The sequence below is a fragment of the Micromonospora sp. L32 genome (assembly GCF_052068055.1).
GTDB classification, from domain to species: Bacteria; Actinomycetota; Actinomycetes; order Mycobacteriales; family Micromonosporaceae; genus Micromonospora; species Micromonospora purpureochromogenes.
The window spans coordinates 57,672-113,486 of record NZ_JBQHDD010000007.1; the positions used below are offsets into that span (position 1 = coordinate 57,672).

54 protein-coding genes and 1 pseudogene (2 of these 55 running past the window's edge) are annotated in these 55,815 nt (G+C 72.6%); 31 read left to right on the plus strand and 24 right to left on the minus strand.

The features are described 5' to 3' along the window. The 3 genes from ACTMTB_RS20090 to ACTMTB_RS20100 form a co-directional block, all read right to left on the minus strand. On the minus strand, window positions 1–3,107 hold the 5' portion of the coding sequence (locus tag ACTMTB_RS20090) for a hypothetical protein (RefSeq protein ID WP_441147745.1). Its footprint begins 58 nt before the window's first position; only the first 3,107 of its 3,165 coding nucleotides appear in the window; the start codon lies at window positions 3,105–3,107; the stop codon falls past the left edge of the window. Window positions 3,108–3,237: 130 nt separating this feature from the next. Beyond that, complete coding sequence (locus ACTMTB_RS20095) at window positions 3,238–4,008, minus strand: SDR family NAD(P)-dependent oxidoreductase (RefSeq protein ID WP_441147747.1); 771 nt, start codon at window positions 4,006–4,008, stop codon at window positions 3,238–3,240. A 65-nt stretch (window positions 4,009–4,073) separates the two neighbouring features. After that, on the minus strand, window positions 4,074–4,634 hold the full coding sequence (locus tag ACTMTB_RS20100) for an NADPH-dependent FMN reductase (RefSeq protein WP_441147749.1): 561 nt from the start codon (window positions 4,632–4,634) through the stop codon (window positions 4,074–4,076). Between the two features lie 101 nt (window positions 4,635–4,735). Between ACTMTB_RS20100 and ACTMTB_RS20105 the strand changes: the two genes are divergently transcribed. Continuing rightward, entirely contained in the window at window positions 4,736–5,212 is a 477-nt protein-coding gene (locus tag ACTMTB_RS20105) for a MarR family winged helix-turn-helix transcriptional regulator (RefSeq protein WP_441147751.1), read from the plus strand. A gap of 69 nt (window positions 5,213–5,281) precedes the next feature. On the opposite strand, the gene ACTMTB_RS20110 is transcribed toward ACTMTB_RS20105, so the two are convergent. Next, on the minus strand, window positions 5,282–5,878 hold the full coding sequence (locus ACTMTB_RS20110) for a TetR family transcriptional regulator (RefSeq protein ID WP_441147753.1): 597 nt from the start codon (window positions 5,876–5,878) through the stop codon (window positions 5,282–5,284). Window positions 5,879–6,046: 168 nt separating this feature from the next. On the opposite strand from ACTMTB_RS20110, the gene ACTMTB_RS20115 reads away from it, so the two are divergent. The 11 genes from ACTMTB_RS20115 to pdxY all read left to right on the plus strand — a co-directional run bounded on the left by ACTMTB_RS20115 (window position 6,047) and on the right by pdxY (window position 15,602). Further along, window positions 6,047–6,817, plus strand: coding sequence for an SDR family oxidoreductase (locus ACTMTB_RS20115; RefSeq protein WP_441147755.1), 771 nt, complete (start codon window positions 6,047–6,049; stop codon window positions 6,815–6,817). After that, window positions 6,817–7,599: an SDR family oxidoreductase gene (locus tag ACTMTB_RS20120; RefSeq protein WP_441147757.1), complete on the plus strand. Its 783-nt coding sequence runs from the start codon at window positions 6,817–6,819 to the stop codon at window positions 7,597–7,599. Before ACTMTB_RS20115 ends, ACTMTB_RS20120 begins: the two co-directional genes overlap by 1 nt. Further along, window positions 7,596–8,579, plus strand: coding sequence for an NADPH:quinone oxidoreductase family protein (locus ACTMTB_RS20125; RefSeq protein WP_441147759.1), 984 nt, complete (start codon window positions 7,596–7,598; stop codon window positions 8,577–8,579). The genes ACTMTB_RS20120 and ACTMTB_RS20125 overlap by 4 nt, the downstream gene beginning before the upstream one ends. Beyond that, entirely contained in the window at window positions 8,576–9,289 is a 714-nt protein-coding gene (locus ACTMTB_RS20130; protein WP_441147760.1) for an HAD family hydrolase, read from the plus strand. Before ACTMTB_RS20125 ends, ACTMTB_RS20130 begins: the two co-directional genes overlap by 4 nt. Continuing rightward, the gene (fabG, locus tag ACTMTB_RS20135; RefSeq protein WP_441147762.1) at window positions 9,286–10,041 is read left to right on the plus strand and encodes a 3-oxoacyl-ACP reductase FabG; all 756 of its coding nucleotides are present in this window, start codon (window positions 9,286–9,288) and stop codon (window positions 10,039–10,041) included. The genes ACTMTB_RS20130 and fabG overlap by 4 nt, the downstream gene beginning before the upstream one ends. A 17-nt stretch (window positions 10,042–10,058) precedes the next feature. Next, entirely contained in the window at window positions 10,059–10,511 is a 453-nt protein-coding gene (locus ACTMTB_RS20140; protein WP_441147764.1) for a MaoC family dehydratase, read from the plus strand. After that, window positions 10,508–11,536: a phosphotransferase family protein gene (locus ACTMTB_RS20145; protein WP_441147766.1), complete on the plus strand. Its 1,029-nt coding sequence runs from the start codon at window positions 10,508–10,510 to the stop codon at window positions 11,534–11,536. The genes ACTMTB_RS20140 and ACTMTB_RS20145 overlap by 4 nt, the downstream gene beginning before the upstream one ends. After that, window positions 11,536–12,768 carry an acyl-CoA dehydrogenase family protein gene (locus ACTMTB_RS20150; RefSeq protein ID WP_441147768.1) on the plus strand — a complete coding sequence of 411 codons (1,233 nt, stop codon included), beginning with the start codon at window positions 11,536–11,538 and terminating at the stop codon, window positions 12,766–12,768. The genes ACTMTB_RS20145 and ACTMTB_RS20150 overlap by 1 nt, the downstream gene beginning before the upstream one ends. A gap of 169 nt (window positions 12,769–12,937) precedes the next feature. Next, window positions 12,938–14,215 (plus strand): multidrug effflux MFS transporter, encoded by a 1,278-nt coding sequence (locus ACTMTB_RS20155; RefSeq protein ID WP_441147770.1) that lies wholly within the window; start codon window positions 12,938–12,940, stop codon window positions 14,213–14,215. A gap of 107 nt (window positions 14,216–14,322) precedes the next feature. Beyond that, window positions 14,323–14,625 carry a GNAT family N-acetyltransferase gene (locus ACTMTB_RS20160; protein WP_441147772.1) on the plus strand — a complete coding sequence of 101 codons (303 nt, stop codon included), beginning with the start codon at window positions 14,323–14,325 and terminating at the stop codon, window positions 14,623–14,625. A 125-nt stretch (window positions 14,626–14,750) separates the two neighbouring features. Next, a complete protein-coding gene (gene pdxY / locus ACTMTB_RS20165) occupies window positions 14,751–15,602 on the plus strand; it encodes a pyridoxal kinase PdxY (RefSeq protein WP_441147774.1) in 852 nt (283 codons plus the stop codon). Between the two features lie 48 nt (window positions 15,603–15,650). Here pdxY and ACTMTB_RS20170 read toward each other — a convergent pair whose 3' ends face one another. Further along, window positions 15,651–16,310: a TOPRIM nucleotidyl transferase/hydrolase domain-containing protein gene (locus tag ACTMTB_RS20170; RefSeq protein ID WP_441147776.1), complete on the minus strand. Its 660-nt coding sequence runs from the start codon at window positions 16,308–16,310 to the stop codon at window positions 15,651–15,653. Between the two features lie 181 nt (window positions 16,311–16,491). Here ACTMTB_RS20170 and ACTMTB_RS20175 point away from each other — a divergent pair, with 181 nt between their 5' ends. Further along, window positions 16,492–18,126, plus strand: a complete 1,635-nt coding sequence (locus ACTMTB_RS20175) for a family 10 glycosylhydrolase (protein ID WP_441147778.1) — start codon at window positions 16,492–16,494, stop codon at window positions 18,124–18,126. Between the two features lie 28 nt (window positions 18,127–18,154). On the opposite strand, the gene ACTMTB_RS20180 is transcribed toward ACTMTB_RS20175, so the two are convergent. From ACTMTB_RS20180 to ACTMTB_RS20190, 3 genes are all read right to left on the minus strand, one after another. Further along, window positions 18,155–19,297 carry an RNA 3'-terminal phosphate cyclase gene (locus tag ACTMTB_RS20180; protein WP_441148122.1) on the minus strand — a complete coding sequence of 381 codons (1,143 nt, stop codon included), beginning with the start codon at window positions 19,295–19,297 and terminating at the stop codon, window positions 18,155–18,157. Window positions 19,298–19,382: 85 nt separating this feature from the next. Beyond that, on the minus strand, window positions 19,383–20,375 hold the full coding sequence (locus tag ACTMTB_RS20185; protein ID WP_441147779.1) for an inositol-3-phosphate synthase: 993 nt from the start codon (window positions 20,373–20,375) through the stop codon (window positions 19,383–19,385). Window positions 20,376–20,416: 41 nt separating this feature from the next. Next, window positions 20,417–21,424: an LLM class flavin-dependent oxidoreductase gene (locus ACTMTB_RS20190; protein WP_441147780.1), complete on the minus strand. Its 1,008-nt coding sequence runs from the start codon at window positions 21,422–21,424 to the stop codon at window positions 20,417–20,419. A gap of 313 nt (window positions 21,425–21,737) precedes the next feature. Between ACTMTB_RS20190 and ACTMTB_RS20195 the strand changes: the two genes are divergently transcribed. The 3 genes from ACTMTB_RS20195 to ACTMTB_RS20205 all read left to right on the plus strand — a co-directional run bounded on the left by ACTMTB_RS20195 (window position 21,738) and on the right by ACTMTB_RS20205 (window position 24,738). Then, entirely contained in the window at window positions 21,738–23,066 is a 1,329-nt protein-coding gene (locus ACTMTB_RS20195) for a PP2C family protein-serine/threonine phosphatase (protein WP_441147782.1), read from the plus strand. 116 nt (window positions 23,067–23,182) lie between these two features. Beyond that, complete coding sequence (locus ACTMTB_RS20200) at window positions 23,183–24,124, plus strand: anti-sigma factor RsbA family regulatory protein (protein ID WP_441147784.1); 942 nt, start codon at window positions 23,183–23,185, stop codon at window positions 24,122–24,124. A gap of 143 nt (window positions 24,125–24,267) precedes the next feature. After that, on the plus strand, window positions 24,268–24,738 hold the full coding sequence (locus tag ACTMTB_RS20205) for a phage holin family protein (RefSeq protein ID WP_441147786.1): 471 nt from the start codon (window positions 24,268–24,270) through the stop codon (window positions 24,736–24,738). 87 nt (window positions 24,739–24,825) lie between these two features. Here ACTMTB_RS20205 and ACTMTB_RS20210 read toward each other — a convergent pair whose 3' ends face one another. From ACTMTB_RS20210 to ACTMTB_RS20225, 4 genes are all read right to left on the minus strand, one after another. Continuing rightward, window positions 24,826–26,169 carry a glycoside hydrolase family 18 protein gene (locus tag ACTMTB_RS20210; RefSeq protein WP_441147788.1) on the minus strand — a complete coding sequence of 448 codons (1,344 nt, stop codon included), beginning with the start codon at window positions 26,167–26,169 and terminating at the stop codon, window positions 24,826–24,828. A gap of 240 nt (window positions 26,170–26,409) precedes the next feature. After that, entirely contained in the window at window positions 26,410–27,783 is a 1,374-nt protein-coding gene (locus ACTMTB_RS20215) for a permease prefix domain 1-containing protein (protein ID WP_441147790.1), read from the minus strand. Further along, window positions 27,780–28,154 (minus strand): PadR family transcriptional regulator, encoded by a 375-nt coding sequence (locus tag ACTMTB_RS20220; protein ID WP_441147792.1) that lies wholly within the window; start codon window positions 28,152–28,154, stop codon window positions 27,780–27,782. The genes ACTMTB_RS20215 and ACTMTB_RS20220 overlap by 4 nt, the downstream gene beginning before the upstream one ends. 119 nt (window positions 28,155–28,273) lie before the next feature. Continuing rightward, window positions 28,274–28,825 (minus strand): DUF5872 domain-containing protein, encoded by a 552-nt coding sequence (locus ACTMTB_RS20225; protein ID WP_441147794.1) that lies wholly within the window; start codon window positions 28,823–28,825, stop codon window positions 28,274–28,276. Between the two features lie 234 nt (window positions 28,826–29,059). Here ACTMTB_RS20225 and ACTMTB_RS20230 point away from each other — a divergent pair, with 234 nt between their 5' ends. Then, window positions 29,060–30,250, plus strand: a complete 1,191-nt coding sequence (locus tag ACTMTB_RS20230) for an MFS transporter (RefSeq protein WP_441147796.1) — start codon at window positions 29,060–29,062, stop codon at window positions 30,248–30,250. A 23-nt stretch (window positions 30,251–30,273) separates the two neighbouring features. Here the strand turns inward: ACTMTB_RS20230 and ACTMTB_RS20235 are convergent, their stop codons facing one another. From ACTMTB_RS20235 to ACTMTB_RS20245, 3 genes are all read right to left on the minus strand, one after another. After that, entirely contained in the window at window positions 30,274–31,038 is a 765-nt protein-coding gene (locus ACTMTB_RS20235) for a DUF1223 domain-containing protein (RefSeq protein ID WP_441147798.1), read from the minus strand. A gap of 185 nt (window positions 31,039–31,223) precedes the next feature. Continuing rightward, complete coding sequence (locus ACTMTB_RS20240) at window positions 31,224–34,751, minus strand: glycosyltransferase (protein ID WP_441147800.1); 3,528 nt, start codon at window positions 34,749–34,751, stop codon at window positions 31,224–31,226. Window positions 34,752–34,928: 177 nt separating this feature from the next. Further along, the gene (locus ACTMTB_RS20245; RefSeq protein WP_441147802.1) at window positions 34,929–35,393 is read right to left on the minus strand and encodes a MarR family winged helix-turn-helix transcriptional regulator; all 465 of its coding nucleotides are present in this window, start codon (window positions 35,391–35,393) and stop codon (window positions 34,929–34,931) included. A 137-nt stretch (window positions 35,394–35,530) separates the two neighbouring features. On the opposite strand from ACTMTB_RS20245, the gene ACTMTB_RS20250 reads away from it, so the two are divergent. The 3 genes from ACTMTB_RS20250 (at window position 35,531) to ACTMTB_RS20260 (ending at window position 37,265) form a co-directional block, all read left to right on the plus strand. After that, complete coding sequence (locus tag ACTMTB_RS20250; protein ID WP_441147804.1) at window positions 35,531–36,091, plus strand: NADPH-dependent FMN reductase; 561 nt, start codon at window positions 35,531–35,533, stop codon at window positions 36,089–36,091. Window positions 36,092–36,336: 245 nt separating this feature from the next. Then, on the plus strand, window positions 36,337–36,477 hold the full coding sequence (locus tag ACTMTB_RS20255) for a hypothetical protein (protein WP_441147805.1): 141 nt from the start codon (window positions 36,337–36,339) through the stop codon (window positions 36,475–36,477). Between the two features lie 71 nt (window positions 36,478–36,548). Continuing rightward, window positions 36,549–37,265 (plus strand): MBL fold metallo-hydrolase, encoded by a 717-nt coding sequence (locus ACTMTB_RS20260; protein WP_441148123.1) that lies wholly within the window; start codon window positions 36,549–36,551, stop codon window positions 37,263–37,265. Window positions 37,266–37,337: 72 nt separating this feature from the next. Here ACTMTB_RS20260 and ACTMTB_RS20265 read toward each other — a convergent pair whose 3' ends face one another. Then, window positions 37,338–38,336, minus strand: coding sequence for a hypothetical protein (locus tag ACTMTB_RS20265; RefSeq protein ID WP_441148124.1), 999 nt, complete (start codon window positions 38,334–38,336; stop codon window positions 37,338–37,340). 182 nt (window positions 38,337–38,518) lie between these two features. Further along, window positions 38,519–40,366 (minus strand): thiamine pyrophosphate-requiring protein, encoded by a 1,848-nt coding sequence (locus ACTMTB_RS20270; RefSeq protein WP_441147806.1) that lies wholly within the window; start codon window positions 40,364–40,366, stop codon window positions 38,519–38,521. 236 nt (window positions 40,367–40,602) lie between these two features. On the opposite strand from ACTMTB_RS20270, the gene ACTMTB_RS20275 reads away from it, so the two are divergent. Further along, window positions 40,603–41,364: an MBL fold metallo-hydrolase gene (locus tag ACTMTB_RS20275; protein ID WP_441147807.1), complete on the plus strand. Its 762-nt coding sequence runs from the start codon at window positions 40,603–40,605 to the stop codon at window positions 41,362–41,364. Further along, window positions 41,361–41,942, plus strand: a complete 582-nt coding sequence (locus ACTMTB_RS20280) for a DedA family protein (protein ID WP_441147809.1) — start codon at window positions 41,361–41,363, stop codon at window positions 41,940–41,942. Before ACTMTB_RS20275 ends, ACTMTB_RS20280 begins: the two co-directional genes overlap by 4 nt. Window positions 41,943–41,959: 17 nt before the next feature. Here ACTMTB_RS20280 and ACTMTB_RS20285 read toward each other — a convergent pair whose 3' ends face one another. The 3 genes from ACTMTB_RS20285 to ACTMTB_RS20295 all read right to left on the minus strand — a co-directional run bounded on the left by ACTMTB_RS20285 (window position 41,960) and on the right by ACTMTB_RS20295 (window position 46,747). Continuing rightward, on the minus strand, window positions 41,960–44,242 hold the full coding sequence (locus ACTMTB_RS20285; protein ID WP_441147810.1) for an alkaline phosphatase family protein: 2,283 nt from the start codon (window positions 44,240–44,242) through the stop codon (window positions 41,960–41,962). Between the two features lie 216 nt (window positions 44,243–44,458). Further along, window positions 44,459–44,881 (minus strand): acyl-CoA thioesterase, encoded by a 423-nt coding sequence (locus ACTMTB_RS20290; protein WP_210774600.1) that lies wholly within the window; start codon window positions 44,879–44,881, stop codon window positions 44,459–44,461. 45 nt (window positions 44,882–44,926) lie between these two features. Continuing rightward, entirely contained in the window at window positions 44,927–46,747 is a 1,821-nt protein-coding gene (locus ACTMTB_RS20295) for an FG-GAP-like repeat-containing protein (RefSeq protein ID WP_441147812.1), read from the minus strand. A gap of 129 nt (window positions 46,748–46,876) precedes the next feature. Between ACTMTB_RS20295 and ACTMTB_RS20300 the strand changes: the two genes are divergently transcribed. The 5 genes and pseudogenes from ACTMTB_RS20300 (at window position 46,877) to ACTMTB_RS20320 (ending at window position 49,890) form a co-directional block, all read left to right on the plus strand. Continuing rightward, on the plus strand, window positions 46,877–47,350 hold the full coding sequence (locus ACTMTB_RS20300) for a hypothetical protein (RefSeq protein ID WP_441147814.1): 474 nt from the start codon (window positions 46,877–46,879) through the stop codon (window positions 47,348–47,350). A 111-nt stretch (window positions 47,351–47,461) separates the two neighbouring features. Further along, window positions 47,462–48,475 (plus strand): glycosyltransferase, encoded by a 1,014-nt coding sequence (locus tag ACTMTB_RS20305; RefSeq protein ID WP_441147815.1) that lies wholly within the window; start codon window positions 47,462–47,464, stop codon window positions 48,473–48,475. A 15-nt stretch (window positions 48,476–48,490) separates the two neighbouring features. Then, window positions 48,491–48,870, plus strand: a pseudogene (locus tag ACTMTB_RS20310) (dihydrofolate reductase family protein); the annotation flags it as partial. Next, window positions 48,867–49,328, plus strand: a complete 462-nt coding sequence (locus tag ACTMTB_RS20315) for a deaminase (protein ID WP_441147817.1) — start codon at window positions 48,867–48,869, stop codon at window positions 49,326–49,328. The pseudogene ACTMTB_RS20310 and the gene ACTMTB_RS20315, both read left to right, overlap by 4 nt. Before the next feature lie 115 nt (window positions 49,329–49,443). Further along, on the plus strand, window positions 49,444–49,890 hold the full coding sequence (locus ACTMTB_RS20320; RefSeq protein ID WP_441147819.1) for an SRPBCC family protein: 447 nt from the start codon (window positions 49,444–49,446) through the stop codon (window positions 49,888–49,890). Between the two features lie 3 nt (window positions 49,891–49,893). Here ACTMTB_RS20320 and ACTMTB_RS20325 read toward each other — a convergent pair whose 3' ends face one another. Then, the gene (locus ACTMTB_RS20325; RefSeq protein ID WP_441147821.1) at window positions 49,894–50,637 is read right to left on the minus strand and encodes an N-acetyltransferase; all 744 of its coding nucleotides are present in this window, start codon (window positions 50,635–50,637) and stop codon (window positions 49,894–49,896) included. A gap of 73 nt (window positions 50,638–50,710) precedes the next feature. Beyond that, the gene (locus ACTMTB_RS20330; protein ID WP_441147823.1) at window positions 50,711–51,766 is read right to left on the minus strand and encodes a nitronate monooxygenase; all 1,056 of its coding nucleotides are present in this window, start codon (window positions 51,764–51,766) and stop codon (window positions 50,711–50,713) included. A gap of 128 nt (window positions 51,767–51,894) precedes the next feature. On the opposite strand from ACTMTB_RS20330, the gene ACTMTB_RS20335 reads away from it, so the two are divergent. Both ACTMTB_RS20335 and ACTMTB_RS20340 read left to right on the plus strand, forming a co-directional pair. Further along, a complete protein-coding gene (locus ACTMTB_RS20335) occupies window positions 51,895–52,404 on the plus strand; it encodes a DinB family protein (protein ID WP_441147825.1) in 510 nt (169 codons plus the stop codon). Between the two features lie 60 nt (window positions 52,405–52,464). Continuing rightward, window positions 52,465–53,211, plus strand: a complete 747-nt coding sequence (locus ACTMTB_RS20340; protein ID WP_441147827.1) for an ABC transporter permease — start codon at window positions 52,465–52,467, stop codon at window positions 53,209–53,211. 63 nt (window positions 53,212–53,274) lie between these two features. On the opposite strand, the gene ACTMTB_RS20345 is transcribed toward ACTMTB_RS20340, so the two are convergent. Then, entirely contained in the window at window positions 53,275–53,979 is a 705-nt protein-coding gene (locus tag ACTMTB_RS20345) for a DUF4386 domain-containing protein (RefSeq protein ID WP_441147829.1), read from the minus strand. Between the two features lie 130 nt (window positions 53,980–54,109). Here ACTMTB_RS20345 and ACTMTB_RS20350 point away from each other — a divergent pair, with 130 nt between their 5' ends. Together ACTMTB_RS20350 and ACTMTB_RS20355 are read left to right on the plus strand one after the other, a co-directional pair. Beyond that, entirely contained in the window at window positions 54,110–54,820 is a 711-nt protein-coding gene (locus ACTMTB_RS20350; RefSeq protein ID WP_441147831.1) for a TetR/AcrR family transcriptional regulator C-terminal domain-containing protein, read from the plus strand. Between the two features lie 220 nt (window positions 54,821–55,040). Beyond that, window positions 55,041–55,163, plus strand: a complete 123-nt coding sequence (locus tag ACTMTB_RS20355; RefSeq protein ID WP_210774610.1) for a 50S ribosomal protein L36 — start codon at window positions 55,041–55,043, stop codon at window positions 55,161–55,163. Window positions 55,164–55,169: 6 nt separating this feature from the next. Here ACTMTB_RS20355 and ACTMTB_RS20360 read toward each other — a convergent pair whose 3' ends face one another. Next, window positions 55,170–55,815, minus strand: partial view of an L-dopachrome tautomerase-related protein gene (locus ACTMTB_RS20360; protein WP_441147833.1) — the 3' portion only. It continues 455 nt past the right edge of the window; 646 of the gene's 1,101 nt are visible here — the last part of the coding sequence; its start codon lies off the right edge, out of view — the gene reads right to left on this strand; its stop codon occupies window positions 55,170–55,172.

The following is a 55,815-nucleotide window of genomic DNA, read 5'->3' on the forward strand; positions in this document are numbered from 1 at the left end:
GCGCCGGCCACGGCGGCGTACCCCGGGAGGCCGGCGGGGATGCCCAGGTAGACGGTGATGCCGAGAATGCGGGACAGGCCCCAGGGCAGCAGCGCCAGCTGGTCGTTCCACACCGTCAGCGCGCGCTCCAGCCCGACCGCCGTGACCAGGCCGGACAGCAGTCCGAGTGGGACACCCGCGGCGGTCAGGGTCAGCCCGACGGCGCTGCGGCGCCGCAGACCGTACCGGTCGCGCAGCACCACGGCGGTGGCCACGAAGAGCCAGCAGAACGCCGCGAACGCGACGGTGACGTAGACCGTGCGCAGGGCAGGCGCGGTCCAGAAGGCGAACCAGTACTTCCCCGGCCCGCGTCCGGCGAGCGCCGCCAGCAGCAGCACGCTGCGCAGCAGCGCGACGCCGCCGACCACGGCCCACAGGTGGAACGGGTCCCGCCGGCCGACGACGAGGCGTACGACCAGGGCGAACAGCGCCCACCCGCCCAGGGTGACCAGCAGGTGCGCGGGGGCGGCGAACCAGGTGAACACGAGCCGGCTCGCCACCAGCACCACGGCCGGGACCAGCCACACCAGCACCCGGTCTGACCGCGACTGCGGCGCCGGCAGGGCGGCGACCCGCCACGGCCGGACCGCGCCGAGCAGCAGACCCCGCGCGGCGGCGCCGCCGAACCCGCGCCCGCGCACGCCGAGCAGCACCACCACCAGGATCAGCCCCAGCAGCACGCGGGCCGCCCAGGCCATGGCCGGGTCCCGGTCCGCGCGCTGCGCCCCCAGGTCGGCGGCGGTGAAGTTGTACGCGGGTAGGTCCAGGTCGGTGCCGTAGCGCTGCCGGTGCACGTCGCGCGCGTCGCGGTAGGCCGTCTCGGCCAGCCGCCAGCCGTCGTGGGCGGCCGCCGAGCCGGTGTCCAGCCACTGCGCGTGCCGCAGCACCATGGTCCGGTAGGCGCCCAGCGTCTCGAAGAGGTTCACCTGGTAGTCGAGGGTGCTGGTGAAGTGCTCGCGCAGCCCGGCGTCCCGCCAGGTCGCCGGGTCGGTGGCGGCGACCAGATCGCGCATCCGCCGGGCCAGCGCGACGGCCTGCTCGCCCTCGTCGATCGCCGCGTCGACGCGACCGCCGGTGACCGCGTAGATGCTGTCGAGCGCGGCGGAGTCGCCGGTCGGGATGTCCCACTCGAAGATCCACATCATCGGCGGCGGCTCCAGCCCGAGCGCCCGTACCGACCTGTCGGCGTACGGCCCGATGTAGAGGCCCTTGGTGACCGCCTGCCGGGACAGCGCCATGGCCTGCCCGATCGCGCCGACGGTGGCCGGGTCGGCGGAAAACGTGCGGTACGCCCAGTCCGCCGTGACCTGGGCCGGATCGGCGTCCGGATCCCAGGCCAGCCGGGCGACGGCGTACGTGTTCAGGTCGTACAGCTGCCAGAATCCGGTGCGCAGGTAGAGCGACATCGGCCCGGCGCGCAGCGGGCCGCCGTCCTGGGTCCAGTTCCAGACGCCCTCGACCTTCGGGTTGGCGGCGAGGAACTCGCGCAGCGCCTGGCGGTGCAGCGGGCCGAGGTCGTTGGGGAGCGAGCCGAACGCCTCGAACTCGCGCCGGGCCTGGAACTCCACGATGCGGCGGTGCTCACCGGCCAGCAGGGTGGTGTTCAGCGGCAGGTGACTGTAGAAGTCGCCGAGGGTGTACTTGGTGGAGACGATCAGGTGCGGGTCGTCGAACCCGCCCAGCACCTGTGCGTACGACTCGGGGTTGGTGTGCAGGTCGCCGACGGCGCCGACGCCGACGGTCCAGGTGCGGAAGATGACCTCCTTGCCGGCCTTACCCGCGGTGTCCAGCATCGCCCGCAGCATCGCCCGCACGGACGCGTCGGTGGTGACGGCGAGCTTCGACGAGTAGTCCCAGCCGTCCTCGGCGTACACCTCGCCGCCCTCGCCGATGCGGACCATCAGGCCGTCGACGAACGGCATGTTCTCGAACAGTTCGGCCAGCCCGGCCTGGTAGACGGCCCACAGCCGGGGGTCGGCCACGTCGAGCCCGCCGACGGTCCTCGTCAGGTACGCCTCCAGCGGCGGTGACACCGCGAGCATGTCGGTGAGCAGGAAGACCTTCACGCCCATCTCCTCGGCGTACCGGAAGACCGGGCCGAACGCCGCGACCATCGCCTGCGCGCGTTCGACGTGCGTGTCGCCGGCCGGATACACCGCGTGCCCGTCGCCGACCTTGGCGAAGGTGACGTACTCCAGGAAGCCGGGCACGACGACCGCGTTGTAGCCCTGCGCCACGGAGTGGTCGACGAACTGCCGGAACTGCGCGTCGATGCGGGCCACCGCGTCCGCGTCCACCCACGGTGCCTGCGGCAGCAGCGCCTGCCCGACCACGTCGGCGTTCAGGTTGTAGTCGTCGCCGGCGGCGAAGGCGGCCGGGTCGGGCTCGCGGCCCACCGAGCCGGCGTCGGTCAGCCGCAGGCCGAGCCGGGGCGTGACCACCCGGCCCGCCTCGGCGGGTGGCAGCGCCTCGGCGCCGGAGCGGATCCGGTCGGCGAGCCGGTACAGCCCGGCCGCGATGCCCGCGACGTCGCCCCCCTCGACGGCCAGCTCGGTTCCGCGCACGCTGAGCCGGTAGGACTCCGGCGCCGTGGCCAGGGTGGCGAGCACGCCCGCCCGCAGCGTGGTCACCGCCGTGCCCGCCGGGGCCGAGGGCGCGGCGGTACCGGCCGCGCCGGCCTGCCGGGTGCCCGTGGCCGGTCCGGCCGTGCTCCGCGTACCGACGGCAGGCTGCGCGGTGGTCGCGGTCCCGGCCGGTGGCGTGCGGCCCGGCGCCGGCGGGTTGACGACCGGGCGGGGCAGGCCGCGGGAGACGAGCGCGTCGGCGACGGCGGCCGCGGCCTTGATGGTGCGCGGCTCGTCAGGCACGACCATGGACGCCAGCGGCGGCGCCGGTGCGGCCACCCGCTGCGGCGCGGCGGCGACGTCCTCGCGCGGCACGGCGGCGGGGGTGTGGCTCAGCCCGAGCGCGTCCCCGACTCCCCAGGCCACGCCCGCGCCGAGCAACACCAGGACGATCGCGGCGGCGAGCAGCGGGTACGGCCGCCGGACCGGGGCAACGTGAATCACGCTCGCATAGTAGGGGTGCGGTTGACCTGTTGGACAGGACCGAACCGGTGGCGGGCTGCCCGGTCGCGGCCCGGCGGCAGATGCACGTCGGCGCGCGCTCGGATCGGGCGCGCGCCGGCGTCTGGTGGGATCAGGTGAAGTTGGCGCCGCCGTCGACCAGCAGCGACTGGCCGTTGATGTAGGCGGCGTCGTCGGAGAAGAGGAAGGCCACCATCGCGGCGAGGTCCTCCGGCCTACCCAGCCTCGTCGAACGAACCGACGCGAGAATCTGCTCCCGGAATTCGGCCGTGGTGGTCTTGAGCGCCGCGCCGGTGAGGATCACGCCCGGCGACACCAGGTTGGTACGAACGCCGTGCTTGCCGCCGACCGTCGCGGTGTGCCGGGTGAGGCCGATCAGTCCGCTCTTGGCCGCCTGGTAGGCGACGTGGTCGCTCTCGCCCATCCAGACGGCACTCGACATGGTGTTGACGATCGAGCCGGCGCCCTGCTTGATCATGATCGGCAGCGCATCTTGGATGCCGTGCATGTATCCGGTGAGGGTGACGTCGATGGTGTGCTGCCAGACGTCGTCCGGTACCGACATGACGTCGGTGTCCCGTCCCACGTTCTGTGGCGAGAGATCGGCGGCCACGTTGAACAGGCCGTGCAGGCCGCCGAACCGGTCGACCGTAAAGTTGATCAGCTCGCGGTAGGACTGCCCGTCGGTGATGTCGAAGCTCCGCGCCACGGCTGTTCCGCCGGCAGCGGTGATCTCGTCGACCACGGTCTGGGCGGCGGCCTGGTTCAGATCCGCCGCGACGACCAGCATGCCTTCCTCGGCGAGCCGGATCGCGGTCGCGCCGCCGATGTTGCCCGGTGCCGCACCGGCGACGAGGGCGACCTTGCCTGTGAGTCCACGCATTGTCCTGTCCCTTTCACCATTGGAAGTTCAGTTCCGGTAGCCACGGCTATCGGTGGTGCGGTTGATCAGTTGGTGCGCAGCGGCTTCAGGGCCTCGCTCCAGGCCACGACCTGGTCGAGGGTCATGGTCAGCGCGTCCCGCTGGAAGTCGTTGGGCTTGAAGACGCTGAAGTTCTCGAAGTCGGTGAAGAGCGAGAGGGCCACCTGGGACCGCACGTCGGCCATCTGCAGCTCGCCGGCGATGAGCCGCAGGTGCTCCACCGCCCGGGCTCCACCCACCGAGCCGTAGCTGACGAACCCGACGGCCTTGTTGTTCCACTCGTTGTAGAGGAAGTCGATCGCGTTCTTCAGGGCGCCGGACGTGGAGTGGTTGTACTCCGGCGTCACGATCACGAACCCGTCGAACGACGCGATCGTCCTGGCCCACTCCAGCGTGTGCGGCTGCTGGTACTGCCCCATCGCCGGCGGGTAGACCTCGTCGAGGTGCGGCAGCTTGTAGTCGAGCAGGTCGACGAGGGCGAACTCGGCGTCGGTGCGCTCCTTGGCGACGTCGTACACCCACTGGGCCACGGCCGCTCCGTTACGCCCCGGCCGGGTGCTGCCGATGATGATTCCGATCCTGGTCATGTGCTCCCCCTGGTGACGACCGGACACCCCTCCGGATGTCCTTGCTTGGCGAAGCAACCATAGCGCGGGTAATTGCTTCGTCAAGCAAGTATGCTGGGGGCATGCCCACCGTCACACCGAAGTCGCCACCGGCCCCGAAAGGGCCGCAACCTCTCAACGCGGACGAAGAGGCCGTCGTCCGGTCCCTCCCGCGGATCATTCACGCCCTGCCCCGCGCCATCGACGCCGACCTCGTACGCGAGCAGGGACTGCCCAGCATCGAGTACGAGACCCTGATGCATCTCTCGGAGGCGCCCGACCGGCGGCTGCGCATGAGCGAGCTGGCCGCCGCCTGCGAGATGTCGCTCAGCGGCATGAGCCGCGTCGTGCAGCGGCTGGAACGGCAGGGGTACGTCCAGCGGGTCAGGTGCGCGCAGGACGCCCGCGGCTGGAACGCCGTCCTCACCGACGCCGGCCTGGCCCGCCTGACGCAGGCCTGGCCCACCAACCTGGCCGCCGTACGCCGGCACTTCCTCGACCACCTGGCGGGCCTCGACCTCAAGCAGCTCGCCGAGGCCCTGGGAAAGGTGGGCACCTGAGCCGACGGGCGGCTTCCCAGTAACGACCAGCTGGTCGTGGTCCGGGGCCCGATCGCCCCGCTGTGTCGTTCAGCGGGCCCCGACGATACGGAGCGCCACCTCGGCGTACTGGGTGGCGATGTACTCGGGGCTCCAGCCGCCGTCGTCGCGGTACCACCGGCCGAGGTCGACGCCGAGGGACAGCAGGGCCGCCCCGGCGATGCGCGGATCGGGGGTGTCGAAGACACCGGCGGCGACGCCCGCCTCCACGAGCTGGCGGAACGCCTGCTCGATCCGGTGGCGCACGGCACGGATCTCGGCGAGATGCTCGGGGCTCAGTGCGGCCAGCTCGTAGTTCACGACCCGGGTGCGGGTGTGGTCGCGGGCGTGCGAGACGACGAAGTCGTGGACCGCCCGCCGCAGCGCCGTGGCCGGGTCGTCGGACGACGCGATCGCCTCCTGCACCAGGCGCAGCACATGGTCGTGTCCTGATCGTGCGATCAGGTAGAGCAGCTCCTCCTTGGATTTGTGGTGCACGTAGAGCGCGGCCGGGCTCAGCCCGGCCGCGGCGGCGATGTCGCGTGTCGTCGTGCCGTGGAAGCCTCGCTCGGCGAACGCGTCGACGGCCGCCTCGAGCAGCCGGGCGCGGGTCGCGTCGGCGCGAGAGTGATCGGCGGTGTAGGTCAACCCGCGTCCATCCTTCCTTCTGCCTGGCCGGCATTGATACCACAACGCCCGGTGGGCCGGCCGGATGTCGACCACCGGGCCGGACCTGTTGACGGCAGCCGCTGCGGCGTCGCACACTTCATCGAGCCTAACGTAAGCAAGCGCTTAGTAACCCTGAAGGGGAGGCCCGTGTCCCAAGCTGCAGCGACGTCCACGAGATTCACCGGACGAACGGCGATCGTGACCGGTGCCAGCCGGGGCATCGGCCTGGCGATCGCCGAGCGACTGGTGGCCGAGGGCGCCAAGGTCGTCATCACCGCCCGGAAACAGGAGGCGCTCGACCAGGCCGTCGCCCAGCTGGGCCCGGAGCACGCGCTCGGCATCGCCGGCCACGCCGACGACGCCGACCACCAGGCCGAGGTCGTCGCGCGCGCGGTCGACACCTTCGGCGGCGTCGATCTGCTGGTCAACAACACCGGCATCAACCCGACGTACGGCCCGATGGTCGAGCTGGACCTGGCCGCGGCCCGCAAGATCTTCGAGGTGAACTGCCTCGCCGCCCTGTCCTGGGTGCAGCAGGCCTATCGGGGCTGGATGAAGGAGCACGGCGGCGCCGTGGTCAACGTCTCCTCGGTTGCCGGCCTGCGGCCCGCGCCCGGCATCGGCTTCTACGGGGCCAGCAAGGCGATGCTCACCCACCTCACCCAGCAGCTCGCCGTCGAGCTCGGCCCGGACATCCGAGTGAACGCGGTGGCCCCGGCCGTGGTGAAGACGAAGTTCGCCACCGCCCTGTACGAGGGTCGGGAGGAGCAGGTGGCCGCGGCGTACCCGCTCAAGCGGCTCGGCGTCCCCGACGACATCGGGAGCGTCGTCGCGTTCCTGCTCTCCGCGGACGCCGCCTGGATGACCGGTCAGCTGCTGGTGGTCGACGGCGGCGTCACCCTGACCGGAGGTGTGTGATGCCGGTACGGGACAAGGGCGTGGTCGTCACCGGCGCCGGCCACGGCATCGGTCGCGCGCTCGCCACCCGACTCGCCGCTGAGGGCGCGCGGGTCGTCGTCAACGACCTCGACGCCGAGGCGGCCGTCCGGGTGGCCGAGGAGATCGGTGGCTGCCCCGCCCCCGGCGACGCCGCCACCGAGCAGGGGGTTACCGCGCTGGTCGAGGCGGCCCGAGGTCACCTGGGCAGCATCGACGTCTGGGTCGGGAACGCCGGAATCGACCGCGGCAACGGGCTGCTGGCCACCGAGGAGGACTGGGCGGCCAGCCACGAGGTGAACGTCCTGGCGCACGTACGGGCCGCGCGACTGCTGGTCCCCGGCTGGGTAGAGCGCGGCTCGGGTCGGTTCGTGGTGACCGCGTCGGCGGCCGGGCTGCTCACGATGATCGGGAGCCCGACGTATTCGGTCAGCAAGCACGCCGTCGTGGCGTTCGCCGAATGGCTGTCGTTGACCTACCGGCACCGTGGCGTCGTGGTGCAGGCGATCTGTCCGCAGGGGGTGCGGACCCGGATGCTCGACAACGCCCGGCCGTTGCAGGAGTTGCTCAGCCACGATGCGGCGCTCACCCCCGAGGACGTCGCCGAGGCGACGTGGCAGGCCCTCCACGACGACCGGTTCCTCGTCCTGCCGCATCCCCAGGTGGCCACCTACTACGCACACCGCGCCACCGACACCGATCGCTGGCTCAACGGGATGAACAAGCTCCAGCGACGACTCGAGGACCAGGGGGCAGCCCGATGAAGGCATGGCGGGTCGCCGAGCTCGGTGAGCCCCGCGACGTGCTGCGGCTCGTCGACGTGGCCGAGCCGGAGCCGGGCCCCGGGCAGCTCGTGGTGCGGGTGCTGGCCGCTCCGGCCAACTTCCCGGACGTCCTGATGTGCCGTGGCGAGTACCAGGTCAAGCCGGAGCTTCCGTTCACCCCGGGGGTCGAGCTGTGTGGCGAGGTCGTCGCGCTCGGCGAAGGTGTCGACGGGTTCGCCGTCGGCGACCGGGTGCTCGGTGGCGCGACGCTGCCGTACGGCGGGTTCGCGGAGTTCGCCCTGCTGGCTGCGGCGGCCACCTTCCCCGCGCCCGCGCAGCTCGACGACGCCGAGGCGGCCTCGCTCTACATCGGGTACCAGACGGGCTGGTTCGGCCTGCACCGGCGGGTCGGGCTGCGCGCGGGCGAGACGCTGCTGGTGCACGCCGCGGCCGGCGGCGTCGGCAGCGCCGCCGTCCAGCTGGGCAAGGCGGCCGGCGCCCGGGTGATCGGCGTCGTGGGCGGTCCGGAGAAGGCGGCAGTGGCCCGGGCGCTCGGCGCCGACGTGGTCGTGGACCGCCGGGAAGAGGACTTCGTCGAGGTGGTCAAGGCCGAGACCGGTGGTCGGGGCGCCGACGTCGTCTACGACCCGGTCGGCGGCGAGACCTACCAGCGTTCGACCAAGTGCGTCGCCTTCGAGGGCAGGATCCTCGTGGTCGGCTTCGCCGGCGGTCAGATCCAGTCCGCCGCGCTCAACCACGCCCTGGTGAAGAACTACTCGATCGTCGGCCTGCACTGGGGTCTGTACCACCGCTACGACCCGGCGGCCGTGGCCGAATGCCATCGGGCCCTCACCGCGTTGGCCGCCCAGGGTGCGGTACGACCCCTGGTCAGCCAACGCCTCGCGCTCGACGAGGTGGCCGACGGGGTGCAGGAGCTCGCCGACGGCGTCACCGTCGGCCGGGTGGTGTACGTCTCGTGAGCACCGCCAACCAGGTGGATGCCGTGGTCTTCGACTACGGCGGCGTGCTCACCGGACCGGTCCGGGACTCGATCGCCGCGTGGCTGCACGCCGACGGCATCGACCCGGCCTCGTTCTCGCGCACGCTCAAGGCCTGGCTGTCCCGCGCCGCCCCGGACGGCACCCCCGTCCACCGCCTGGAGACCGGGGCGCTGAGCGTCGACGAGTTCGACGCGCTGCTCGCCGCCGAGCTCAGCACGCTCGACGGGCGTGCGGTCGATCCGGTCGGCGTCCTGGCCCGGCTCTTCGCCGGGATGCGCCCCGACCCGGCGATGTTCGACCTGGCCCGGCAGTTGCGCGACGCCGGCGTGCGCGTCGGCCTGCTCTCCAACAGTTGGGGCAACACGTACCCGCGCGAGCTGATCGACGGACTCTTCGATCCCGTCGTCATCTCCGGCGAGGTCAACCTGCGCAAGCCGCTCGCGCCGATCTACGCGCTCACCCTGGAGCGGCTCGGGCTGCCGGCCGACCGGGTGCTCTTCGTCGACGACGCCGAACCGAACGTGCTCGGCGCCCGCGCGGTCGGCATGCGGACGCTGCTGCACACCGACGCCGACAGCACGCGGGCCGCGATCGCCGAGCTGCTTCCCGCCTGCCGCAACGGCCTCCCACGGCCGCGGCCCGGAGCCGACCTGCCCCATCCCGCCCGCACCGAGGAGTTGACCCCATGACCGTCACCCGCACCGCAGTCGTCACCGGAGCGGCCCGTGGCATCGGCGCCGCCGTCGCCACGCGCCTTGCCCGGGACGGCTTCGCCGTCGCCGTCGTCGACCTGGACGAAGCGGCGGGCAAGCCGGTCGTCGAGGAGATCCAGGCCGGCGGCGGCCGAGCCCTGGCCGTCGGCGCCAACGTCGCCGACGAGCAGGCGGTGCAGGCCGCCGTGGACCGGGTCGTCGAGGAACTGGGCGAGCCGACCGTGCTGGTCAACAACGCCGGTATCACCCGCGACAACCTGCTGTTCAAGATGACCGCCGACGACTGGGACGCGGTCCTGAACGTGCACCTGCGTGGCTCGTTCCTGATGAGCCGTGCCGTGCAGGGCTACATGACCAAGGCCGGTTGGGGGCGGATCGTCAACCTGTCCAGCACCTCGGCCCTGGGCAACCGGGGTCAGGCCAACTACGCGGCCGCCAAGGCCGGCCTGCAGGGCTTCACCAAGACGCTCGCCCTGGAACTCGGGAAGTTCGGCGTCACGGCGAACGCCATCGCCCCCGGCTTCATCGAGACCGAGATGACCGCCGCCACCGCGGCGCGGGTCGGCATGGCCTTCGAGGACTTCAAGAACGCCGCTGCGGCGCAGATCCCCGTCGCCCGTACCGGCACGCCCGAGGACATCGCGCACGCCGTGTCGTTCTTCGCCAGCGAGGGAGCCGGTTTCGTGTCCGGCCAGGTGCTGTACGTCGCCGGCGGGCCGAAGGCCTGACCGGGAAAGGAGAGATGATGAAGGTCTTCCACGGCATCAATGAGCTGGAGCAGGCGGTCGGCACCCACCTCGGCTACTCCGACTGGCACACGGTCACGCAGCAGCAGATCGACGCCTTCGCCGAGGCGACGGGTGACCGCCAGTGGATCCACGTCGACCCCGCGAAGGCGGCGCACGGCCCGTTCGGCGGCACCATCGCGCACGGATACCTGACCTTGTCGCTGGTGCCGATGCTGGTCTGGCAGGTGTACAAGGTGGAGGGGCTCAGCATGGGCGTGAACTACGGCGCCAACAAGCTCCGCTTCCCCTCCCCGGTCCCCGTCGACTCTCAGGTGCGGGCCGGGGTGGAGCTGCTGTCGTTGGTGCCCGGCGGCGGTGGCTACCAGCTAACGGCGAAGGTGACCGTCGAGCTGGCCGGCGCCGAGAAGCCGGCGTGCGTGGTCGAGACCGTCAGCATCCTGGTGCCGTGACCGCCGACGAACGGCTCGGCCCGCCGGGCCTCGACCTGGCCCGACTCGCCGACTGGTTCGCCGCCGCGGTTCCCGAGGCGGCCGGGGAGCTCACCGCCCGGCTGATCGCCGGCGGCAAGTCCAACCTCACCTACGAGGTCGGTGACGGGCGGCGGGACTGGATCGTCCGGCGGCCGCCGCTGGGGCACGTGCTGGCCACCGCGCACGACATGAGCCGGGAGTACCGCGTCATGTCGGCGCTGTGGACGACCGACGTGCCGGTGCCGAAGACGTACGCGCTCTGTTCCGACGCCGACGTGCTGGGCGCCCCGTTCTACGTGATGGAGCGGGTCGACGGTACGGCGTACCGGCACGCGGCCGAGCTCGAGCGGCTCGGCCCGGAACGTACCCGGGTCATCTCGACCCGGCTGGTCGACACCCTGGCCGCGCTGCACGCGGTCGACCCGGTGGCCGTGGGGCTGGCCGACTTCGGCCGGGCGGACGGCTTCCTGGCTCGGCAGGTGAGTCGCTGGAAGAAGCAGCTCGACGCGTCGTACTGCCGGGACCTGCCGGCCGCCGACGAGCTGCACGCCCGCCTGGCGTCCGGCGTGCCGAGCGAGTCGACGCCGGGCATCGTGCACGGCGACTACCGCCTCGACAACGTCCTCACCGACGACCGCGACCGCCTCGCGGCCGTCATCGACTGGGAGATGGCCACCCTCGGCGACCCGCTCACCGACCTGGCGCTGCTGGTGCTCTACCAGCGCCTCGGGCGGCTCGTCGGAGTGGCCGTCGCCGACGCCTCGTCCGCGCCCGGCTTCCTGACCGAGGACGAGATCCTCGACCGGTACGCGGCGAGCAGCACCCGCCCCCTCCCGCCACTCGGCTTCCACCTCGGGCTGGCGGCCTTCAAGCTGGCCGCGATCCTCGAGGGCATCCACTACCGGCACCTGCGCGGCCAGACCGTCGGCTCCGGCTTCGAGCGCCTCGGCGAGGTCACCGAGCTGCTGCTCGACGCGGGCCTGACCTACCTCAAGGAGCACTGATGGACTTCGCCCTGGACCCGAGGACCGAGGGGCTGCGGGACAACCTCCTGGACTTCATGGACAGCCACGTCTACCCGGCCGAGCACGCCTTCCACGAGCAACTCGGGCAACTCGGCAACCGCTGGGCCTGGGACGCGGTGCCGGTGCTCGCGGAGCTGCGCGCCGCCGCGCGGAAGCGCGGGCTGTGGAACCTCTTCCTGCCGGGTACGCACGGAGCCGGCCTGACCAACCTGCAGTACGCCCCGCTGGCGGAGATCACCGGACGTAGCCACCTGGCACCCGCCGCCCTGAACTGCGCCGCCCCGGACACCGGCAACATGGAGGTGCTGGCGATGTTCGGCACCGAGCAGCAGCGCAAGCAGTGGTTGGAGCCGCTGCTGGACGGTCGGATCCGGTCGTCGTTCGCCATGACCGAGCCGGACGTGGCGTCCTCGGACGCGACGAACATCTCGACCCGGATCGAGCGGTCCGGTGACCAGTACGTGATCAACGGCCGCAAGTGGTGGATCACCGGCGCGATGAACCCGAACGCCCGGATCCTCATCGTCATGGGCAAGACCGACCCGGACGCCGAGCGGCACCGTCAGCAGTCCATGGTGCTGGTCCCACGGGACACCCCGGGCCTGGTGATCAAGCGCGGCATGGAGGTGTTCGGGTACGACGACCACGACCACGGCGGGCACGCCGAGCTGGAGTTCCACGACGTACGCGTGCCGGTGGAGAACCTGATCGGCGGCGAAGGCGACGGCTTCGCGATCGCGCAGGCCCGGCTCGGCCCCGGCCGCATCCACCACTGCATGCGCTCCATCGGCGTCGCCGAGCAGGCCGTCGAGCTGATGTGCGCCCGCGCCGAGCAGCGGACCGCGTTCGGCAGGCCGCTGGCCGAGCAGGGGGTGATCCGCGACTGGATCGCCGAGTCCCGGGTGCGGATCGAGCAGCTGCGACTGCTGGTGCTCAAGACGGCCTGGCTGATGGACACCGTCGGCAACAAGGGCGCGCACACCGAGATCCAGGCGATCAAGATCGCCACCCCCGAGACCGTCCTGTGGATCCTGGACAAGGCGATCCAGGTGCACGGCGCCGCCGGCCTCTCCCAGGACTTCCCGCTGGCGGGCGCCTACGCCCGCATCCGCACCCTGCGCTTCGCCGACGGACCCGACGAGGTGCACAAGAACGCCCTGGCCCGCCACGAACTGCGGCGCCAGGCGGCGAGGCGGGCCAACCCGGCCTGACCCTCCGGAATCCGCTGCCGGATCGCCGGTTGGCCGCCGTCGCCCGGCTGTGACCTGCGTTACCTGTTGGGCGACGGGGAATCAGATCACCGGATCGGGATTTGGAATCAGGTGTGACTCCTGCCCCGCACCCGGCCCGGCTCCGTGACGGCCGATCGGAGACGACCCGATGACCGTCGACGCCCCGCAGCGGCGGGCGGGCCCGCTGACACCGGGCGACCTGATGACCCCCCGACAACGCCTGCGGCTCGTCCTGGTGCTCGGGTCGCTGATCGCGGTGGGTCCGCTGACCATCGACATGTACCTGCCCGCGCTGCCCGCGATCGTCGCCGATTTCCGGACGACGCCGGCGGCGGTCCAACTGACCCTCACCGGCACGCTGGCGGGCCTCGCCGTCGGCCAGTTGCTGATCGGCCCGCTGTCCGACGCCGTCGGCCGACGCGCGCCGCTGATCGCCGGCATCGCGCTGCACGTCGTGGCGTCGGTGCTCTGCGTCGTCGCACCGAACGTCGCGGTTCTCGGTGGCCTGCGGGTGGTGCAGGGCCTCGGCGTCGCGGCCGCCTCGGTCGTCGCGATGGCCGTGGTGCGCGACCTGTTCGACGGCGCGGCCTTCGCCAAGCTGCTCTCCCGGCTGCTGCTGGTCATGGGGGCGGCGCCGATCCTCGCGCCGACCCTCGGTGGCGGGTTGCTGCGCTGGACCGACTGGCGTGGCGTGTTCGTGGCCCTGGCCGCCTTCGGTGTGCTGCTGGTCGTGGTCGCCGCGCTCGGCCTCCGCGAGACGCTGCCGGCCGAGCGCCGCCGGCGCGGCGGGGTGGTCGCGACGCTCACCGTGTACGGCGGGCTGCTGCGGGACCGGACGTTCGTGGGTCTGGTGCTGGTCGCCGGGCTGGCCATGGCGGCGTTGTTCGCCTACGTCGCCGGCTCCTCGTTCGTCCTGCAACAGCAGTACGGGCTGGACGAGCAGCAGTTCGGGCTGGCCTTCGGCGCGGGCGCGGTCGGACTGATCGCGGCGACCCAGTTCAACGTACGGCTGCTGCGCCGCCACTCGCCGCAGCGGATCCTCGTCGTCGCCCTCGGCGTGGGAACCGTGGCCGGACTGGCGCTGCTCGCCTTCGCCGTGACCGGCCTCGGCGGGCTGCCGAGCCTGCTGGTGTCGTTGTGGGTGGTGCTCGCTGCGGCCGGCCTGGCGATGCCGAACGCGCCGGCCCTGGCCCTGTCCCGGCACGGGGAAGCGGCCGGTACCGCCTCCGCCCTGCTCGGCGCCGTGCAGTTCGGCGTCGGCGCGCTGGCCGCGCCCCTGGTGGGCGTGCTGGGCACCGGCGCGGTGGCCATGGCCCTCGTCGTCGCCGGTGGCATGGTGGCGGCGATGGCGGTGCTGCTCGTCGTCGTGCGGCCGGCCCGGCTCGCCGGCCTGGCGCCGGAAGTGGTGGTCGTGGCAGCGCACTGACGCCCCGGTGAGCCAGCACCGACGACCCGGTTCGTCCGGGCCGCGGTGCCCGGGAGCGTTGCCGGCCTCACACCCGGTTCCGCGGGCAGCCGTGCTTCGATGGTGGGGTGGAGTTCACCGTGAATGACGCGCCGGAGCGGGAGCGGTTCGAGGCGCGGGACGAGTCGGGTGCGCTGGCCGGCGTGGTCACCTACCAGTTGACCGGCACCATCATCGCCTACACGCACACCGAGGTCGATCCGCAGTTCGAGGGCAGGGGCGTCGGATCGACCCTCGCTCGCGCGGTGATGGACGACGCGCGGGCCAGGGGCCGGACGGTGGTGCCGATCTGCCCGTTCCTCGCCGAGTGGCTGGGCAAGCACCCCGAGTACGACGACATCGTGGTGCGATCGACGCGTAAGGTCCGCTAGCCCGCGCCCGACCCCGACAGGCTCCGACGGTCGGTGTCCTGAAGGCACGCCGGCCCGGAGTGGGTCACCCGACAGGAACGGCGGGCCGTACGTGCGGCACCGGCGGGAAGCGCCATGATGAGCCGGTGAAGATCCTGTCCATCCAGTCCTCGGTCGCCTACGGCCACGTCGGCAACTCCGCGGCCGCCTTCCCCCTGCAGCGCCTCGGGCACGAGGTGTGGCCGGTGGTGACGGTCCACTTCTCCAACCACACCGGGTACGGCGCGTGGCGCGGGCCGCTGCTGGCGCCGGCCGACGTGGCCGAGGTGATCGCGGGTATCGGCGACCGCGGGGTCCTCGGCACCGCCGACGCGGTGCTGTCGGGCTACCAGGGTGACCCGGCGATGGGTGCCGTGATCCTCGACGCGGTCGACAAGGTCAAGGCCGCCAACCCGGACGCGGTGTACTGCTGCGATCCGGTGATGGGCGACGCCGGCCGCGGGATGTTCGTCCGGCCGGGCATTCCGGAGTACCTGCGGGACACCGTCGTCCCGCGCGCGGACATCATCACCCCGAACCAGTTCGAGCTGGACTTCCTCGCCGGCCGGGCGACCAACTCTCTGGCGGAGCTGTTGGACGCGGGCGACGTGGTACGCGAGACGGGACCGCGGCACGTCCTGGTCACCAGCGTGCTCCACGGCGACGTGCCGGTGGGGTCGCTGGAGGTGGTGGCCGTCTCCGACGAGGGCGCCTGGGCGGTGACCACCCCGCTGCTGCCGATCAGCCCCAACGGCGGCGGCGACGTCACCGCGGCGCTGTACCTCGCGCACCTGTGGACGACCGGTTCGCCCGCCACGGCGCTGGAACGCACCATCGCCTCCGTCTTCGCCGTACTGGAGGCGACCCTCGCGGCGGGCACCCGGGAGATCCAGTTGATCGCGGCCCAGGACGCGATCGCCGCGCCACCCGCCAGGTTCGCCGCCCGGCGGCTGCGCTGAGGGACGTCCCTCGGGGGCGTCCACCGCGCAGGCGGTCCGGATCGGGGGTCAGGAGTGGGACGGGAGTAGGTGATCCAGCGGCCGGGGTACCTGGTTCGGGTCGAGGGCGTCGACGAGCGCGCGGGCGTACCGGGCCTTGCGACCGCTGGTCGTACCCATGAACCGGCGCAGTTGCCGCTCGATCGCGCGTCCCCGCTGCGCGGGCTGGTTCTGGAAGACCCGGAAGCGGGCCAGATCCTGTTCGGCCGCCAGGACCCGCTCGACCCCGGCCGTGCCCAGCGCGCGGATCAGCTCGTCCTCCAGGTCGGCGACGCACACGTAGAAGCCCAACGCCTCCATTCCGGAGCGGGTCAGGCCGCTACCGAGGCCGGCCTGCTCCAACCCGCGCCGGAAGTAGCCCTCTTCGGCCTCGTCGCAGAGCCCCCGGATGGTCACGGCGAGCCCCTGCGCGCCGAAGAGCCGCAGGAACCGACCGACGCTCATCGCGCCGCCGATCGGCAGGACGCACACGCCCTCGCCGGCCAGATCCCGGTTGCGCCGGACGGCCAGCGCCTCCACCGCGCTCCGGTCGCTGACCCCTTCGACGAGGACGACCGTTGCCAGGCCGTCCTCGGCCAGTTCGCGGGCCACCGCGGCCGCCGCCACGGCGTCCGTGCCGCCGGCCGCCCACGTGCCGACGGCGGCGCGGAAACGGTCCGGCTCTCGCACAGAGCAGAGTCTCGCAACGGCCGGTCCCGGACCGCCACCGGAATTGTGGTCAGGTAGCAGCGTGGCGAGGTGACGCCGGAACCTCCGGGCCGACTCGCGGTGGACCCACCGGCCTTAGCTGACCGTTAAGTAACCCTGCACCCGGTTCACCCCGCGGGGCGGCACTGGGCAGACTGGGGCAATGCCCGCCGCCGATCCGCCCGCTCACCGCCGTCGTACCCGCGCCCTCATCGCCGTCGTCGCCGCGCTCGCCCTGGCGGTCGCGGTCGGCGCCTGGTCCGTGCGAGAGCGGGTCGTCGACGACGATCGCGGCGCCGTGGCCGCCCTCGGCCCGGCGCCCGCCGCCTCCAGCTGCGCCGGCCGGGCGGCGCGGGCGCCGCGCGAGTTGCGCGGCATGTGGATCACGACGGTGAACAACATCGACTGGCCGAGCCGGCGGGGGTTGCCGGCCGAGGCGGCGCGGGCGGAGTTCCGGGGCTGGCTCGACCTGGCCGTGCGGCGCAACCACAACGCCGTCTTCGTGCACGTGCGGCCCAGCGGGGACGCCCTCTGGCCGTCGAAGTACGCGCCCTGGTCGGAGTGGCTGACCGGACGCCGCGACGGCCGCGATCCGGGCTGGGACCCGATGGAGTTCATGGTCAGCGAGGCGCACGCCCGCAACCTGGAGTTCCACGCCTGGTTCAACCCGTACCGGGGCGGGCAGCCGGCCACCGTCGGTGGGCCGGGCCCCCGGCTGGACCAGCTGGCGCCGACGCACCCGCTGCGGCGGCACCCCGACTGGGTGGTGACCTATCCCAGCGCCGACCGGCCGGGCAGTCGCCTCTACTTCAACCCGGGCATCCCGGAGGCGCGCACGTTCGTCGAGGACTCGATGCTGGAGGCGGTCCAGCGCTACGACGTCGACGGCGTGCACTTCGACGACTTCTTCTACCCGTACCCGGAGGCCGGGCAGGACTTCCCGGACGACGCGGCGTTCGCCCGGTACGGCCGGCGGTTCGCGGACAAGCACGCCTGGCGCAGGGACAACGTGAACACGCTGGTGCGCGAGATGAGCGAGCGGATCAAGGCGATCAAGCCGTGGGTCAAGTTCGGCATCAGCCCGTTCGGTATCTGGCGCAACAAGCGCACCGACCCGGCCGGCTCACCGACCGCCGGTCTGCAGAGCTACGACGACATCTACGCCGACACCCGGCTCTGGGTGCGGGAGCAGTGGCTCGACTACGTGGTGCCGCAGCTCTACTGGCACATCGGCTTCGACCGGGCCGACTACGCCAAGCTGCTGCCGTGGTGGGCGGCCACGGTGAAGGCCACCCGGGTGCAGCTCTACATCGGCCAGGCCGACTACCGGGTGGGGGAGCGCGGCGCCTGGCGCGACCCGGCCGAGCTGGACCGCCAGCTCGCCCTCAACCGCCGGCACGGGGTGAGCGGAAGCGTGCACTTCAGCGCCCGCCAGGTGCGCGCCGACAAGCTCGGCGCGGTCAGCCGCTACAGCGCAGCGCACTACGCCGGCCCGGCGCTGGTGCCCGCGATGGCGCAGCTACCGGCGGCGGCGCCCGCCGTACCCGCGATCACCGGCGCGCGGCGCGACGCCGGCGGGGTGGCGCTGACCTGGCGCGGAGACGGTGCCGCGAGCTTCGCCGTCTACCGGGTGGACGGCGACGCGGCCCGGCTCGTCGGCACCGCCCGGGGGACCGGCTGGGTCGACCGCACCGCCCCCGTGGACCGCCCGCTCTCCTACTGCGTGTCCGGCCTGGATCGCAGCGGGAACGAGGGCGGACTCAGCGCGCCGGTCTCCGTGAGCTCTTCGGGGTCCTGAACGAGCCTGGTGAGCGGGAGCTGACCGGCTAGGAGACCACGATGGCGATCCCACGGTCGGACGGCGTGAAGTCGATCTTCCTGCCCGTGATGCTGCGCGCCAGACCTACCACCGTACGCAGATGAGGGGTGAGGCGTTCGGTGGTGATCCGCGACGTTCCCGGCCTTGTGCACATCAACGGCAGCAACTGCTCAGCGATGAACCGACTGGTGCAGCCGGACAGTTCCAGCTCGGGACGGAGTCGATCCAGTACCGTCTCGACGTCGAAGACACCTCGGCCCGCTTCCTCGAAGCAGAAACTGACGTCCCGCGAGTAACCACCCGTGCCGATGAGGAACATGGCCTGGACCCGGTTGACCGGGTAGGGCACCATCTCGAACTCCGGCGACACCCTCCGGGAGAGCCGCGAGCTGAGCTGCGCAGTGAGGCGCAATGCCTCTTCGGCGATCGAGTCCCGCCATCGGCGAGCACCGAAGACGTAGAACCGCGCGGAGATGTCCCGGCTCACGGATGCCTCCCGGGCGGGCAGCCGCTGGGTGGGATCACGAAGTCGGTCGGTACGGTGGGCCGCCATGGCGAAACCCCCACCGCGGCCGATGCACCCTCGCCGCTCGACGCTGAGGTGGACATCCCTACCCGTCAGTTCGTTGGCCGCCGGGTAAAGGATGTCGCGGACCGCGTCGACGAACGGGGCCCCGAGCGTCTCGGTCCCTCCCGACACCTCGATCGAAGCACTTGCGGGCGCGGCGTAGAGCAGCGGGAGGAGCCCGACGAAGAAGACACTCACAGCGTTGCCCATGAGGCCTCTTCCGCCGACGTTGTCGATGTTCTCCGCGAACCGGTCGCTTGCTTCCGCGTAGTTCCGCCGCCCGGACACGCTGTTGGCGCCGAACGTTCCGTCCGGGTCGTCCAGATCGACCTGCACATCGCCCGCCGGTATGCCGCCCGGATGGAACGTCAACTCCGTCCGGCCCATCTCGTAGCCCGCCGTACTCGAGGTCCAGCGGCACACCGCGTCGATGTAACTCTTGTGCGTCCAGCCGACTCCACGAGAGCGATCGGGCCTGCCGGCTCTGACCTTCACGAGCTGAAGAGGCCGGCCCGTCAGGACCGCCAACGGTAGGGCGGCGCGCAGGGCACCACCGCCGCCTTCGCCGATCGAGCAGTCCACGGCCGTCAATTCAGGCACCACGCGCCTCCGGATCGTCAGTCACCTTCACCGGTGCCCCTTCGCCGCGCTGCTCGGCCGCCGATCCCTACCGTCCGGATCCGTTTCCGTCGAGGGGCGGAGACTTGAGCAGTGCGGCCGCCTCGCCGAGAAAGCCGCCGACCGCCCGTCGGCGTCCCTCGGCCGCTATCCGTACCAGGTCGATGATCACGCCCGCGGCGTTGCTCGAGTCCTGCACTTCCAGGCGTACCTCCACCGCCACCCTGGCGCCCGCCCAGCCGCGACCCTCGATGCTGATATGGGCGACCTTCCGGTCCATGAGGAACGGGACGTGACCTCCGGACGGGATCACCGACAGCGACGCGATGCCCGGAACGGTGGAGAGAACGTTCAACTTCGAGGTCAGCTTCGGCGCCCCGGAGTCGCGGAGGTTGCGGAAGTCCTCGTTTCCCCCGAGGTTCACCTGGTAGGTGCCGTCGATGTGCAGGCCTCGGCGGCTGAGCAGGTCGAGCAGCGCACGGTGAATGAGCGACGAGCCGAACTGGCTGGCCAGGTCGTCGCCCAGCAGCGGCAGAGACGCTGACGTGAAGCGACGCAACAGGCCCGGATCCCGGGCGACGGAGTCGGCCGAGCAGTTGACGACGGCGACGCCGGCCGAGAGCGCGGCCTCGGCGTAGGCGAGCGCGGCGGTGGGTCGGCTGGTGGGCAGCGAGAGCAGCAGCACCTCAGCCGCCGTGTCATGGAGGCGCCGGACGACCTGCTCGACGTGAGACGGGTGCATCGCGTCGCCGCGGATACCGTCCTCGACGGTGACCGACTCGCTGATCGCGTCGACGATGTGGGGAAAATTGTTGGTGCTGCCGTGGATCGCCTCGGTCAGCGGGTGCCCGATCTTCGCCGGATCCACGTCGAACGCGGCGACACACCGGATCTCCTCGACGCCGAACCCATTGAGCCGGGGGTGGGGGACTCCCACGAGCGACGGGTCGCCCATCTTGTGCCGGTAGTACTCGATGCCCTGCAACAAGGCCGAGACGTTGTTCCCCACGCCGGCCACCGCCATCCGGATGTGATCGACCATCCTGCGCTCCTTCCACCCCTGCGGAACGTGATTGGTCCTGCTCATGCCATTAGTCGCAACAGGCGCTCGGTGTCCGGGCTGTCGGGCAGCACGACGAACTTCACGCCCAATTCCGCGGCGTGCCGGGCGAGCCGCTCCCTTATCGCGGTTGCCGGACCCAGCAGGAAGAACGGGCTCGAAGTACATGCCTCCGCGATGTGTCCCTCGTGCAGGCGCAGCGAGTATGTGTCGTTCAACGCCGTGAGCCAGTCGGCCGGGTTCCTGTCCTGGATCCGCAGTGCGGTGATGTTGATCGATGTGGTCACGGCGCCGGGTGTTCGACCGTTCGCGTCCAGTTGCTGGTGGAGGTATCGGCGCATCGTCACGAGATCGTCGAACGTGGTCAGCATCCGTCTGCGCAGATCACGAGCGCGGGTCGTGGCGCCATCGAGGGATCGGGTCAGTGGCAGACGGTGTGACGGCGCGTCGAAGTCGAGGTGGTCGGCGTACCCGGCGGCCACTCGAATGACGGCGAAGGAGCCGCCACCGACGGCAAGGCGTGGCGGCTCCGCCACGCTCGGGCTGAGCGGGGCGTGTCGAAGCGTCAGCACACTTCCGTCGAGCGAGGCGACGCCGGTGTCGAAGAGCGACCGAGCTGCGGCGGCCGTCTGGGCGAGCCGTTCGACTCTTTCCGCGTGCGGCGGCATGTCCATGCCCAGCGCGTCGAACTCCTCGGCGTTCCAACCGGCGCCGAGCCCCGCGTAGACCCGTCGACCGCCGTAAAGTCGAGCGAGTTCCACGAAGTGACGGATCGTGAGGTACGGATTGCTGTAGGACGAGTTGGCGACGAGGACCGCGAGGCTGAGGCGCGAGGACAGGGCACCGACCGCCCCCAGCAGCACATACGGGTCGTGTCGGCGCTGCGCAGGCCCTCTCCCGTCGCCTCCACGGGTGGTGTAGAGATGGTCGGAGACGGTGACACCGGCCACCCCGAGGTCCTCCCAGAGCTGGACCTTGTGGCGGAGCTGCTCCACGTCCCGTACGTCGCGTAGCTTGATGTGATACTCCACCAACCCTCCACCCGTCGGGACGGTTGCCCCCGCGTTAGTGACGTCGGTGAGCTGGCCTTGTTCAGCGGAGTGTAGATCGACGATGACGATTGGTACAGGGTTGAGTACTGTTCGCGACCACCGGAGCGGAAGAGTTCCGGCATGTCGGTCGGGTGCCTGTCGACTGCCGTCAAGGTAGGCGGCGGCAGTGACCATCGGCGGTGCGCGACAGGCTGCTCCGGGACGGCAACTTCGTCGCCGTACCCGAGGTCGGAGCCCGACTGGGGCGCTCCTGAGGGGCTGCTCCGGGCCCGGCAAGGACTAGGCTCTTGCCGTGATTGGCGTGCAGGGTGGTGGGAGCGACGAGCGGCTGCGCCGTATCGAGGCGATCACCGACGCGGCGCTGTCCAAGCTTGACGTCGACGACCTTCTCGACGAACTCCTCGACCGGGTCCGCGAGGTGTTGCGGGTCGACACCGCCGCCATCCTGCTGCTGGACGTGCACGCCCGGCAGTTCGTGGCCACCGCGGAGAGAGGGTTGGCGGACGAGGTCCGGCCGGGCTCGCGGATCTCCGTCGGCCGCGGGTTCGCCGGCCGGATCGCCCGGGAGAAGCAGCCCGTCGTGCTGGACGAGGTCACGGCCGCGGACGACCCAACGCTGTTCGACAGAGGGGTCTGCTCGCTGTTGGGGGTGCCCATGCTCGCCGGCGGCGAGGTGATCGGCGTACTGCACGTCGGCTGCCTCCAGCCGCACCGATTCACCGGCGACGACGTGCAGGTGCTCCAACTCGCCGCCGATCGGGCGAGCCTGGCCAGCCGGAGCCGGGCCAGCAGCATCGACCGCACCGCCGCCCTCGCCCTGCAACGCAGCCTGCTGCCCACCCACCTGCCCGATGCGCCCGGCGTGGACATGGCCGCCCGCTACGTGCCCGGCCACGACGCCGGCGTGGGCGGCGACTGGTACGACGTGTTCACCCTCCCGTCCGGCTGGCTGGGCGTCGTCATCGGCGACGTGTCGGGACACGGGCTGCGCTCGGCGGTCGTGATGGGGCGCCTGCGCAGCGCGCTGCGCGCGTACGCCTTGATCTGCGACGATCCGGCGAGCGCGCTGACGCTGCTGGACCGCAAGATCCACCATTTCGAGGCCGGGAACCTCGCCACGGTCCTGTACGCGATGATCTCCCCGGACCGCACCACCATTCGAATGTCCCTCGCCGGGCACCTGCAACCCGTGCTGGCCGCACCGGGACAGTCGGCCGATACGCTGAACCTTCCGGTCGATCTTCCACTGGGCGTGCGCCCGGATCGACCGGCCCGCCGATACACCGAGGTCGCGTTCCCTGCCGAGGCGGTGCTGGTCTGCTACACCGACGGGCTCGTCGAACGCCGCGGCGAAGTCATCGACACCGGCATCGAACGGCTCTGCGCGGCCGTCGAACCAGGTGCCGTCGAAGCGGTCTGCGCCGGCATCATGACCACACTCGCCGGCGAACAGCCGACCGACGACATCGCCCTGCTCGCCATCCAGGCAACCGGCAGGTCCCGCCCGGGCCCGGGCGCCGACCGTCACCGCCGGGCCGCCGCCGGCGGGACTCGTCCGCTCCGGCAGCGGCGACAGCCAGGGCCGGGCCCGCAGCGGCAGCCGGGGCCGGGTCGGGTCTGACCGGCCGTTACGTCGCGCCGCCCGTACACTTCACCTGACCGGTGCCGACCAGGTATCCGGACTGACGCTGCGGTGGCCCGACGAGGCGGCTGGACCACGCACTCGGAGGCTGCCGCATGAGCATCTCGGTCGCCACCAGGACCGACAGTTTCGTCCACCCCGCCCTCTTCTACGGCGACCGCGAGGCGTACCTGGCCGGCACGGTGCCGTTCATCCACGCCGGCCTCGCCGCCGACGAGCCGGTCATGGTGGCGGTACCGGGGGACAACCTCCACCAGATCCGTACCGCGCTCGGCGTCGACGCGGACCGGGTGCAGTTGCACGACATGAGCGAGGCCGGGCGCAACCCGGGGCGGATCATTCCCGGCGTCCTGCTCGCCTTCGCCGCCGCGCATCCGGGCAAGCGGGTACGCATCATCGGCGAACCCATCTGGGCCGGCCGTAGCGCTGTCGAATACCCCGCCTGCGCCCAGCACGAGGCCCTGATCAACGCGGCGTTCACCGGCCGGCAGGCCACCATCCTCTGTCCCTACGACACCAGCCGACTGGACCGGAGCTGGCTCGACGACGCCTGCCGCACCCACCCCGTCCTGCAGAAGGACGGCGCGGAGTGGGCGAGCCCGTACTACGCGGACCCGGTCGCGGTGGCCGCCGGGTTCAACCTGCCGCTGCCGGATCCGCCTGCCCGGGCGACCACCATCGCCATCGACGTGCACGCTCTCCCGGCCATCCGTCGGTTCGTGACCGCGCACGCCGTCGCCGCCGGGCTGCACCCGGACCGCGTCTCCGACCTGACCCTGGCGGTCAACGAACTGGCGGCGAACACGGTCAGACACACCACCGGGGGCGGTACCCTCGCGGTCTGGACCGACAGCACGCGCCTGATCTGCCAGCTCACCGACACCGGGCACATCACGAATCCGCTCGCCGGCCGGCTTCCCGTGCCGCCCCGGCAGCCGGGCAGCCGAGGACTCGTCCTGGTCAACCAACTCTGCGATCTCGTGCGCGTCCACACCAGGCCCGGTGCCACCACGATCCGCCTGCACATGCACAGTTGAGCCGGATGACCGCTTCCGGGCACAGCTCGACTCCCGCAACTACCTTGTCACCTTTGTCCTGGCTTCCGCCCCGGGCGTCGGGACAGGTATGGCGGTGACGTTCATGGGTAAGCGCCTGCCCCCAACGGAGGAGGAGCGGACCCATGAGTGACGCGGCAGCGGGACGGTCCGGCGGAATCGGACGGGCGGCCGGTCCGAGTGAGCGCTTGGCTGCCGAGGTGGCGGAGATGGTGCGTGCGGAGGTCCGCGACGTACGCACGCACCTGCTGAGGGCGGTTCGTCCGGCGGGGGTCGGTCTGGCGCTGCTCGCCACCGCCGGAGGGTGTGTGGTCCTGGGAGCCGGAGCCGCCTCGGCGACCGCGCTGCGCCTGCTGGAGACCTTCCTGCCCCGCAGGCTGGCCACCGCGGGACTCACCGGGGGTTACGTCGTCGCCGCCGTCGTGCTGGGCCGGGCCGGCCTGACGCAGCTGCGGGCGGCCGGCGGTGGCCCGGCCTGGCTGGCGGACGAGATGCAGGACGCCGTCTCCGCCACCGCGAGTCAGGTGGTGCCGGCCGGTGCCGCCGCCGTTCGCGAAGAATTCGACCGGTGGGCCTCCGACCGGCAGGGCCACTGACGTCGACCTCCCCATCTCCGCCGCCGGCAGCACCAGCCGTCCCGGGGGATTGCCTGGTAGGAGCGCTACGACGGCCGCGGCGCGCGGCTACGGCGTCGCAAGCCCGAGGCCGATCGTCTTGGTCAACGTGGCGTTGTCGTCGTCGCCGTCCAACGACCAGACCATCGCTCCGGCCAGGCCGGCCCGCCGGATGTACAGCGTCTTCTGCAACACCACCGCCGGATCGTCGTACGTCCAGAAGGTCGTGCCGTCGAACAACCAGGCATGCCCGGCACGAAGGTCGCGGTGGACGGTGAAGCCGTTGCCGGCCAGGGTCTTGAGCCGCCGGTAGTCCTCGTACCCGGCCTCGAAGGTGGCCGGCGCGGGCCCGGTCGCGGGCTGGAAGAGCCCGTTGCCGCTCCCGCTGACGCCGGTCCAGCCTCGGCCGTAGTACGGGATGCCCAGGACCAGCTTCCCGCGCGGCGCACCGCGGGCAAGCCAGCCGTCGATCGCCACCTCGGCGGAGAAGTCCGGGTTGTCCGGCGCTCCCGACGGTACGCGCAGCGCCGACTGCTGGTTGGTCACCGAGTCCCACGCGCCGTGGAAGTCGTACCCCTGCACCGTGGCGAAGTCGAGGTACCGGAAGATCTCGCGACCCTCGTATCCGGCGTCCATGGTCGCCGGGTTGGCCGGCAGGAAGGCGGTCAGCGGGTGGTGCCGGCGGGTCGTCCGGCCGTACGCGTCGAGTTGGCGGCGGAACTCGGCGACCAGCTCGGTGAAGTTCCGCCGGTCCTCCGGGCGGACCACGTTGCCCGGTTCACCCGGCCAGTTCGGCCACTCCCAGTCGAGGTCGATGCCGTCGAAGACGCCGGCGGCGGCACCCGGGCCGCCACTGCCACCGTCGAGGACCGGAAGGTTGCCCTTGAGGTAGAGGTCGATGCAGGAGGCCACGAACGCCTTGCGGGAGGCGTCGGTGCGGGCGGCGTTCGAGAAGTACGTCGACCAGCTCCAGCCGCCCAGCGAGATCATCACCTGCAGGCCGGGGTGCTTGGCCTTGAGCTTGGCCAGCTGGCCGAAGTTGCCGTTGAGCGGTTCGCCCCAGGCGTCGGCGACGCCGTCGACGCTCTCCTCCGCCGGGACGGGACGCTGGTAGTCGGCCCAGGCGTCACCCTCGCCCGGCCCGCCGTCCACGAAGCAGCGCCCGTCCTCACTGACGTTGCCGAAGGCGTAGTTGACGTGGGTGAGGCGGCTTGCCGCCCCGGAGGTGTCGAGCTTTTTCACCGGGAAGGCCCGGCCGTAGATGCCCCATTGGGTGAAGTAGCCGACCCGGTGGTAACCGGCACGGCGGTTCCTGCTGTCGTCCGCGCTGGCGGCCGCGGGCGGGGCGGTGGTGACCAGCATGGTCGCCAGGGCGACGACGGCGGTGAGGCGGCGGTGACGGAACGGTCGCATCGGCACTCCCACGACGGTGGAGAGAATTAGTAAAGAGACCTTTCTGATTGATGAACCTAAGCGGACCGGCATTCCGGGGTCAAGAGGGTCGACGGGGACAGGCGTTGCCTCCGGCTCGATAGCGGTGGCGGAGGCCGAGTAGCGGCGGACCGCCGTCATTCCGCGTCCGCGGCACGCTCGGCTGAGACGCTCAACCCCGTCCGGGCACCCGGACGGGGTTGAGCGGGGTCGGATCCGGGATCAGGCGAAGTCGAACACGAGCGGGAAGGCGAGGACGACTGTCCAGGCCCAGACCGCGTACACGATCACGTAACGGGTCTGCCACTGTTCCAGGCGGGCGAAGGGCATGCGGCCACGGACGAAGCCGAGGAACAGCCATGCCGACCACGCCAGGTTGGTGAGCAGGATGACGTTCTCGCCGAGGGCGGCGGTCTTGTTCGGACTGAAGCCCCACTCGGTGATCCGGCCGGTGATCGCCAGCAGCACCAGGGCGTCGATGAGCAGGGCGCTGACGACGAGCGCGAGCTGTAGGCGGTCGAAGAGGCTCGGCCGGGCCGTGAGGTCACGGGCGGAGATGGCGTACAACAGCAGGCCCAGCACGACGACCAGCAGCAGGTCGAAGAGGATGAGCGCGTCCCGCTCGACGTCGATGCCGTTGCTGGTCCAGACGATGGCGACCAGGAAGGCCAGCAGGGCGGCCGCGAACAGCGGTGTGAAGACGCGGGTCAGCACCGGCGCCATGTTCTCGATGACGCTCTGCTTGGCCTCCACCAGCCAGGCCGCCACGATGACCGCGGCGGTGGCACCGCACGGCACCAGCCACGACTGGATGAATCCCTCGGCGTCGATGCCGATGGCCTTGAAGGTGCCCACCGTGAAGGCGGTGAGCACGCCGCCACCCAGTCCGATGAGGGCGAAGTAGATCAGCCACTCCCCGGTGAACCGGATGAAGTCCATCCGCCGCCGGTCCGAACGCCAGTCGCCGCCCGCATAGGCGACGCCGACCACCAGCCACAGCGCGAGCGGCAGGTGGATCGCCGTCAGCACCAGGGTCTGCGAGTCGTCCGCCAGCGGGTACGCGTTCGCGGCGACCGCGCCGAGTACGAACAGCGCCGCGAGCACCCCGATGACGCGCAGGCCGACCCGGCGTTGCCAGGCGAAGTAGGCGGCCAGCGCCGGCAGCGCGAACAGGCTGACGTTGCGCGCGTAGAAGGCGCCGTGGTCGCCCGAGGACAGGTCGAGGCCAAACAGGGCCGGCACCTTGATCGAGAGCGCCGCGACGGCCGCGCAGAGCACCATGACGGGCAGTTCCCGACGGGTACGGGCGGCGGCGGGCGTGTCCGGCTCCCCGGGCAGTACGAGCTGCTTCCACAGCCGCTCGGAATGCTCGCGGGCGAACTCCCGCGACAGCTCGTCGAGGCTGCCCATCCGTTTGACGGCGATGAGGAAGGCCTCGTCGGCGCGCAGGCCCGCCTCGGTCAGCTCGGTGATCCGGCTGCGCAGGTGGTCTTCCAGCTCCTCGGCATCGGTGTGGTGCAGCTCCCGGCGGCGGTGTGTGTAGGCCCGCCACTCGGCGATCTGGCCCTCCAGATCGTTGTCGCTGTTGACGCTCATCGTCCCGCCTCCCAGGCCGGTGCCGCGATCGGCGTGATGGACTGGGTGGCGTTCCAGACGCCCCGCAGGGCGTCGACGACGGCGGCCCACTGGCGGCGCTGCTCGGCGAGCTCGGCCCGACCCTGCTCGGTGATGCGGTAGTACTTGCGGCGGCGGCCCCCGGGTGGGGTCTCCCAGGCGGACTCGACGTGCCCCAGCCGCTCCAGCCGGTGCAGCAGCGGGTAGAGCAGACCGTCGGTCCACTCCAGCTGCCCGCCCGACAACTCGTTGACCTGCTTGAGGATCGCGTAACCGTAGCTGTCGCCCTCGGCGAGGATCCCCAGCACGAGCGGGGTCGCCGAGGCCGCGACGAGATCCTTGGTGATGTGCATGTGACCACCTAACCCTAGAACTGCAATGCATAGTAGTTCTAGGTATGGCGGCCGCGCAACGGATCGGAAGGCCTCTCGCCGTACGCGATATCCCGGATGTGGTGCGGCGCCGCCCGAAGTCAGCGGCGCTTGAGTTCCGACTGCAGCCGTTGGACGAGCGTCTTGCGGTTCTTGCCGGCGCGTTCCTGCTTCAGCGCCGCCTTGAGCTCGTCGGTGTCGAGACCACGGACCAGCCCGGCCGCCTCGGCGACCGTCACCTCCGACAGCCGGTCGACCGACGTGGCCTCCCGGCGCGCGCGTTTGGCGGGCGCGGTGTTGGCGACGAACTGCCTGCCGGACCTGGACGCCTCGCGCTTCTTGGTGTCCGTTGCGCGCCGCTCGTCCTCCGAGAGTCGTTCCCAGGCCTGCTTGGGCAGGTAACGCTTGGTTTCGCCGCCCTTGCGGGCCCGGGTGGCGCCGTTCCTGGTCTGCCAGTCCTCGGCGCCCCACCGCTGCAGGGACTTCTGCCGCTCATCCTTGGGGCCCTGATAGCCTCCGCCCCGCTTCTGGTACTCCTTGGTGAGCAGCTGCGACTTGCGCGCCGACCACTGCCCTGGCCTGCCGCCCTTGTCGGAAGCCTGCAGCTCTTCCTTGATCTCGTTCCTCAGCTCGGGCTTCGTGTACCTGGCCATACGCAGCACTTTCCCGAGGCGACCTGGCCTATGCGCCCCGCCGCGGGTCACCGCCCGGCTGACCGGGATCGGCCGCCTTGTCCCACGCCGCGAGGAAGTCGCGCGAAGAGACGCGTCATTCACGTCGCGTGCGACGCGGCGCAAGGGGTACTCCGCTGCGGCCTTTCAGCGGGAAAGCGTCCGGATCGACCGCGCCGGACCGCCGCTCGCAGCTCACCCTGAGGAGCACGTCTGATGCAGAACGCCGGACAGGGGCGGATCTCGCCGGGTGTCGCCCTGTTTCTGCTCGCCTCGATCCTGGTGTCGTTCCTGGCCGCGTCGGCGGCCCCGACCCCCCTCTACGGGATCTATCAGGAGCGCTGGCACTTCTCGCCGATCACCACCACGGTGGTGTTCGCCGTCTACGCCCTCGCGGTGCTGGCGTCCCTGCTCACCTTCGGCAAGCTCTCCGACCACGTCGGGCGGCGGCCGGTCCTGCTGGTCACGATCGCGATCCAGATGATCGCGCTGGTCCTCTTCCTCTTCGCCGGGGGCGTACCCACGCTGGTGGCCGCCCGCGTCGTACAGGGGCTCGCGGCCGGCGCCGCCACCGGCGCCGTCGGGGCCGCCATGCTCGACCTCAACCCCGCACGCGGCACGCTCGCGAACTCCATCGCCCCCGGCGTCGGGACCGGTACCGGTGCCCTGCTCTCGGCGCTGCTCATCCAGTTCTTCCCCGCGCCGACCCGACTGGTGTACGTCGTCCTGCTCGTCGTCCTGCTGATCCAGGGCATCGGGGTGGTGCTGATGGGGGAGACGGTCACGCCGATGAGGGGAGCGCTGCAGAGTCTTCGACCGGAGATCAGACTGCCCCGCGCCGTACGCGCGCCGGTACTCGTCGTCGCGCCGGTGGTCTTCTCCGTCTGGGCGCTGGCCGGCTTCTTCGGCGCGCTCGGTCCGGCGCTCACCCGCGCCCTCATGGAGAGCTCGATCGTGGCCGGCGGCCTGGTCGTCTTCGTCTTCGCCGTCTTCGGGACCATCGCCATCCTGCTGCTGCGCAACGCCCCCGCACGGACGGTGATGCTCACCGGAATCAGCGCACTCATCCTGGGCATGATCATCACGCTGGTGTCGGTCACCGCCGAATCCGTCGCCGGATTCTTCGTCGGGCTCGCGTTCGGGGGCGTCGGCTTCGGCGCCGGATTCCAGGGAAGCCTCAAGACGATCGTGCCGCTGGTCGAGGCGCACGAACGCGCCGGCGTGCTCTCCGTGCTCTACATCGTCTGCTACGTCGGCTTCGGCCTGCCCACCGTCATCGCCGGCTTCCGGGTGGTCCACGGCGGCCTGCTCCGGACGGCCAAGGAGTACGCCGTCGCCGTCATCCTGCTCGCCCTGGTGGCCCTGCTCGGGCTGCGCAAGGCCAACCGGGCACCGGCCGGCCGATGACCCACGGCGGGGACATCACCGCCTCATCCGGGCGAGACCTCGACGGCCGTGGCGCCGACGATCGCCTTGTTGCCGTGGTGCTGCACATAGCCGACCACCGAGGCATGTCCAGGATCGAGGTCCGGCGGCACCGCCAGTTCGACCCGGCCGCTCGGGGCGACCAGGCCCACCGACGCGAAGGCGCGCACCACGTTGTCCTGCCGCAGCGTCCGCCCGGCGTTCTCGCCCCGGGTGACGTCGTTCTCCAGGCCACGTTCCACGACCGCAATGTTCAACACCGCCCGCCCCGGCGGCCGTTCGGCCCGGTAGTCCACCACCACCCGGTGCCCGTCACCCCCGGCGGCGTCCTCGACCGAGAGCGCGAGCGGCGTGGTGGCTGCCTCCGTCAGGGCGGCGGCGATCGCGGTCGCCGCCCGTCGGCGGTCGGAGCCGACGAACTCGACGGTGCCGTTCACGATCATCTGCGGGGTGTACAACCCCCCGGAGCCGAAGGCGCGCGCGTACGCCCCCTGCCGCGTGGTGTACGCCCCGTCCGCGAACGGGTCGGGCCAGCCCAGGTCGTCCCAGTAGTCGACGTGGAATCCGAGGGCGTAGACGGGCTGTCCCTCCTGTCGGGCCTCGCGTTCGATCTCGGTCAGCAGTTCCTCCGCGGGTGGACAGCTGTTGCAGCCCTGGGAGGTGAACATCTCCACGACGGCGAAGCCGCCGCCGGCCGGCCCGAGGTCCCGTTCCTGGGGCGAGGACTGTGGCCGAGCACTGGTCGACCCGGTGCGCGATGGGTCCGTCATGGCGTGTCTCCTCCGTCGGTCCTGCTGGCGGCCCTGCGATTCCCGATCCGGCCGCGACCATGCCCGGTCGCCCGCCGCTCCACGGCAGGGCCGGTGGGCGGGATTCTGCCGCGACGGCTCGGCCGGACGCCGATCATGACCGGTGGAGAGGGTGGGCGGTCGGACCCGGGTCCGGCTCCGCGCGGTCAGGCTCGCGGTGCCGCCGGCCGTTCGTACGGCGACTCCTCGGGTGACCGGGGCGCCGGCGGCCTGGTGTCCGCCGTGTTCAGGACGCGGTCCAGCAGGGTGGCGGTCGCTGTGGACCAGGTCAGCTCGCTGGCCAGCCGGGCGCGAAGCTCGGCGATCCCGGGGAACTCCGCCTCCCGCTTGCGCAGCGCACCGTGGATGGCGTTGCTCCAGTTCTCGACGTCCCGCTCGTCGTCACCCGTCGTCGGTACCACGATCCGGGCCGCCTCCTCCGGCCCGAGCCGCTCCTCCAGCAGCTCTCCCAGGCCGCTCTCGCTGCTCACCAGCACCGGCGTGCCGGCGAGGATGGCCTCCACCGCCACGAGGCCGAAACCCTCGGCCCGGGAGGGCATGAGGAGCAGGCTGGCCGCCCGTAGGTCGGCGGCCAGCCGCTCCGCCCTGGTCGAGTACGGGCGCACCCGCACCGGCAGCGACGCGTCTGCGGCCCAGCCCCGCATCCGGTCCTCCAGGGTGGAGCACGTCTCCGGAGGAGCGCCGCGGACGAGGAGTTCGACCCGGGGAGTGCCGGCGCCACGCCGGCGGCGCGCCAGGTTGAAGGCGCGCGCCGCCAGGTCGAGCCCCTTGAGTCGGTCGTCCTCCGTCCGGCCGACGAGGAGCACCGTCCAGGGCCGGCCCTGTGGTGGCTGGCGGGGAGGTCCGACGCCGAGGTCGAAGCCGGGATCGAAGCGGATCAACCGCGCCGGGTCGACGCCGCGAGCCTCCAGGTCCCGCAGGAACCAGTAGTACATCCGCGGCCCCACCGCCACGGCGTGGTCGGCCTCGGCGCTGAGCGCCAGCTCGACCTCCTGCCGCTCCTCGGCGAGCACCCCCGCGTCCACCCCGCGGTCCGCCTTGTGGCGCTCGATGTCGTCGGGAATGACGTGCAGGAAGTGCAGGCGCTTGGCGTGCGGGAAGTCGTCGCCCAGGTGGTGGGCGGCCGGGCCCGTCCACCGGCCGTGTCCGATGATCACGTCGGGAGCCGTGCCCTCGGGAAGCGGCGGCCGGCGGGACAACCGGTCGACGTCCGAGGCTCCGGGCGCCTCCGGGGCCTCGATCAGCGTGACGCCCGCCGAGGTGGCGTCCCGGCGCTCCTCGTCGGTGGCCCGCAACACCACGCACGTCACCCGGGCGTGCGCGGTCAGCGAGCCGCACAGCTGCCGGTTGAAGGTGCTCAGGCCGCCGAGCGAGGAGGACCACTCGGTGGCCAGTGCGAGGACGTGCCGCCGGCCGTCGCGGGTCGTGGCGGCAGAGTCCGGCTGCCTCCCGGGTAGGACGGGGTCGCCGTACTGGGGCCGGATGGCGATGGTCGACAGGCCGCTGAGGGCGGGCGGCAGGATCGGAAACACCAACGAGGGCGGGGACGTGAAGTCCAGGCGGCCGACGCTGGTGTCCCAACTGTGGAGCAACAGCGCCCGGAGCTCGTCCGGAGTCGAGACGGCGACGTCGCTGCCGAGATAGGTCCCGGCCAGTTCCGACGCGTCCGAGGTCCGGCCGAGTTCGAGGGCGACGAAGGCCGCGCACCAGGTGGAGGCCGACGACGTGGAGAAGCTCTTCTGGGCGGGGTAGTTGTCGACGGCCTCCTGGGCCCGCACGGCGTCGCCCAGCGCGAGGTGGCACAGCGCCTCGTGCACGGAGAAGTTGATGTATCTCGGGCTCAACCGTCGGCCGTCGGCGAGGAGCGCCAGCGCCTCATGCCAGCGCTGCCCGCGTTCCAGCAGGTAGACCTGCGCCAACCGGTACTGGACCTCGAGTTCCGGTTTCTCCCGCAACCAGGCGACCACCTCTTCGAGCAGGTCGTCGGTGGGCGCGCCGGCCGCGTACTGGGCGGCCAGCGCAGCCAGTCGCTCGGTGTTGCCCCGGGCGCGGTCCACACCTTGGCGCAGCGCCGCGATGGCTTCCCCGGTACGCCGCCGTTCGTTGAGGTAACCGCCGAGTTGCTGGTACACCGAGAAGAGGCTCTTGGCCGGCGCGACGTGGGCGGTGGCCTCGCGGGCCACCGCGATCGCCGCCTCGGTGCCGTCCACCGCCCAGACGAGCTTGGCCCACAACACCCAGGGGTCGGCGTGATCCTGGTCCAGGGTGGCCGACTCGGCCTGGGGGACCGCTCGGGAGAGGTCCTCCGGACGGCCGCGATCACGCAGGAGCATGGCCAGGTGGTAGTGGGTGCCCGGGGTGCCCCACCGGCTGTTGTACAGCTCCAGCAGCGCGATGCGGGCGTCCCGTTCCCCGACGGTGTTCACCCGCACTGACATCCACCCGTAGCGCTGCCCGATGTAGCGCCTGGCCGGCTCGATCGCCGTCAGCAGGGCCTCTTCCGCGTCGGCCGCGGTGTAGTGGTACGCGGCGCCGTCCAGGCCGAGCAGGAGGGTCCGGTCGTGGACCTCGGTTCGTCCGGCGGCCTGCAGCTTCCGGGCGTACCAGTCGCCGGCGCGGGCGTGGGCGGCACGCCATGCGGCGCCGTCCCGTCGCAGCTGGACGCCGTCCGCCTCGCGGAGCAGCGGATGCACCTGGTATCGCCCGGCGGGACCGGCTCCCGGCCGGTCGGTCTGGGTGCGGGCCTGCAGGAGGTACCGCTCCTGGGCGCCGCGCACCAGCTCCCGGACCTCACCCCGGCCGCCGCCCATCGCCTCGATGAGGTCCCAGTCGGCCCAGTCGCGGATCACCGACATGTCGCGCAGGAAGGCGCGGGTGGACTCCGGCAGGCCCTCGGCGGCCTTGGCGAGCAGCGTCCGTTCGATCTCCTCGACGAGCTTCGAGTCGAAGGGTTCCTCGGGAGCACTCCCGCTCGGTGGCAACAGCCCTTCCAACAGGTGTGACTTGAGCAGGTAGCCGAGCAGCCGCAGCACTCTCGGGTTCCGTCCGAGGCGGCGTACGACCTCCGGCCGCCGGTGGTGCGGGAACCGGGCGTCGGCCTGCTGCGCGCCGAGATGGTCGAGGACGATCGTGATGGCGTCGGCGTCGTCGGGCGGCAGCAGTTCGGTGACGTGGAAGTGCTCGGTCCAGGTCCAGTCGAGGTGCCGGTTCGACACCAGCAGCAGGCAACCCCGGTCCGTCGGGCGCCGGGCGAGCTGCTCCAGCATTCGCGCCATGGACGCCGACGGCTTGCCCTGCGGGTCGAGCAGCCGCTGGAACTCGTCGATGACGACGAGCGCGCCCGCCGCCAGCAGCGAGCGGAGGATGTCGGCGAGGGTGGCGTCGGCCGACACCGTGGCGGCCACCCCCGGGTGACCCCCGTCCTTCAGCTCCTCCAGGATGCGGCCGCCGATCGTCGTCGCCACGTCGGCTGTCCCCACGGGCACGTCGACCCATGCCGTCGGAATGGACTGGCTCGCCGCCCAGTTCCGCAGTGGTCGGACGACCTGGTCCGACTTGCCGACACCGGCGAACCCGAAGAGCAGGGCCGCGCCGCGGCCCTCGAATCGCCACTTCTGCCAGAGCTCTTCCGCCACCGCCCGGCGTTCGGCGCCGACCAGATCGGAGATGGCCACGGGGCCCTGCTCGGCTGCCACTGCTCCTTGATACCCCATGACGACGCTGTGTTGTGTCTGCCAGGCGAAGTATCGACCATTCTCCGGATGCGGCTCGACCCGGTCGAGAGACCGGGGGTGAGCCGGTGGCGGCTCGGTGTGCCACCTCGGCCCGGGGGATCGCGACGTCGAGGCGGCTCAGTCGGCCGTGCCGACCCGCTGGAACGCGCTGGCCAACCGGGCGAGGTCGAAGCCCTCGAAGTGGTCCAGGAACCGCCGCCGCACGGCGGCCAGGTGGCTCGGCCAGGACTCCTCCAGGCGGGCGAAGCCGGCATCGGTGAGGACGGCGTTCCAGCCCCGCGCGTCCTCCCCGCTCCGGACCCGCTCGACCAGGCCCTGGGTCTCCAGGCGGCTGATCGTGCGGCTCATCCCGCTCAGGGAGAGTTGGCAGGCGGCGGCGAGTTCGTTCATCCGCAATCGCCGGTCCGGCGCCTCGGAGAGGATCCGCAGGGCGTTGTACTCGGTGAAGGGCAACTGGTGTGCGCCGACCATGTCGGCGTCGATCGCCCGTGGCAGGACGTACATCAGCTGGCCCAGGGCGCGGACCAGCGCCTCCTCGTCGGGGTTGAGAGGTCGCAGGGGTGTGGCGGAGCTACCGGACATGGCGCCCATTCTAGTTGCTTGACCAAACAAATCGGCGCGGGTGCTGTGACGGTTGGCACGGCTCAGGTAATTGCTTGACCAAGCAAGCACTGGCTAGCCTTCACGGTGCCAGTCAAGGACTTCTGAAAGGCACAGTCATGACCAGGATCGGAATCATCCTCGGCAGCACCCGCCCGGGGCGTAACGGCGAAGCCGTCGCCCGCTGGGCCCTCGAGGTCGCCAAGCAGCGCTCCGACGCGGAGTTCGAGCTCATCGACCTGCTCGACCACCAGCTGCCGCACCTCGACGAGGCGTACCCGCCGGCGATGGGCCAGTACACCCAGCCGCACACGATCCGCTGGGCCAACACCATCGCGTCGTTCGACGGGTTCGTGATGGTCACCCCCGAGTACAACCACTCCACCTCGGGTGCCCTCAAGAACGCCATCGACTTCCTCTACGCCGAGTGGAACAACAAGGCCGTCGGCTTCGTCAGCTACGGCTCCGCCGGCGGCACCCGGGCCGTGGAGCACCTCCGCCTGATCGCCGGCGAGCTCCAGATGGCCGACGTGCGCGCGCAGGTGGCGCTGTCGCTCTTCACCGACTTCGAGAACTTCAGCGTCTTCAAGCCGACCCAGTTCCAGCAGGACGCTCTCACCGCCACGCTCGACCAGGTCGTGGCCTGGAGCACCGCGCTCGCCCCGCTGCGCACCCGCTGACCGCGTCCGCACCCTGATCCGGCGATCGCCGCGGGATCTGCCGCGCGGCAACCTGTCGAGACCGACGGGTCCCGCCGGTCCGCCTCCGTTCGAGGCCGGATCGGCGGGACCACGTCGTCGCTCGCCGACGACCGCCGGGGAGAAGGCCGCGCGGAGCCGGACGACGGTCCGGGCGGCCTCGGTGCCCCCCGCGCCGGACAACGAGCGGCGTCTGCCGCGACCCCCGGCGAGCTAGCATCCCGCCCATGCGCCTGAAGCTCGGCCGTCCCGACCTCCACCGCTACGCGGCCCGGTTCGACGTGCCGCCGGCCACTGGAAGGTTCGCGGCCGTGTTCCTGGGCGTGTCCACGCTGCTGCTGGACGACGGCGAATCCGCCACATCCTGACCGACGGGTTCTTCTCCCGGCCCTCGCTGCTCAAGGTCGCGTTCTCCAGGATCGCTCCCGACCAGGAGCGGATCGCCGGCGCGCTGACCCGGGCCGGGCTCTCCGACCGTCGGCTGGACGCCGTCGTGCCGGTGCACACCCACTTCGACCATGTCCTGGACTCCGCCGTCGTCGCGGAGCGCACCAACGCGACGCTCCTCGGCGGCGAGTCGGCCGCCAACGTCGGGCGCGGCCACGGCCTGCCGCCGGACCGGATCCGCGTCGTGACCCCCGGCGAGCAGGTCACGTCGGGTGCGTTCACCCTCGGGTTCGTGACGTCGGAACACTGCCCCCCGGACCGCTTTCCCGGGCACATCACCGAACCCGTCGTGCCGCCGGTCAGGGCCCGTGCCTACCGGTGCGGTGAGGCGTGGTCGCTCCTGGTCCGGCACGACAGCGGTCGCACCGCCCTGGTGCAGGGCAGCGCGGGCCTTGTTCCCGGGGCGCTGGAGGGGCACCGCGCCGACGTCGCGTACCTCGGGGTCGGTCAGCTCGGCGCGCGGGACGAGGGGTACCTCACGAGTTACTGGGCGCAGACCGTGCGGACCGTCGGTGCCCGGCGGGTCGTCCTCACCCACTGGGACGACTTCTTCCGCCCACTGGACCGGCCACTGCGCGCGCTGCCGTACGCCGGTGACGACCTCGACACCACCATGCGCGTGCTCGGCCGCCTCGCCGACCGCGACGGCGTCGCCCTGCACCTGCCGACGATCTGGCGCCGCGAGGACCCCTGGAGCGGGCTGCCCTGAGGCCGGGCCGGTCGGCGGCCGGCACGGCGCCGGACGTTGATTCCCGGGCGACCGTGGTCGGGCCCGCGGAGTTCAGCGGTCGGGCTCCGGGCCCTGCCGGCAGAGCCGTCGGTGTTCCGCGGTCACCACGCCCAGCAGGAAGAGGTCCACGGTGAGCGCGGTGAGCGCCCCGAACTGGTTGACGGTGAAGCTGAAGATCTGCCCGAACAGCAGGTCGACCAGGAGGGCGAGCTTGAACAGCCGGAAGGCCCGCGTCCGGTCGCGAGGCAGCAGCGACGCCCCGCGGATGCTGAGCACCGCGGTGATCAGCGCGGAGATCGAGACCCCGAGCACGGCCCGCCACTCTCGCTGGTCGTGCAGCTGGCCGGTGATCGTGTCCAGCAGGACGCCCAGCACGACGACGAACGGCTCGCCGACCAGGTAGAGCACCACCAGCGCCACCACCCACCGGTGCGTGGTCACCCAGACCACGGCCCGGCGGGCCCGGCGCAGCCACGGCTGCCAGAACCGGGGGCCGGGTGCCTCGCGCCGGGGCACCGTGTCGAGCAGCCGGGTGATCGCGTCCTCGACGTCCGGGCCGCATCCGCGCACCAGCCGGGCTGCGGCAGCCCGCCGGTCGTCGGTGAGGCCGGTGCGCAGCCCGCCGACCACCGCGTACAGCGCGTTCGCCGTCCGCTCCGGACCGGTGAGGCGGATCCGGCCCCGGATCGCCTGGGTGATCACCACGAGCAGGGCGAAGGCGCCGTAGATGATGCCGGCCGCCGGGGCGTAGAAGTAGTCGGTCCCGGCGGTGACGAACTTGCCCACCTCGTCGATGAACAGCCCGAAGCCGATCCCGCCCAGGACCGCGCCGAGGTTGCGCGCCGCGCTGCCCAGGAAGACCAGCGCGACACCCAGCCCGGTGGTCATCAGCAGGCCACCCCAGAGCACGTGCGCGATGTGCAGCCCACCGCCGCCGAGCTGCGGGTACCCGGCCGCCTGGAGGAAGGCCCGGACGAGCAGCACGGTGACCACCCCGGACAGCACGAACGCCTGCAGGTACGACGGCGCCTCCAGTACCCGGAGCGGCATCGTCCAGCGGGACGGGCGGGCGGGCATGCTCTCGACGCTAGCGGCGGCGGCCGGCACCCAGGGCCGGTTCCGTCCAACTGCGAACCGGCCGGCGGCCCGGTTCCGCCCGCGGCGTACCGGGCGTCAGGACGGGCCTCGCTCCGGACGGTGCCGGGTGCCGCTCACCCCGCCCCGCTCGTTGCTCACCTGCGACGTGATCGGTAGGCGGTGAGGGTGGCGGGCAGACCCCGGCGGATGATGCCGGCCCAGTCGGTGTCACCGCGCAGCAGCGCCCCGGCGGTGTTGCGGGCCTGCTCCAGCGTGAAGTGCGGGGGCAGCATCAGCTCGGCGGGGTCGACGAGAGCGTTGACGACCACCGGCCGGTCGGCGTTCAGCGCCCGCTCCCAGACGCCGGGGATCTGCTCCGGCGCGTCGACCAGCTCGCCACCCAGCCCGAGCACCTCCGCCCACCGGTGGTAGCCGATGTCCGGCAGTTCCTGGCTGTCCGGGAACATCGGCGTCCCCTCGGTGGAGCGCTGTTCCCAGCTGACGAAGGCGAGGTCCCGGTTGTTCAGCACCAGCACCACGAACCGCGGATCGGCCCAGCTGCGCCAGTACTTGGCCACCGTGATGAGTTCGTTGACGCCGTTCATCTGCATGGCGCCGTCGCCGATGAGCGCGACCAGCGGGCGGTCCGGGTGGGCGAACTTCGCCGCCAGCGCGTACGGCATCGCGCCGCCCATCGACAGCAGGGTGCCGGAGAGGCTGGCCAGCATGCCCGGGCGCACCTGGAGGTGCCGGGCGTACCAGGCCGTCGTCGTGCCGCAGTCCACCGAGATCATCACGTCGTCGGGCAGTCGGTCGTTGAGGGTGGCGAAGAGGAGCTGGGGGTTGACCGGGTCGGCCGGTTGCTCGGCGAGATCCCGCTGCGTCTGTCGCCACGCCCGGGTCTCGGCGGAGATCGTCTCCCGCCAGCCGGTCGGCGCGGGGCCGGGCCCCAGCTCACGCAGCAGCGCGCGGAGGGTGGCGGCCGCGTCGCCGGTCAGGTTCACCTCGGTCGGGTACCGCAGCCCCAGCTGGGTGCCGTCCCGGTCGACCTGTACCGCGCGGGCCCGCCCCGGCGGCGGATAGAACTCCGAGTAGGGCATGTTGCTGCCGACGATCAGCAGCCGGTCGCAGTTCTGCATCAGCTGCCAGCTCGGGCGGGTGCCGAGCAGCCCGATCGCGCCGGTCACCCAGGGCTCCCGGTGGTCGACCGCAGGGAAGCCCAGCAGCGCGGTGGCGACGCCCGCGCCCAACCGGTGGGCGACCTCGCGTACCTCGTTCTCGGCGCCGAGCGCGCCCTGCCCGACCAGCATGGCCACCCGCTCGCCGCCGCGCAGCACGTCGGCCGCCCGGCGCACCTCCGCCTCCGGTGGCACGGTCGGGCCGCTGCTCGGCACGCTGCTGGTGTGGTAGTACCCGTGGGCGTACGGCGGCTCCGGCACCGCCGGCTCGTCCTGCACGTCGAGGGGGAGCACCAGGGCGGTGACGGTGCGCCTGACCAGCGCGGTCCGGCAGGCGCGGTCCACCAGGTGGCGCACCTGGGCGGGATGGTCGAGCTGGGCCAGGAACGCCGCGGCCACGTCCTTGTAGAGCGCCAGGAGGTCGACCTCCTGGTAGTACCCGCCACCCTCGGCGGTCAGGGCGGTGTGGCCGACCAGGGCCACCACCGGCTGGTGGTCCAGCTTGGCGTCGTACAGGCCGTTCAGCGCGTGGATCGCCCCCGGCCCGCTGGTGACCAGGACGCAGCCCAGCGGGCCGCCCCCGTACTTCACGTGCGCCGACGCCGCGAAGCCGGCGGTCTCCTCGTGCCGGACCTGTACGAACTGCGCCCGCTCGTTGGTGCGTTGCAGCGCCGAGGTCATCCCGTTGATGCCGTCGCCCGGGTAGCCGAAGTAGCGGCGGACGCCCCAGCACGCCAACCGTTGCACGAGGTGATCCGCCACCTTGGCGTCCCTGGGCAGCGGCCAGGGATCCGCCGGCACCCGCCCGTCGCCGTCCACGCTCACCTGACTGATCCCTCCACTCGGTCCACGGGGCGGGCGCCGGCCTCCGCCACCCGGACCGTCCCGCCCGCCGCCGCCGGACGGTATGAGTATGTGGCAGCATTTCCGGCAGATGGCCGATTCGACCCCTGCGCCGACCGTCCGGGGGAGGAGGCCCGCCTCGGCCCGGCGGGCACGTCAGGTTCGGGCCGCGCGGTGGCACCGCCGGATACGGTGGCAGGCGTGACCGAGGCGGTGCCGTGCGGCTGACGTGGTACGGGCACAGCACCGTGTGGATCGAGGACTCCGGCACCCGGCTGCTGACCGACCCGCTGCTGCGTGACCGGCTCGCCCATCTGCGGCGACGCCGTGGGCCCACCCCGCGGCTGCCGGGCGCCCCGGACGCCGTACTCGTCTCGCACCTGCACGCCGACCACCTGGACTTCGCGTCGCTGCGCCGGCTGCCCCCGGACACCGCGTTGGTGGTGCCGGCGGGTGCGGGCCGCGTGGTCCGTCAGGCGCTGGGCGCGGCGGCCGCCCGGCGCTGCACGGAGCTCGCGGTCGGCGACCGCACCACGATCGGCCGGGTGACGGTCGCCGCCGTCCCCGCCGCCCACCACGCCGGCCGGGGCCCGTGGTCCCGGCACCGGGCACCCGCCCTCGGCTACCTGATCGACGGCGAGCTGCGGACCTGGTTCGCCGGGGACACCGGTCTCTTCGACGAGATGGCCGGGCTGGGGCCGCTCGACCTGGCGCTCGTCCCGGTCGGTGGGTGGGGACCCACGCTCGGGCCCGGCCACCTCGATCCGGCGGGCGCCGCGGAGGCGGTCCGGCGGGTGGCGGCGGCGTGGGCCGTGCCCATCCACTTCGGCACCTTCTGGCCGGTCGGCTGCGAGCGGGTCCGGCCGGACCGGTTCTTCGACCCGGGGGACGACTTCGCCCGCCACGCCGAGGCGGTCTCCCCGGGCACCCGGGTGCGCGTGCTGCGGCCGGGCGAGTCCGTCGCGGTGCGCCGGCCGTGACGGCGACGCTCGGCGTACTGGGCTCGCTGGTCCTGGTGGTGCTCTTCGGGTCCGTCGTCCCGGTGGTGCCGACCGGCGCGGCGGTCAGTGGCGCCGCCGCGCTCGCCGCCCACCAGCATCCGGTCACCGTGGTGCTCGTCGTGATCGCCGGCGCGTGCGGAGCGTACGCGGGCGACCTGGCGACCTACGGCATGCTCGGCTGGGGTGGCGAGCGGCTCGCCCGGCGCCTGCACTGGCTGCGTGGCCGGCAGCGGGTCGGCCGGATGACGGCGCGCGTGCGCGAGGAACTCGTCTCGACGCTGCTGGTGTCCCGGCTCATCCCGGGCGGCCGGATCCCGGTGCTGCTGGCGGCGGCCCTGTCCGGGCTGACCTGGCGGCGTTTCGCCCTCGCCGACGCGCCGGCCAGCCTGCTGTGGTCGGTGCTGTACGCCGCGATCGGCGTCCTCGGGCGGGCGATCTTCCCCGAGCCGTGGCAGAGCGTCGTCGCCGCGATCCTGCTCGTCGTGCTGGTCAGCCAGGGGCTGAGCTGGCTGGCCCGGCGCCGGGCCCTGCCGGGCGAGCCGCCGGTGGCACCGTAACCGACGGCCGCCCGGCGCTACGCGCCGCGCACGTCGGGGTCCAGCGTGCGGCCCGCCGGATCGTCCCGCTGGTCAACCTGGTCGTCGGGACGGCGCAGCCCGAGCCGGCGCAGCCAGGCGAGCAACTGCCCGTGCACGGCTTCCGGGCCGACCAGCTCGCCCTCCTGCGGCCAGTCGGCGGGGTGGATGAGCAGGGCGTCCGTCTGCCAGCCGCCGAGTCCGCCGTGGCAGCCGACCAGCTCCTCGAAGGCCGCCACCTCCTCCAGACCCGGATCCACCGCGCTGATCACCACGAGATCACCGACGTGGTCCATCGTCTGGTGGCGCAGCAGGTCCTGACGCGCCCGCCGGCCGTACGGGGCCAGCGGGTCATCGCCGTCGACCTGTCCGTCCCGCAGGTTGTGGCAGCCGCGCGCCCCGATGGCCAGCGGCCCGGCGGCCGAGTCGACGACGACCAGGCCGATGCCGGGATGCGCGGCCAGGCCGTCGATCAGCCCCGGTACGAGGGCGTCGACCCGCTCGCGGGTCAGCCGCCCCGGATGGCGGGGCAGATAGATCATCGCAAGGTTGCCCGACGCCACCACCACGGTCTCCGGATCGGTCCGGGTCGCCGCCGCCGCCTCCTCGTCGGCCGGGCCCAGGGTGACCTCGCCCCCGTCCGTGTGCGACCGCACCGCCACCCGGGTCGCCGTGCCGGTCGCCCCGCCCCGCCCCGCCACCTCGGTGAGCAGCGTGTTGACCCGTCCCCACTCCTCGACCGGGCCGGCCGCCTCGGCGGTCGCCGCCTCCCGCACCGGCGTCGGTGGCCCTGGCCGCCCGTCGGGGGCGGTCGGGCGCACCGTGGGCGCGGCGAGCCGGGCGACCACCTGTGCCAGCGACTCGCCGTACCGCTGGCGGAACGTGGCGCCCTGGCTCTGCCCGTGGTCGCTCAACACCACGATGTGGTAGCGCCGCGCCGCCTCGGCCGCCAGCCGCTGGAGGATGCCGAGCGTCTGGTCGAGCGCTTCGAGGACCGCCAGCGCCTGCGGCCGGGCCGGCCCGGCGTGGTGGGCCACCTCGTCGTAGTCGAGGAAGTCGCAGAAGATCACCGGCGCCCCACCGGCCATCTGCTCGGCGATCAGCGACACGTTGAGGTCGCTGAGCAGGCTCGCCATCGGGCGCAGCGCCAGGTAGGAGCCGCTGCGCCGCCCCCTGGGCTGTACGCCGCGCAGTCGCTGCCGCCGCGCCTCGTACAGCTCGCGAACCACCTGCCCGGCGCCGCGCACGATGGCCCGGGCGAACCCGTACGGGCTGGCCATGAACGCCGCGTAGCCCCGGGTGGACCGCCCGGGCAGCCCGGCCCGGCTCACCGTGAGCAGGCTGGTGGGGGCGTCGCCGGAGAAGATCGTGCTGATGCTGACCCCGCCGTCCCGCAGCAGTCCCTGCCCGGTCGACAGCCGCCGCTCGACCTCGGCGGCGTCGCGGGGCCGGCTGGTCACCATGAGACGGCTGGCGCTGTCGTCCGCGGTCGCCTTCTCGTACCAGCGATAGGCCGGCACCCGCCGGACCTCGCCGTGCAGCAGGCCCGCCTGCGCCGCCGGCGTGGTGGCCGGCAGGCCGGTGTGCCAGTGGGTCATCCGGTGACTGCGGGAGCGCAGCCACCCACCGATCGTGGGCAGGTTGCCGGCTCGGATGGCCCACTGCACCAGCGGCGCGGCCACGCCGTCGAGCTGGACGACGAGCAGGGCGTCGGCCGTCTCCCGCTCGGGTGGCACCCCGCCGGCGCCGCGGCGGTGCCACGCCGGTCGCCGGTGGCGAGCCGGTCCACGGCGTACCCGGTTCATCACCCACAGCATCTCGCTGACGAACGCGTCGTCGGTGCCGGCGTCGGCGAGCCAGTTCAGGATCGCGGCCAGCGCCACGGCGAGCCACGCGGCGGCGAAGGCGTCGGCGAACCCGCGGACGTGCGCCTCCGGGTCCAGGCGCAATGCGACGTACATGACGACGGCCTGTACGCACACGCCGATGGCCAGCGCCCCGAGGCCGCCCAGCGCGGTGGAGAGCGCGAACAGCAGCGGGCGCAGCACCGCACCGATCCCGGCGATCAGCCCGACCAGCCACAGCATCGCGACCAGGCCGCTGGCGGTGACTCCCGGCAGTAGCCACAGCGTCAGGCTGAGCACCACGAACGAGGTCACCATGCTGCGCAGCAGCGCCCGCAGCCGCCCGAGCGTGGGCCGGTAGTCGCGCAGCACCCGCAGGCCCACCCGCAGCGGTTCGGGCAGCGTCCGGCGCGCCTCGGCGTCACCGTCCGGCTCCATCCCCATCACGATGCCACACCCCGCCCACCAAGATCGGCAGGTGCGGAGCCGGTCGTCCGGGCAGCTCCGCCACCGGTCCGCCGGATGCCGCCGGGGCCGACGGTCGACGCGCCGTCAGAGCACCGAGAAGCCGGCCGGCCGGCTGCCCGGGCGGCCGGTGGCGGCGTCCCGTCGCGTACCCCGAGCTGTCGGTCGCCGCCCGGTTGGCGCGCCGCCTCAGAGGCGGAGCGGTCCCGGCTCGGTGGCCAGCTCCCGGAACCGCTCCCGCGGGTCGGCCACGAGCCGCCGGGTCGACAGATCGAGCAGGCCGCCCACCCCGGTCACCGTCGCGACCTGGGTGCCGTCCAGGCGGCGGTAGTCCTGCTCGATCCGGAACGTCCGGCCCTCGCCCCAGTGGAACTCGCAGGACACGTCCACCTCGTCCCCGCCGCGCAGCTCCCTCAGGTATCTCAGGGTGACCTCCAGGGCGACCGGTCCCACGCCGGTGGCGATGAGCCGGTCCTGCGAGATGCCCGCGGCACGCAGGCATTCCCACCGGGCGTGCTCGGCGTACTGGAGGTAGACGGCCTGGTTCAGGTGGCCCTGGGTGTCGAGCTCGTAGCCCCGGACCGCGATGCGCACCGTGAAGGGATCTCCCATGCACCGGGAGCGTAGGCGGTGGGTACGACGCCGCTTCCGGAACCGCTAGCCGAGATGCATGCCGAAGCCCGCGAAAGCCTCGGGCCCGACCGGCAGGTCGGCCGCCGACCATGTCCTGAGGCCGTTGACCGTGACCCCGCCGGGCGCCTCCGGCGTCGCCGGTGTACTACGGACGACCATCACCGAGCCCGCCCGCTGCAACCCGTTGACCGTCGCGTTCCAGCAGCCCACGACGAGGCCGGCGGCACCGTCGGGCTGGCGCACCGTGCGGAGGACGTCGCCGAGGTAGAAGTACGGGCTGCCGGCGCTCGCCGGTACGCCCGGTGTCTTCCAGTCCAGCCTGCGCAGCCCGGTGGTGGTGAGCCCCTGTGCGCCGCCCCGGAAGACCGTGATCGCGCCCGTCCCGGCGACACCCCCGACAGTCTCCTGCGGGCTCGCGACGGCGACGTCGCCCCGACCGTCGTTGTCGAAGTCGCCGAACGCCAGTTCCGTACCGAAGAACGCCGACGGGTCGTCGCTGCCCGGGACGCCGGGGCTCCGCTGCGTCCAGTACTGCACGCCGTTGACGGTGAGACCGGTGGACGAGCCACGCAGCACGGTGACCGAGCCGCCCCGGTTCACCGTGTCGGAGCTGAAGCCTTCGCGCTGGGCATTCACCACGAGGTCCGCGTAGCCGTCTCCGGTCAGGTCGCCGGCGGCGAGGGCGTGACCGAAGCCGTCACCGTACTCGGCGACGTCCGGCACGCCCGGCGTGTCCTGGTAGAACAGCTGCGCTCCGGCGATGCCGAGACCGTCGCCCGTTCCGGGCAGGATGACCACCGATCCGGCGAAGTACGCGGACCCGAAGTGGTCGCGCGGGAAGCCGACCGCGAGGTCGTCGCGGCCGTCGTTGTCGAAGTCCGCCGCCGCCAGCACGGCACCGAAGCCGTCGGTCTCCGGGCGGACGGGCAGGCCGGCCGCGTTGCCGGGGACGTACTGGGCGGCGGCGGGACTCAGCCCGTCGGGCGTACCGCGGAACAGCGCGACGCCACCGACCCAGGGACGGCCGGCGCGGGGTGCCCCGGTCACCAGGTCGTCGGTGCCGTCACCGTTGAAGTCGCCCACGGTGAAGGCGGAGCCGAACAGGTTCTCGCCGGTGACGCCCTCACCGGGGACGTCGGCCTCCGGCGCCACGTCGGCGAGCCGGATCATCCGGGCCTCGGCGGTGGTCAGCCCCGACGGACCGCCGTAGAGGATGCGGAACCGGTCGTGCACGCTGCCGATCGCGAGGTCGGCGAAGCCGTCGTGGTCGAAGTCACCGGAGCCGAGCGCGCGGCCGAAGTCGTTGATCTCGCCGTGCGGGTCGGGCGAGCCCTCGTCGGTCGGCATGCCCGGCGTCGTGTGGTCGAAGTACTGGCTCCCCGCGGTGGTGAAACCACCCCTGGGATCGCCGAAGAGGACGTGGACGGCGCCGGTCTGCCCGCCGTTGACCACCTTGCGCAGCTCCGCCACGGCGAGATCCGGCCGGCCGTCGCCGTTGAAGTCGCTGCGCACCTCGTTCAGCCCGGTGATCGGCCGGAAATGACGGCCGACAGGATTCGTGGGCACCGGCTTCACGGCCCCCGTCGCGGTCGGCGTCCGCGTCGTGCCACCGGACGCCGTGGCGCCCTGCGCGGTGCCGCGCTCCGCGGCCGCGCCCGTCGGCGCGAGGCGTGCGCCGATCGGGCCCGGCCGGGCCGGCTGGGCCGGCTGGGCAGCGCCCACCACCGTCGGGTCGAGGTACGAGGTCGGTACGCCCGGACCCGGGGGAGGGGTGCTCGCCGTCATGCTCGCCGCGACGAGTCCACCCAGGACCGCGGCACTGCCCACCAACCGGTACGCCCGCATGAATTTCTCCCCCGCGATGTAGGCGTCATGATGACACGCCGCTCGGCCGGCCGGGGGGCACCAGAAATCCCGGCGCCGGCGGCGGGCTGCTGGCACGCCGGTCGGGTCCGGATGCCGCACACTGTGCCGGTGGCCGGAGCCGAACTCGTCGTCGCACACGACCTCGTGATGGACATGTGGTACGGGCAGTTCGTCATCCGTGGGGGCAGTCCCGCCGACCCGCCCGACGACGCGCTGTTCCGGCGGGCGCAGCAGGGGGCGGGCATCGCCGGTGACGGCCAGAGCGTGCTGGTGCTCTCGCCCCACCAGGCCAACGTCGCGATGCCGATCCGGGTGGAGGTGACCGCCGCCGCACCGGCCGACGATCTCGCCGACTGGGAGGAGGCGTTCGAGGGCGGCCTCGCCGTCGACGCCGAAGGGCTGCTGCTGTTCGACTCCCCGACCGCGGCGCGGCTGCACTGCCCGGTACCGCCCGGCCGGTACCGGATCCAGGTCGCAGGCCGCGGATTCGTGTCGCGGGGCTGGCCCGGCTCGACGCGACCGGGCGACGGTGGCGGGTGCGGCTGTGGCCGGCTGCCGGCCCGGTGGAACCCCGCCGGCTGAAGGCGTGGACCGAGCCCATCGAATGATCTACCGGCATATGTCTTGAAGTAACCATCGGTGCCGACCCCGGGGGCCGCGACGTGCCCAAAGGCGCGGCGTACCTTCGTCGGAATGCGCGTACTGTTCGCCAGCCTCGCATCGGTCGGTCACACCTATCCGCTGATCCCACTGGCGGTGGCCGTCCGGGAGGCCGGACACGAGGTGCACTTCGCCGTCGGCGAGGAGGTGCACGCACCGCTCGCCGCGAACGGCCTGCGCCCCTTCCGTCCCGCGGACGCGTTCTACGAGATCTACGCCGAGGACCTGGCACCGGAACTCGCCCGGCTGGAGCCCGACCTCGTCGTACACGAATGGGGCGTGCCGGGAGCGGCTGTCGCCGCCCATCGGGCCGGCATCCCGGGCATCTGGCACGGCTTCGGGCGGATGATCCCCGAGGGCATCGGCCTGGAACTGCCCACCCGGAACGCCGAGGCCGCCGGTCGGCCACACGTCGACATCTGCCCGCCGTCGTTGCAGGACGAGCACTTCCTCGCCAGCGCGGACCGGATCGAGTTGCGGCCCGTCGCGTACTCGACGCCGGCGGCGCTGCCCGCCTGGGACAGCCACCGCAGGTCACTGCCGCTGATCTACCTGACGCTCGGCACCGCCTTCGGCACCCGGGAGCTGCTGAGCGCGGCCATCGAGGGGCTGGCCGCGCTGGACGCGCGCGTGGTGGTCGCCGCCGGCCGGGTGCCCCTGGACCAGCTCGGGGACGTGCCGGACAACGTCAGCGTGCAGCGCTGGGTGCCGCAGGCGCAGCTGCTGCCGCACGCCGATCTCGTCGTGCACCACGGCGGCAGCGGCACCACCCTCGGCGCGCTCGCCGCCGGCGTCCCACAGCTGATCCTGCCGCAGGGCGCCGACCAGTTCGCCAACGCCGAAGCGGTCACCGCGGCCGGCGCCGCGCTGCGCCTGCTCGGCGACGAGGCGAGCGCCACGGCCATCGCCGAGCACACCCGGCGGCTCCTGCCGCGCGCCGGGCGGACCGACCACCGGGACGCCGCCCGCGCGATCGCCGATGAGATCGCCCGGATGCCCTCCCCGGCCGAGGTGGCCCGCCAACTGCCCGATCTTTCGCGCGGGTGAGAAAAGCGGTCGCGCCGCCGGGACGATCGACGGTTGCTGGTGCGGTCCGGGTCGCGCCGGGCCACGCGTGCTGCTCTCGTCACCGGTCAGGGTCACCGTCACCGGCCGGGCCGACCTGGAGCCGACGGCGCGGTACTTCGTCCGAGCGGGTTGTGCGCCGGCTCATGGTCGAAGGCGGCGCGACGATGCACACTCAGTTCCGCGAAGCGGGTCCGGCCGCCGAGCTGCACCTGGTGCTGGCCCCGTTCTTCGTGGGAGACAGCGGGGCGCACCGCTTCGTCGCCGGCGGTCCACGTCGGCACCCGGGCCACCGGGCCCGCCCGGCCGAGGTACGCGAGATGGGGGACGTGGTGCTGCTGCGGTGTGCGTTGTCGGAACGGTTCGGCACCCCGTGACCCCGCCGCCCGCCCTCGACCGCCGCTGGCTCCAGGACGCGGTCGACCTCTCCCGGCGGTGCCCGCCGAAGGCCACCGCGTACGCGGTCGGCGCGATCGTGGTCGGCCGCGACGGGACCGAGCTGGCCCGGGGGTACTCCCGGGAGACCGATTCCCATGTGCACGCCGAGGAGTCCGCACTGGTCAAGCTCCGCGGGGTCGACCTGTCCGGAGCGACCATCTACAGCTCCCTGGAACCGTGCAGCGTGCGTCAGCATCGGTCGCCCACCTGCACCAGCCTGATCCTGGCCGCGGGTATCCGTCGGGTCGTGCTGGCGATGCGGGAACCGCCGATCTTCGTGGACTGCCAGGGCGTCGAGCTGCTGGCGGCGGCGGGGGTCGAGGTGGTCGAGCTGCCGGACCTCGCGGACCAGGTACGCGCGATCAACGGGTACGTCATGGATCTGCCGGGCGCCTGAGCCCTTGCCCGTCGGGGTGGCGGACGCGCCCGGTCACATCCTCCGCTCGCGGTGTGTCATGAGTGGTGGGGCGGGACACCCTCGACCCGCCGCGTCAGCACGAGCAGGAGGAGCCATGACCGCCGCCGTCTCCACCATCGACATCGACCGGCCGCCGGACGAGGTGTTCGCGTACGTCACCGATCCCACGCGGTTCGCCGAGTGGCAGCACGACGTCGTGGGCGTACGCGTGGAGTCGGATGGCCCGGTCGGATTGGGCAGCCGGTTGACCACGACCCGCCGGATCGGCGGGGTCGAGCGCACCATGACCCAGGAGGTGACCGAGGACAGTCCGCCCGGCCGGTGGGCCGTACGCGGGGTCGACGGGCCGATCAGGCCGAGCGTGACCGTCACCGTCGAACCTCTCGACGAGGGCGTGCGGTCGCGCGTGACTTTCTCCCTGGACTTCGCCGGACACGGGGTCGGTGTGCCGCTCGTGCCGATGGTCCGCCGGCTGGCGGCGAAGGGCGCGCCGGCGAGCTACCGGCACCTGAAGCAGCGGCTCGAGGCAGGAGTCTCCTAGCACCTACAGCCGGTGCCGGACCCAGACGTTGGGCTCGACGTAGACGGCGTGGTCGTGCGCCACGTCGCAGTGCACCGGCACCAGAGCGCCCGGCACGTGCACCGGCCCGCTCGTGTCGAACGGCAGGCCGGTCCAGCGGCGCCAGTCGTCGAGGCTGCCGCTGATCATCATGGACCGGGTGGCCACCCGCTCGATGCGTCCGCCCGCGCGCACGTGCACCCGCAGCCACGGGTCGACCGGCAGACCGTCGTCGCGGACCCGGGCCGCGTACTCGGTCATCGGCAGCTCGGGGTCGGCGTGCTTGCCGCTCGGGCGGACCGGGGCGACCAGGGTGTCATACCCCCGATCGGCGACGGCCCGCCGCATGGCGGCGAGCATCCGGGCGGACAACCCGGCGCCCCGCCGGTCGGGTCGGACGCAGATCTCGATGGCCGACACGATGTTCGGGGTGGCCCCGGTGAGGCGGGTGACGGTGGCCCGCTGAATCGCCCGGTCCCAGCCGCCGTCCGGCAGCTCCGGCTCGGTCCAGCGCAGCGGCACGGCGTACGCCTTCGCGACGGCGCGCCCGGGCTCGGCGGAGTCGACGGCGGCGAACACGAACTCGGGATAGAGGTCGTGGGCGACGTTGTAGTAGATGCCACCCATCGGGTCCCAGAGCATGAACTGCGGCCACGCCCCGTCGAAGTCCTCGTCGAACAGGGCAGCGAGGTCCGGTCGGTCCGCGAGGCTCACGATGTCGATCGTCACGGAGGGACACCGTAGGGCGGCCACCGGGGCGGCGCATCCCAATTCACGGCCCGCCCGGGAAGGCCGTGGCTGCTCAGCCCCAGGCGCCGGACCTCTCGACGGCCGCCGTCAGCGCGGCCCGGGCCCCCGCGGTCAGCTCGGCCACCAGATCACCCGCCGGAGTCTCCGTCGCCAGGGCATGCGCCTGACCGGCCCACAGGTTCGCCACCGAGGCGTCCCCGCTGCCCTTCGCGGCGGCCAGCAACGGGCGGGTGAGGTGCAGCACCTGCGGGTAGCCGACGGGTGCCGACCCGTCGTGCCGGCGAAGGAAGTCGTTGACCACTCCCCGCGCCCGCTTGCCGGTGAACGCGCGGGTCAGCGCGGTCGGCGCGGTGCCGGCCACCGCCGCCCGGTGCATCGGGGAGGTGCCCGCCTCCGGGCAGCGCAGGAAGGCCGTACCGACCTGGGCGGCGGCGGCACCGGCGGTCAGCACGGCCGCCACCCCGGCGCCGTCGGCGATGCCGCCGGCGGCCACCAGCGGCCGGTCGCTGCGGGCGGCGACCAGCCGGAGCAGGGACAGCACCCCGTAGTCGTCGTCGTCCGGCAGGCCACCGCGGTGCCCGCCGGCCTCGGTGCCCTGCACGACGACGGCGTCCACGCCGAGCCCGACCGCCTCGGAGGCGGCGTCGGGGCTGGTGACCGTGGCCCAGACCTCGGTGCCCCGCTCCCGCAGGGCGGCCACCGCCGCGAGGTCGGGCAGCCCGAACACGAAGGACACCACCGGCACCGGGTCCGCGAGCAGGGCGGCCAGCTTCTCCGGGTACGCGTCGTCGCCGCCGACCGGTTCGCCGAGCGTCACCCCGTGCCGCCGGGCCTCCGGGGCGAGCCGCTCGGCGTACGCCCGGACGGCGACCGCGTCGACCGCACCGCCGTTCGCGTCCGGCAGGAAGACGTTGACGCCGAACGGGCGGTCGGTGCGGGTGCGGACCTCGGCCACGTCGGCGGCGAGCCGGTCCGCGCTGATCATCCCGGCGGCCAGGAAGCCCAGGCCGCCCGCGGCCGAGACGGCCGCCGCGAGGGCCGGTGTCGACGGGCCGCCGGCCATCGGCGCGGCGACGATCGGGCGTGGCAACACGGACAGCACGGACATCCACCCATCCTGCCGGATCGCCGTCGCTTCCAGCGGACGCCGCCCGAGTTCCGCCCACGCGCGGGAGTTCCGTCGCCGCCGGCCGCCGTGGGGTCCCCTCCCCGTGCTGGTGCCGTTAGCCTCAGCGGGTGGATCAATGCGACGAGTGCGGCTTCGACTACGCCGGCGTCGCCGCCGCCGACCTGCCGCGGCTCCTGGCCGCGGTCGGTGAGCGGTACGCGACCGCGCTGGGCGGGGTGGCGGACCTGCGGCGGCGACCGGCCGAGGGGGTGTGGTCGCCACTGGAGTACACCTGCCACGTCCGGGACGTGCTCCGGGTCCAGACCGATCGGCTGGTCCTGGCGCTCACCGTCGACCAGCCGGAGTTCACCCCGATGGGACGCGACGAACGGGCCGTCACCGACGCCTACAACGAACAGGACCCGACGCTGGTGCTCGCCGCGCTGGCCACCGCCGCGACCGACCTGGCGACCCGGTTCTCCGTACTCGACCAGGCGGACCTCGCCCGCACCGGCGTCTACCCGTGGCCGGAACCCCGGGCCCGGACGCTGCTCTGGCTCGGCCAGCACACGATCCACGAAACCGAACACCACCTGCTGGACATCACCCGCGCCTCCGGCGCCGAAGCCGCCCGCTGACCCGGCGCCGCATGTGGGCGGTGCCGCGCGGAGCGCGCGAGGTCGCGAGAGACTGACCCGATGTCCTCGACGATGCTGGTGGTCGGCCCGAAGCTGGCGGTGACCCTGGTCGTGCTGACCGCCGTGGCGGCGGCCGTGGCCACCGTCGGCCGGCTCGGGCACGGCCGCCAGATCGCGGTCGCCGCCGTCCGCGCGGCGGTCCAGTTGGCGGCGGTGTCGCTGCTGATCGCCGCCATCGTGGCGTCGCTGTGGGCCACCGCCGCCTTCGTGGTCGTGATGTGCGTGGTCGCGGCGGGCACCTCCGGCCGGCGGACCACCGGCGGGGCGCGCGGGTGGTGGGCCGTCGTGCCGATCGTGGCCGGCAGCCTCTCCGTCGTGCTGGGTCTGCTGCTGGCGGGCCTGGTGCCGGCGCGCGGGATCGCGGTCATCCCGGTCGCCGGGATCCTGATCGGCGGCGCGATGACCGCCACCTCGTTGGCCGGCCGGCGGGCCCTGGACGAGCTGACCGGCCGCCGGGGCGAGGTGGAGGCGGCCCTGGCGCTGGGCATGCTGCCCCGCGACGCGGTGCTGCTGGTCTGCCGTCCGGCGGCCGGCCAGGCGTTGATCCCGGCGCTGGACCAGACCCGCACGGTGGGCCTGGTGACCCTGCCCGGCGCCTTCGTCGGGATGCTGCTCGGCGGGGCGGGTCCGCTCGCCGCTGGGATCACCCAGCTGGTCGTCCTGGTCGGGTTGCTGGCGGTGGAGGCGGTCGCGGTGGTGCTGACCGTCGAGCTGGTGGCCCGCGGGCGGCTGCGTCCGACGCCGTGACCGGCCGGTGCCGGTGCCGCGGCTGCCGGCCGGCGATCCCCGGCACCACCGCGGCCGGACCGCCTACCCGGCCGACAGTTCGGCGCGTACCGGGCCCGTCGGGACGTCGCCGTCGGACGCGGCGGCCGGCGCGAAGCCGCGGAGGATGAGGTACCCGGCGAGGCTGAGCTCCCACGCGAACACAGGCAGCGCGGCGAGCGAGCCCCAGGTGGAGACCTGGTCGTAGAGCCCGAACAGCACGGCGGTCGCCGAGGCGCAGATGAGCGGCCCGCCGACCAGCCCGAGCACGGTGATGGACCGGGGCACCATTCGCGACCGGTACAGCAGGAGGGCGAGCAGCAGGCTGTTGGCCCCGAGCGCGACGTTGGGACCGAGCAGGAACGCCCAGTCGTGGAGGGCGACGAGTGCCCGGGCGGCGGTGACGAGTGAGGCGTCGTCGGCGCCGGCCGTCCCGGCGACGTCCCGGCGGAGCGTCACCACCGCTAGGACGCTGAGGATGCCCACGACGATGACGACCGCCTCCAAAACGCGTACGCAGAGGTAGCCGAGAGCGGCGGCGTGGTGCTGCCGCCTGACGACCGGGTAGAGCGTGACCGCCGTGCCGACGATGGCGCCGACCAGGATCAGCTCGAAGAGGCCGCCGAGCAGCACCCGAGGGTCGGCGCCCGCCCCGAGGACGTAGTCGACGTCGGTGAGCACGGGGCGGTAGAGCACCAGCCCCGCGATCGCGGCGATCTCGGTGATCAGGAAGAACAGTCCCGCGGTCACCGCGGTCCTTCTCGTGGGGCTCATGTCGACTCCTGTCCGCGACGGTCAGGTGTACGCCGTACACCTGAGTACGCACGGACTCTAGGTGTACGCTGTACACCTGTCAAGCGGGAGTGGAAAGGGCGAGCCGGTGACCGAGCAGAGCGAGGCCGGGCGTCGCCCGCTGAACACCGAGCGGGTGCTGCGCGCCGCCGTCGCGCTCGCCGACACCACCGGGATCGACTCGCTCAGCATGCGCCGGCTCGCGCAGGAACTCGGCGTCGTCCCGATGGCGCTCTACAAGCACGTCGCGAACAAGGAAGAGCTGCTGGACGGCATGGCCGACGTGGTCGTCGGGGAGATCGACCCGCCGGACCCCGACGTCGACTGGAAGAGCGCCGTCCGGCAGCGGATCCTGTCCGCCCGACAGGCGCTCCTGCGTCACCCGTGGGCGTCGCGGGTGATCGAGTCACGTACCAGGCCGACGCCGGCCACCCTGGCGTACCTGGACTCGATGATCGGGATGTTCCGGGCCGGCGGTCTCTCCGTCGACCTCACGCACCACGTGATGCACGCGCTCGGGAGCCGCGTCCTCGGATTCAGCCAGGAGCTGTTCAACGACGGCGGGCCGGGCCCCGACCCGGGCACGCAGGCGGCCGCGTTGCGGGAGATGTCCCGCAGGTACCCCCACATCGCGGAGGTCGCCTCGCGAGCCGACCACGACGAGCAGTCCGTCGTCGGTCCCGGCTGTGACGACCAGTTCGAGTTCGAGTTCGCTCTCGACCTCCTGCTGGACGGGTTCGACCGACTACGGCGGCAGGGGTGGAGCTCCACCACCCAGCGGAGCCACCACCGGTCGTAGCCGCGCGCCGAGGTCAGCGCCCGGTCACCCCGGGCGGCCCGTCAGGCCCGCACCCGGCCGCGGCCCGCCGCGGGTGGCGAATGCCCGCTGCCGGGTCGGGTACACCAGCCGCGGTGTGCCGACGGCCCGGGTGACGACGTTCCGGCGCCGGGGCCGCCTCGTGCCGGCCGACGGTTCACCGGTCACGGCTGTGCGTCACCACAGGAAGGGATGGCTCGGGATGAAGGTCAGAAGCTCCCTGCGGTCGTTGAAGCGGAAGGCGAACTCGATCGTGGTCCGCCGCCGAGGCAAGCTGTTCGTGCTCAACAAGGCCGACCCGCGCCAGAAGGCGCGGCAGGGCTGAGCGGCGTCAGCGCAGCAGCACCGGTCCGGCGTCGATCCGGGTCCGGAACAGGGCGTACGGCTTGCGCCGCAGGTCCTGGCCACGCTGGTACGTCGGCTGGCGGTGCAGTTGGTTGGCGGTCACGTAGAGGTACCCGTCGGTGGCGACCGACATCGTGTCGGGCCAGAGCAGCCGGGGATCGTGGACCAGCGTCTCGTACTCGCCGTCGGCGCGGCGGCGCAGCACCGCGTTGTGCTCGTACGAGGTGAGGTAGAGCCGGCCGGCGTCGTCGGACTCCAGCCCGTCGCAGCCGCCGCCCTTGTCGCCCTCGTGGGCCACGGACGCGGCGACCAGGCCGTCGTCGACCGCCGGGTCGGCGAGTGCGTCGGTGGACACGCTGTACCAGTGCCGCGAGACGAGCGGGCAGTAGTACAGCCGGGCGCCGTCGTGTGAGATGGCGATGCCGTCCGAGCCTATCGCGATCGGCTTCGGCGGGCCGTCGGCGGGGCGTTCCAGCAGCGGTCGGCCCTCGACCACCGGCCGGAACGTCGCCAGCGGCTCGGCCTTGGTGGACGGGTGGTCGTGCAGCCGTCGCCAGGACGCCCCGGAGGCCAGGTCCACCACGATGATCCCGTTCGGGCCGGAGTCGGAGGAGTCGGTGATGTAGGCGGTG

Bases quoted from the DNA above. Each gene is read 5' to 3' on its own strand.
- ACTMTB_RS20095 (WP_441147747.1), bottom strand. From the start codon at position 4,008: ATGCGTGGACTCACAGGCAAGGTCGCCCTCGTCGCCGGTGCGGCACCG.
- ACTMTB_RS20100 (WP_441147749.1), bottom strand. From the start codon at position 4,634: ATGACCAGGATCGGAATCATCATCGGCAGCACCCGGCCGGGGCGTAAC.
- ACTMTB_RS20105 (WP_441147751.1), top strand. From the start codon at position 4,736: ATGCCCACCGTCACACCGAAGTCGCCACCGGCCCCGAAAGGGCCGCAA.
- ACTMTB_RS20120 (WP_441147757.1), top strand. From the start codon at position 6,817: ATGCCGGTACGGGACAAGGGCGTGGTCGTCACCGGCGCCGGCCACGGC.
- ACTMTB_RS20125 (WP_441147759.1), top strand. From the start codon at position 7,596: ATGAAGGCATGGCGGGTCGCCGAGCTCGGTGAGCCCCGCGACGTGCTG.
- fabG (WP_441147762.1), top strand. From the start codon at position 9,286: ATGACCGTCACCCGCACCGCAGTCGTCACCGGAGCGGCCCGTGGCATC.
- ACTMTB_RS20140 (WP_441147764.1), top strand. From the start codon at position 10,059: ATGAAGGTCTTCCACGGCATCAATGAGCTGGAGCAGGCGGTCGGCACC.
- ACTMTB_RS20150 (WP_441147768.1), top strand. From the start codon at position 11,536: ATGGACTTCGCCCTGGACCCGAGGACCGAGGGGCTGCGGGACAACCTC.
- ACTMTB_RS20155 (WP_441147770.1), top strand. From the start codon at position 12,938: ATGACCGTCGACGCCCCGCAGCGGCGGGCGGGCCCGCTGACACCGGGC.
- ACTMTB_RS20175 (WP_441147778.1), top strand. From the start codon at position 16,492: ATGCCCGCCGCCGATCCGCCCGCTCACCGCCGTCGTACCCGCGCCCTC.
- ACTMTB_RS20185 (WP_441147779.1), bottom strand. From the start codon at position 20,375: ATGGTCGATCACATCCGGATGGCGGTGGCCGGCGTGGGGAACAACGTC.
- ACTMTB_RS20200 (WP_441147784.1), top strand. From the start codon at position 23,183: ATGAGCATCTCGGTCGCCACCAGGACCGACAGTTTCGTCCACCCCGCC.
- ACTMTB_RS20205 (WP_441147786.1), top strand. From the start codon at position 24,268: ATGAGTGACGCGGCAGCGGGACGGTCCGGCGGAATCGGACGGGCGGCC.
- ACTMTB_RS20210 (WP_441147788.1), bottom strand. From the start codon at position 26,169: ATGCGACCGTTCCGTCACCGCCGCCTCACCGCCGTCGTCGCCCTGGCG.
- ACTMTB_RS20215 (WP_441147790.1), bottom strand. From the start codon at position 27,783: ATGAGCGTCAACAGCGACAACGATCTGGAGGGCCAGATCGCCGAGTGG.
- ACTMTB_RS20220 (WP_441147792.1), bottom strand. From the start codon at position 28,154: ATGCACATCACCAAGGATCTCGTCGCGGCCTCGGCGACCCCGCTCGTG.
- ACTMTB_RS20225 (WP_441147794.1), bottom strand. From the start codon at position 28,825: ATGGCCAGGTACACGAAGCCCGAGCTGAGGAACGAGATCAAGGAAGAG.
- ACTMTB_RS20230 (WP_441147796.1), top strand. From the start codon at position 29,060: ATGCAGAACGCCGGACAGGGGCGGATCTCGCCGGGTGTCGCCCTGTTT.
- ACTMTB_RS20235 (WP_441147798.1), bottom strand. From the start codon at position 31,038: ATGACGGACCCATCGCGCACCGGGTCGACCAGTGCTCGGCCACAGTCC.
- ACTMTB_RS20245 (WP_441147802.1), bottom strand. From the start codon at position 35,393: ATGTCCGGTAGCTCCGCCACACCCCTGCGACCTCTCAACCCCGACGAG.
- ACTMTB_RS20250 (WP_441147804.1), top strand. From the start codon at position 35,531: ATGACCAGGATCGGAATCATCCTCGGCAGCACCCGCCCGGGGCGTAAC.
- ACTMTB_RS20255 (WP_441147805.1), top strand. From the start codon at position 36,337: ATGCGCCTGAAGCTCGGCCGTCCCGACCTCCACCGCTACGCGGCCCGG.
- ACTMTB_RS20265 (WP_441148124.1), bottom strand. From the start codon at position 38,336: ATGCCGCTCCGGGTACTGGAGGCGCCGTCGTACCTGCAGGCGTTCGTG.
- ACTMTB_RS20285 (WP_441147810.1), bottom strand. From the start codon at position 44,242: ATGGAGCCGGACGGTGACGCCGAGGCGCGCCGGACGCTGCCCGAACCG.
- ACTMTB_RS20290 (WP_210774600.1), bottom strand. From the start codon at position 44,881: ATGGGAGATCCCTTCACGGTGCGCATCGCGGTCCGGGGCTACGAGCTC.
- ACTMTB_RS20295 (WP_441147812.1), bottom strand. From the start codon at position 46,747: ATGCGGGCGTACCGGTTGGTGGGCAGTGCCGCGGTCCTGGGTGGACTC.
- ACTMTB_RS20305 (WP_441147815.1), top strand. From the start codon at position 47,462: ATGCGCGTACTGTTCGCCAGCCTCGCATCGGTCGGTCACACCTATCCG.
- ACTMTB_RS20320 (WP_441147819.1), top strand. From the start codon at position 49,444: ATGACCGCCGCCGTCTCCACCATCGACATCGACCGGCCGCCGGACGAG.
- ACTMTB_RS20330 (WP_441147823.1), bottom strand. From the start codon at position 51,766: ATGTCCGTGCTGTCCGTGTTGCCACGCCCGATCGTCGCCGCGCCGATG.
- ACTMTB_RS20340 (WP_441147827.1), top strand. From the start codon at position 52,465: ATGTCCTCGACGATGCTGGTGGTCGGCCCGAAGCTGGCGGTGACCCTG.
- ACTMTB_RS20355 (WP_210774610.1), top strand. From the start codon at position 55,041: ATGAAGGTCAGAAGCTCCCTGCGGTCGTTGAAGCGGAAGGCGAACTCG.